The following is a 53,805-nucleotide window of genomic DNA, read 5'->3' on the forward strand; positions in this document are numbered from 1 at the left end:
GATTGACGAGGTCGCGCGGATGTTTCGGCAGGCCGCGGTTTTCGAGATAATCGGGAGCAGCGCAAAGCTTCCGCGGATAGGGACAGAGCGGCTCGTCGATCACATTGGAATAGGAGGCGGGCAGGGCGCCGAGCGCGATATCATATCCCTCTTCCGCCGGATTGACGGAACGGTCGACCAGGGCAAGGTCCATGGTGACGTTCGGGTTCTCCTGCTGGAAGTCGCTGAGGATGCGGGCGAGGAAGGCGATCGTCACTGTCGTCGGCGCCTTGATCCTCAAGTGTCCCTCGATCCGCTGGGCGACCGCGGCCGCTCCGCTGATGGCATCGTCGATTTCCTTGACCAGCGACTGGTAGCGGGGCAGATAGCGCTCGCCGACCTCCGTCAGGATGATCTGGCGGGTCGAGCGGATGAAGAGTTTCACCCGCATCTGGTCCTCCAACCGGCTGATGCGTTTCGTCACGACCGACGGTGCGACGCCGAGATGACGACCCGCTGCCGAGAAGCTGCCGGACCGCGCAACCGCCAGAAACGTGCGGATATTGATAAGCGTATCCAATGCTTTAGGTCTCCCATGTCGCCCTCCAGAGCGACCCTCCACGTAAACGGTAGCACAATTCATCTTTCTATTTTCGAGAAAAGTGAATGTAAAAAAATGGTGCTTTTCCCCTGCACGGGAAAAGGTCAATCTAACGGATGAGGGAATTCCGGTGCCTGCGGCATCGCTGCGACTGGCTGGGAGAGCCGGGCGCGGATCGGGAATTCAGAAAAGGGAGTTTCCAACTGCTCGAGGCCGATCCTGCCTGAACTGAAGGTCCGGTAGACCCGTATCACGGGGTATTTATCAGGGACCTTGTCAAATGCGCGGCCGACGCCAGTTCGTTTCCGGAGCGTCCGGTGATCGGTCAGGATTGAGTCTGAGATTTCAGACCCGCCGCGACGACGAAAGGTCGGGAGGGAAGATGGGTGGAGCCGTTCGGGAAAACGGCACTGCTTGCGGTGACAAAGGAGATCGCGGCCGGTGGCCGCAAAAATTTTGAGCGTCGAGTGCCGGGATCGGGTCCCGGGCGTGATGCTCGATCGTCAGTTCCAGGGAGGAGAGACACGTGACGACAAACACATCCATGACTTCGTTCATTCAAAAATGGTCGCGCCGGTTTTTTATGGCGGCTGCGGGCAGCCTTGCCATTTCGGCCGCGGCCGGCATGCCTGCCTTCGCGCAGGACGCCGAGTGGCAGAAGGTGATCGAGGCGGGCAAGAAGGAGGGCACGCTGGTCCTCTATACCGCGCTCGTCGGACAGCCGAGCACCAAGCAGATCGCCGAGGCCTTTACCAAGCAATACGGAATTTCCGTCGAGGTGCTGGAAGCGCGTGCCAGCGAAATCCGCGAGCGCGTCCGCGTCGAGCAAGCCGCCGGCCGGTTTGCCGCCGACGTGATGTTCACCAGCGAAGGGCAGACCATGCTCTACGACAAGGAGGACAAGTCCGTTGATCCGCTGCCCGCGACCCCGAATTCGCAAAAGATCGGCGACAAGTTCAAGCTCAAGGTGCCGATGGCCTCGGTCATGACCATTCCCTACGGGATCATGATCAATACCGGCCTCGTGAAGCCTGCGGACGAGCCGAAGAGCTGGAAGGACATTGCCGACCCCAAGTGGCAGGGCAAGATCCTGTCCGACGATCCGCGCGCGATCGGCGCCGGTTACCTCTGGTTCTTCTCGACTTATGACAAGATCGGCGAAGACTATGTGAAGAAGGTTGCGAGCCAGAAGCTGGTCTTCACCCGCGACCAGCGAGAATCGCAGCGCCGCACGGCCCGTGGCGAATATTCGATCTACATGCCGGTCATCATGACCGATTTCTCGGATCTGAAGGGGCTGCCGGTCAAGTTCATCATTCCCGAGGAGGGCGTTCCCTACGTTCTTTATGGCAACGTCATGCTCAAGAAGGCTCCGCACCCGAACGCCGCCAAGCTCTATCTCGATTTCATGCAAGGCCCGGTCGTGCAGAAAATCTACGCGGGTCTCGGCTACGGTCCCGTCCTTCCCGGCATGACCGAGGGCCTGCCGGCGGACGTCAAGGCGATTTCCGAAGCCAAGCTCTACGGCACGACGGACACCACCCGCCAGAACGAGATGCTAGCCAAGTCCAAGGACATCTTCAAGTAAGCCTCCCAGGCCGCTGCCGGTCCGATGTTCGGGCCGGCGGTGCCGTTTTTCATATCCGGAGCCGCGAGGATCCCATGACGATTATCCACAATCGCCCCCTAGACGACATCGCCGAAACTGCGCCGACGATTGCCGGCAATGCTTTCACGCGCGCCTTTTCGGGCGGATCGCTGTGGCGTCTGATCGGCATGCTGTTGCTGATCCTGATCCTCGGCTTCCTGACGATCTATCCGCTCGCCATGCTGCTCTACGGCAGCCTGCATTCCACACCGCCCGGCATGGCCGGCGAGTTCAATCTGAACGGTTATCGATCGATCATGACCACCCAGAACCTCATCGTTCTGGCCAACACGATCGGCATATCGCTTGCGAAAACCATACCGTCGCTGACGATCGCGGTGTTTCTCGCCTGGATCGTCGCGCGCACCGACACGCCGTTCCGCGGCACGCTGGAAGTGCTGATCACGCTGCCGTTCTTCATCCCGCCGATTCTGACGGCCATGGCCTGGGGCATGCTCGCCAATCCGCAGGTCGGCGTCATCAACATGGTCTGGCGCTGGGCAACCGGTGCGACCGACCCACTCGTCAACATCTATTCCTATGGCGGCGTCATCTGGCACATGTGCCAGTATTCGATCCCGTTCCTGTTCCTGTTCATGGTCGACGCCTTCCGGGCAATGGACCCGTCGCTCGAGGAATCGAGCCGCATGTGCGGCGCCTCGCGCTGGACGACTTTTCGCAAGATCACCCTGCTCCTGATGCTGCCGGTGCTGACCAGCTCGTTCATGCTTAGCTTCATCAAGGGCATCGAGACCTTCGAGTCGGCGCTGTTCTTCGGCCTGCCGGCGGGCATCAAAGTGATCACCACCGACATCTACGAGTCGATCAATCACCGCGCCACGCCCGACTACCAGTACGCGACGTCGCTTTCTTTCGCGATCATGGGGCTGATGTTCCTGCTCGTCATCTGGCAGTGGTGGATGCTGCGCGGCAAGAGTTTCCAGACCGTCACGGGCAAGGGGTTCCGCCCGAGCGTCATGGAGCTCGGCCCCTGGCGCTGGGTTACCTTCGCCTTCTGCGTGCTGTTCTTCTTCATCACGGTGGTGCTGCCGATCGGACAGCTGATGCTCGGCTCTTTCTTCCGCTTCTTCGGCTTCTACACCTACGACATGCTGACGCTGGAGCACTACAGGGCCGTCTTCGCCAACAGCGAATTCTGGCGAGCGGTCCGCAATACGATGGTGCTCGGCCTGCTCGGCGCCACCGCGACCATGGCGCTCGGCGCGATCGTCGCCTACATCTCGGTGCGCACCCGCTGGCGCGGCCGCAACCTGATCGACAGCATGGCCTGGCTTCCGTGGATGATGCCGGGCATGGTGCTCGGCGTCGGGTTCCTCTGGGCGTTTGCGATGCTGCCGGGACCGATCCCGATCTATGGCACTATCTGGGCGCTGCTGCTTGCCTATATCGCGCTCGGGACGCCGGTCTCCGTGCGGGTGATGACCGGCGCCTATCACCAGCTTTCCTATGATCTGGAGGAATGTTCGCGCGTCCACGGCGCAACCTGGGCCCAGACCATGTGGCGGATCATGGTGGCGCTTGCCTGGCCGGCCTTCGCCGTCGGCTGGGTGCTGACCTTCTTCGGCATCATGCGCGAGCTGTCGGCGTCGATCCTTCTTTATTCGGTCGGTTCGGAAACGCTGGCGGTCGTGCTGATGAAGCTCTGGGCCAACGGCAATGCCGAACAGGTGAGCGTCATCGGCCTGATGATGATGCTCCTGGTCATCGTGTTCCGCTGGGTGCAGCTCAGCTTCATCAAATCACGCATCAGCAAGCTCTGACCCTGCGCGGCGGATTGCCGCCGCCGGCATATCGTCAAGTTTTCAATAAACGGATTTTGCAATCCGTGTTCGACAAGGAAGAGAAACATGGCTTCGGTGACGCTCGAAAACGTGAGCCGCATGTATGGCGCGGTGACCGCCGTGGACAACGTGAACCTGAAGATCAAGAGCGGCGAATTCGTCACGCTGCTCGGGCCGTCGGGCTGCGGCAAGACGACGACGCTGCGCATGGTGGCGGGGCTTGAGAAGAATACCGGCGGCCGCATCGCGATCGGCGACAATGTCGTCTCGGATTCGGACAAGGGCTATTTCGTGCCGTCCGAACGCCGTCGTCTCGGCATGGTCTTCCAGTCCTACGCGATCTGGCCGCATATGACGGTGTTTGACAATGTCGCCTACCCCTTGCGCATCCGCCGCCGTCCCGACACGGAAGTCCGGGATCGCGTCATGAATGCGTTGCGTCTCGTCGAGATGGAGCAATATGCCGAACGTCCGTCGCCGGCGCTCTCCGGCGGTCAGCAGCAGCGCGTGGCGATCGCCCGTGCTCTGGTGTTCGAGCCGGAAGTGCTGCTGCTCGACGAGCCGCTCTCCAACCTCGACGCGCGCCTGCGCACCCAGATGGGCGACGATTTTCGTGCCCTCCAGCAGCGCCTGAAGATCACCGCGCTCTACGTCACCCACGACCAGGCAGAAGCCATGGCGTTGTCCGACCGGGTCGTGGTCATGCATGGCGGCAAGATCCTGCAGGTCGGCGCGCCGGAAGAGATCTACCGCCGGCCGGAAAACCGGCAGGTCGCCGCCTTCTTCGGAACGCCCAACCTGTTGAATGCGACGGTCAAGGACTGCCGCCCGAATGGCGGGCAATATTTCAAGCTCTCGGTCGAAGGCCAGGGCTGGTCCGGCGACTGTCATGCGGCAACCGAAATGCCGAAGGGTGCCGATGTCACGGTCATGGTTCGCCCGGAAAATCTGCATGTCCGCGATGCGGGCCAGGTGAATGGCGACCTGTCGTGGTCGGGCGAGGTTTCACAGGCGATCTTCCGCGGTTCGCACCGCTCGATCATGGTCAAGACCCCGGCGCAGACGCTGCATGTCGAGGCCTCGTCGCTTTCGAACGTCGATATCGGCCGCCCGGTCACTGTCGCCGCACCCGTGGAGGCTGCCTGGGCCGTGCGGAACTGATCGTTTCGGCTGCCCGGGCCTATTCGGCTCGGGTCCGGGCCACAGATATGGAAAACTTGCGTTTTGTCGCAGATATTCAATATTGAAGCGATGTTCCCGTCGGCCTTTTTCTCTGGCCGGCGCGATCCGCATTTCGATATGGCGCAGGTGAGGCCCAAGCATGACCACAGGCACCCGAACTCCGAACCTTCCCGCGCCTGAGAAGCAGGAAACCCGCCAGCAGCACGTGATCGACAAGCTCAGGACCTGGGCGAGCGACGGCACGATCGATCCGCGCAAGAAACTGTCCGAATCCGGGCTTGCCGAGGCGCTCGGCGTGTCGCGCACCCCAATCCGGCATGCGCTGGCCGTGCTCGTCGAAGAGGGCGTCCTGCAGCGCGTCGGCGCCCGCGGATATCGGGTCAGGGCCTACAAGGTTGCCGACGTGATCGAGGCGATCGAGCTGCGTTCGATGATCGAAGGTTATGCGGCCAAGAAGATCGCCAGCGAAGGTCCGTCGCCGACGCTGGTGGCGGAGCTCAAGGATTGTCTGCGGGAAGGTGACGATATCTTCGAGAACGGCGGCATCGACGACCCGGTCAACGAGGAGCGTTACGCGGTAATGAACCTGCGCTTCCACACGCTGATCATCGAGGCTGCCGGCGGAAACCTGCTGCACCAGCTCACCAGCCTGTTCGACCGCGTGCCGTTCGGCGCCCCGGATTCGATCCGCTTCGACAACATCACGCGCAAGGAGCGGGCGCAGCACCTGCACTACGCGCACTGGCAGCACCACCACATGGTCTCGGCGCTGATTGCCCGCGACGGTGCCCGTGCCGAAAGCCTTTTTCGCGAGCACGGGGAAGGCGTGAAGATCAGCCTCGGCATCAGCAAGGGGCTTTTCGCGATCGACGGCTCGCGCATCCTGCCGATCTTCGATCTCGACAGTCCCGCGGGCCATATCAACGGCCTGATGCAGGATGAAAACGAAGACTAGGACCTACGTCCCGGCGGTAGGGAACTCCTATTTGGGATCCCAAATTTCCAAATTCCCCGTTAAAGGGCGATAATCCGGATCCCGTTGGTTTTTCCGCACCGCATCAATTATCACCAATATATTATAGAAACAGCGCAATTCTAATGGGCTGTTGCGGTGCTTTTCGTCGATCGACCCAATATGGGTATTGTATCCCAAAATCGATTGCTCTATGAATCGCTTCGACCGGGAGGAAGCCTCGATTTCCGCCAAGCCGTTGAGGTGAGGTTCGAGAACCGGGCTGTTCGGAGGAGATGGCGGGAGGAGACCGCTGACCCTCAATTGCATGAGACATCTTGAGACGATGCATATCGTATCCCAACCGGTTTCCGTGGGGCGCGACATGCAGGAGAGAAACCGAGGGAAGGTAGGTAAATGGCTAAGAATCTCACCCAGATCCTGAAAGAAAAGGGCAATACTGTCGAGATGCTGCGCAATTCGCGCATCGGCATGTATATCTATCCGGTCGTCGCGCCGGAATTTTCGAACTGGCGCACCGAGCAGATGGCCTGGCGTCATTCGGCGGTCCTGTTCGATCAGTCCCACCACATGGACGAGCTGATCGTCGAAGGCCCGGATGCTTCCAAGTTCCTGGAAAGCCTGGCGATCAACAGCTTTGCCAATTTCGGCGTCGACCGTGCCAAGCACTATGTGCCGGTGACGCCTGCCGGTCATGTGATCGGCGACATGATCATCTTCCGCGAAACGGAACAGAAATTCGTGCTCGTCGGCCGTGCGCCGACCGCCAACTGGCTCCGCTATAACGCTTCGCTCGGCAAGCATGACGTCAAGCTCACCCACGACCCGCGTTCGCCTTCGCGCCCGGACGGCAAGGAAGTCAACCGCGTTCACTACCGCTTCCAGATCCAGGGTCCGGATGCCGGCAAGATTTTTGAGAAGATGAATGGCGGCCCGATCCCCGACATCAAGTTCTTCCATGTCGACTGGATCAATATCGGCTCCAAGAAGGTCCAGGCCCTGCGCCACGGCATGGCCGGTGCACCCGGCCTCGAAGTCTGGGGTCCCTATGCCGAGAAGGACGAAGTCCGCGAGATCATCGTCAAGGCCGCCAAGGATGCCGGCGTCGACCTCTACCTCGTCGGTGCGCGCGCCTATTCGACCAACACGCTGGAATCCGGCTGGATTCCGTCGCCGCTGCCGGGCATCTACACCGGCGCCGAACTGCAGGGTTATCGCGACTGGCTGACGGAAGACAGCTATGAGGCAACCGGCTCGATCGGTGGCAGCCTCGTCTCCGACAATATCGAGGACTATTACGTCAATCCGTACGAGCTCGGTTACGGCATCTACATCAAGTTCGACCACGACTTTGTCGGCCGCGAAGCGCTTGAGAAGATGAAGTCTCAGCCGCAGCGCAAGAAGGTCACCTTCGAGTGGAACGCGGAAGACGTGATGAAGGTCATCGCCTCGAACTTCGTGCCGGGCGGTGAAGCCTACAAGTGGATCGACCTGCCGCAGCCGAACTATGCGTCTTCGAGTGCCGACAAGATCATGCATGGCGACAAGGTCGTCGGCATGTCGATGTTCAACGGCTACAGCTATAACGAACGCTGCATGCTGTCGCTCGGCATCGTCGATGCCGACGTCCAGGAAGGCGACGTTCTGACGCTGATCTGGGGCGAACCGAACGGCGGCACGGCCAAGACCTCGATCGAAAAGGGCCACAAGCAGGCCGAGATCCGCGTCCGCGTCTCGCCCACCCCCTATTCGGCCGAAGCCCGCGAAAACTATGCCGAAAGCTGGCGCACCAAGAAGGTCTGATATCCTCCCAGGATATGACATGAGAACGGCGCCTCCGGGCGCCGTTTTTGGTTGGTGGAGGCGCTTAGGATGCGCCGCCGCTGTGATGCTGACGGCGAGAACTCAGAAGTCCCTCATTCCTGTGCTTGTCACAGGAATCCAGCCACCGCGCGTCTGCGCGGTGAAGAGAGTCCTTTGCGCTCAAAGACTTGAGCGCGCTGGATCCCTGTGACAAGCACAGGGATGAGGGAGAGCAATGACATCGTCTCTCACCCGGCGTCCCCCATCTTCCCCGGATTCATGATCCCCAGCGGATCCAGCGCCGCCTTGATCTTCTTCATCACGTCCACCGCCTTGCCGTGTTCCTTGCGCATGAATTTGAGCTTGGCGATGCCGATGCCGTGTTCGCCGCTCGCGGTGCCGCCGACGGCCAGCGCGCGCTCGACGACACGGTCGGCCATCTCGTCGGCTTCCCTCAGGTGATCGGGATTGTTCGGGTCGATCAGGTAGGCGGTGTGGAAATTGCCGTCGCCGACATGGCCGATGATCTGGCCCTTCAGCGAAGAGGCATCGATATCGGCTCGCGCCGCGACGATGCTTTCGGCAAGCCGCGAGATCGGCACGCAGATGTCGCCGGTATAGAGCTCAAAGCCGGGAATGATCGCCTTGGTCGCCCAGTAGAGATCGTGGCGGGCCTGCCAGAGTTTGGCGCGCTCGTCGGCATCCGCGGTCCAGCGGAAGGAGATCGCGTCATGGCCCCTGGTGATCTCCTCGACGAGCTGCGCCTGTTCCTTTACCCAGGCGGCCGTGCCGTGGAACTCGAAGAACAGGGTCGGGGCGACCGGCAGGCCGAGCTTGGAATAATTGTTGGTCGAGGCGATCGCCACCTCGTCCAGGAATTCGACGCGGGCGACCGGGATGCCGTATTGCACCGCCTCGATCACCGCTTCGACGGCATTGGCGACCGTCGGGAAGGAGCAGATGGCGGATGAAACGGCCTCCGGGATCGGATGCAGGCGGACCGTCAATTCTGTGATGACGCCGAGCGTGCCTTCCGAGCCGACGAAGAGATGCGTGAGGTCGTAACCGGAGGAGGATTTTCTGGCCCGCGAGCCGGTCTGGATTGCTTCGCCATCGGGTGTCACCACCCGGAGAGCCAGCACGTTTTCGCGCATCGTGCCGTAGCGCACCGAGGTGGTGCCGCTGCCGCGGGTCGACGCCATGCCGCCGATCGAGGCGTCGGCGCCGGGATCGACCGAAAACATCAGGCCGGTTTCGCGCAGGTCCACATTCAGCTGCTTGCGGGTGACGCCGGGCTGCACGACGGCCAGCAGATCTTCCGGCCGGATCTCGACGATCCTATTCATTTCGCGGGTATCGAGCGAAATGCCGCCGCGGATCGGGATCGTATGGCCTTCCATCGAGGACCCCGCGCCGAAGGGCACGACCGGCACGCCGTGCGCAGCACATGCCGAGACGATTGCCTGGACCTCTTCTTCCGAGCGCGGAAAAACGACGGCGTCAGGCAGGTGAGGGGCGAGCCGCGAGGTGTCGTGGCTGTGGTGTTCGCGGACGGAGACCGACGTTACCAGCCTGTCGCCGAGCAGGCCCTTGAGTTCTCCAATCGCCTTGCCGACTGGCGTGCCGAGATCATCCATGTTCTTCCTCCCTGATGCCGCGATGATGCATTGAATGGCCGTGCCCGAGGCTCGATCCCGGCATGCCGATCGAAGGCAACCAGGGGCGGAAGTTTCCGCGCGTCCCGGCGTTTCCGCGGAACGGTTTCGAGCGCCGATACTGTATCCCAACCGATCGGCCCGCAGCTCCTCGCGACCGACCATAATGTCCTGCAGGTGAGGCCTCCCATCCCCGTTCGATTGCTGCATTCCATCCTCCGTGTATGCATGAGGATGTATGCCGTGGCATTCTAGACAGTTTGAACTCCGGGTGAAGAGCCTATCGGAAAAATCTCAGGCACCCTGATTTTTTGTATCCCAAAACGAAATGGCAACTTGTCGTTTCAGGCCGAATGTGTTGAAATTCATCTGTTCGGGTAGGCGATGTCAAGAGGATGGCGTCACCTTGGGAGACCGGGCATGGGAGGAAATCGATGTATACACGACTGTGCACAGCAGTTGCGGCCGCCATGAACATGGCAGGTTCGGTTTCGGCTGCGGAAATGGGGCGCAGCCTCGTCTCCGCAGACCCTTTGACGCATCGCTCGCCGGCCGTTTTCCCGCAGCCGGCAATTGCGTCCGTTCACGGAATTTCCAACGGCCTTGCCGATCCGCCGGGGACTTCGGTCCGCGGTCCGGATTGAGAAGGATATTCACCGGCCGGAACGGGAGGGAGCCCGCTGGCCTATGATTTCAACGGGAGGAGAAACACATGACACTGAAGGCATTGCTTGCGTCGGCCTGCCTCGCGGCGCTGACTGCGTCCGCGCTCAGCACAACTGCACGGGCCGCCGATGTGGAACTGACATTGTCGCACTGGGTGCCGGCCACCCATGCGCTGCAGCCGGGCGGCATGGAGCCCTGGGCGAAATCGATCAAGGAAGCGTCCGGCGGGCGCATCAACATCACCATATACCCCGCCTCCCAGCTCGGGGCCGCACCCGACCATTACGACATGGCGCGCGACGGCATCGTCGATATCGGCTTCATCAATCCGGGTTATCAGCCGGGGCGCTTCCCGATCATCGCGGCGGGCGAAATCCCATTCCTGATCGCCAATGCCAAGGGCGGGTCGCGGGCGCTCGACGAATGGTATGGACAGTACGCCCAGAAGGAAATGAAGGACGTCTACGTCTGCATGGTGCATCTGCATGACCCGGGAACGCTGCACGGCGTCAAAGGGCCGATCCAGGTTCCTGCCGACCTGAAGGGCAAGAACATCCGCCCGGCGCACGCGACCATGGCACGCATGGTGAGCTCGCTCGGGGCCGCATCGGTGCAGGTGCCGGCGGGCGAAATGCGCGAACTGATTTCCAAGGGAGGTGCCGACATGACCGCCTCGCCCTGGAATTCGATCTATACGTTCGGTCTGCAGGACGTGACCAAGCATCATCTCGACCTGCCGTTCTACGCCACGACCTTCGCCTTCGTGATGAACAAGGCCAAGATCGACGGGCTTTCGGCCGCCGACCGCAAGGTGATCGACGATCATTGCACGCCCGAATGGGCCGAGAAGATGGCCAGCAAATGGGCCGATGCGGAAGCGGCCGGGCGCCAGAAGATGATCGATGCGGGCGGCCACACCCTCTACAAGCCGACCCCGGATGAGGTGGGCCTCTGGAAAAAGGCGACAGGTTCGCTGCAGGGCGAATGGGAGACTGCAGCCACCAAGGCCGGCATAGACGCGAAGGCGGCCTGGGCGAGCCTGCAGGAGACGCTCAAGAAATACGGCGCCGACGTGAAATAGCGCGTTCAGGACCATTCGCAGGCGGGTGCTGTCGCGGCGCCCGCCCTTTTCCATCCGTTCATCGAGTGCTGTCCATGAACCGCTATCTGGAACGCTTCAGCGACGTGGTCGATCTTGTGGCAGGCATCCTGCTGGGGCTGTGTACCATCCTGATCGTCGCTTCCACCGTTGGCCGCTATGTCCTGGCGTGGCCGATCCCCGACTCCTTCGATATTTCGCGCTATCTGATCGGCGCCTGCATCATGTGGGGCCTGGCGTCGCTCGGTTATCGCGGCGGGCATATTGCGGTCGATCTGCTCTACGAGCCGATGGGGCCGCGGGGGCGCCGCATCCTCAATTTCGTCGCCTGGGCGCTGCTCCTCGCCTTCACGGCCATGCTCGCCTACATGATGTTCTTCCGCCTCGCCAGCGCCTATCGGAGCAATGAAGCGACGTTCGATCTGCGCATCCCCGTCTGGCCGTTGATCGGACTGATCTGGCTCGGCTGCGCCTCGGCTGTCGTCACCACCGCGATCTCGCCTTTCGTTCGGCGCGAACCTGAAGATATCGATCCGCTCGAGGGCCATGGCGTATGAATACCGCTGATCTCGTCGCTATCGGCGGCTTTGTCGCCATGTTCGTGCTCATGGGCCTGCGCGTTCCGCTCGGGGTTTCGATGGGGCTGGTCGGCATATTCGGCTTTGCCGCCATGCGCGGCATGTCGCCGGCGCTCAACCTGCTGACGACATCGCCGATCCGTGTCGTTACCGACTTCAACCTGACGCTCGTGCCGTTCTTCATCCTGATGGGAGCGTTTGCCACCAATTCCGGCATGTCGCGGGAATTGTTCAGGACGGGCAATGCCTGGCTCGGACAGTTCCGGGGAGGGCTCGCCCTCTCCACGATCGGTGCCTGTGCCGGGTTTGCGGCGATCTGCGGCAGTTCGATCGCGACTGCCGCGACCATGACCCGCATCGCGCTGCCCGAGATGCGCAAGGCGAAATACGCCGATGCCACCTCGACCGGCGTGATCGCCGCAGGCGGCACACTCGGCATTCTGATCCCGCCTTCGGTGATCATGGTCGTCTACGCCTTTCTGACGGAGACGGATGTCGCGCAGCTGCTGATGGCCGGCATCATCCCCGGCATCATGGCGACCTTCATGTACATGGCGACCGTGCTGATCGCCCATGGCAACCGGTTGCCGCCCGGAAAGCCGTTCGAGTTGAGGGAAGCTCTCGCATCGCTTCGGGACGTCTGGGCCGTGATGCTTCTTTTCATTTCGGTCATCGGGGTAATCTATCTCGGTATCGCGACCGCGACGGAAGCGGCGGCGGTCGGGGCGTTGATGACCATGGTCATCGGCGTGCTGCGCGGCCGGCTAAACTATCGATCCATCATGGCGAGCCTCGTGGAGTCGCTCCGGACGTCGGTTTCGCTGTTCAGCGTGCTGATCGGCGCCATCCTGTTCGGCTATTTCCTGGCGATCACCCAGTCGCCGCAGAAGCTGACGGCCCTGCTGGTCGGAATGGATCTCGGGCCATACGGGACGCTGACGCTGATCCTGGTCATTTTCCTGATCGCAGGAGCCTTGATGGACGAGATGGCGATGATCATCCTGCTCGTGCCGATCGTGTTCCCGGTCATCAGCCATCTTGGCTTCGACCCTGTCTGGTTCGGCATCATCATCGTCGTCGCCTGCCAGCTCGGCATGATCATGCCGCCCGTCGGGATCAATGTCTTTGTCATCAATTCGATCGCGAAGGACGTGAAGATCACCACGATCTACGGCGGCGTCATGCCTTTCATTCTCAACGATATCATCCGGCTTTTCCTGCTGGTGGCGTTCCCGGTGATTTCGCTCTGGCTGCCGCAAACGATGAGATGACGCACATGATGGCACCGAGCCTCAGGCAGCTTTGCGAAATCCGGGCCGAACTCGGCACGCCGATCGAAAAGGGAGGCGGCCCGGGCGGTCGCTGGCGGATCATCCCGATCATCGGCGGCGTGGTGGAAGGGGAGCGCCTTTCCGGACGCGTCCTCAATCTCGGCGCCGACTGGCAGAGCGTCTATGACGCCGGTTATGCGGAGCTCGACACGCGTTACGTGATCGAAACCCATGACGGGGCGATGATCGATATCCGTAATTTCGGTTTCCGGCATGGGCCGCCGGAGGTACTGGCGAGATTGGCGGCCGGCGAGACGGTCGATCCGGCGCTCTATTACATGCGCACCACGCCGCGCCTGCAGACCGGCGATCCGCGCTATGCCTGGCTCAACCATACGATATTCGTCGGCACCGGCGAGCGTCTGGCAAGTGCGGTCAGGATCGGCGTTTTCGAAGTGCTCTGATCCACCAGCCAAGTCGCCTCCGGACCTTCTGAGAGATCAGAAGGTAGGCCACTTTGCCGTCATCCTCGGGCTCGACCCGAGGATCCACGCCCCTGGCACTGCGGATGCTGGATCCTCGGGTCAAGCCCGAGGATGACGACGAGTGGGGAGCCAGCCCTGACCGCAAATGGAAAAGGCCGCCGGATAATCAACCCGGCGGCCTTTTTGCTGTGCATGGAGTCCATCTGGCCTCAGGCCATGTGGATCGTCTTGACCTCGAAATAGTTTTCGAGACCTTCGGGACCGCCCTCGCGGCCGATACCGGACTGCTTGAAGCCGCCGAATGGATGGTGGATGTCGACGATCATGCCGTTGACGGTGACGCTGCCGGTCCGCATGCGGCGGGCGAATGCATAACCACGTTCCGGATCGGAGGTGAACACCGCGCCGGACAGGCCATAGGTCGTGTCGTTGGCGATCTTTGCCGCTTCGTCATCGTCCTTGTAGCTGATGATCGACACGACCGGGCCGAAGATTTCCTCCTGGGCGATCTTCATGTCCATCGTCACGTCGGTGAAGACGGTCGGCTCGATGAAGTAGCCCTTGTCGAGACCGGCCGGGCGACCGCCGCCACAGGCAACCGTCGCACCGCCTGCACGGCCGGCAGCGATGTAGCCTTCGACGCGGGCGAGCTGGCGGGCCATGGTGAGCGGGCCCATCTGGGTGGTCGGATCAGATGGATCGCCGACCTTGATGTTCTTCACCGCGCCGACATAGAGATCGGTGAATTCCTGTTTGCGGGATTCCGGCACCAGGATGCGGGTCAGCGAGAAGCAGACCTGGCCGGTGATCGGCATGGAATAGACCATCAGGGCGGGCAGGGCCTTGGTGAAGTCCGCGTCATCGAGAAGCACGGCTGCGGACTTGCCGCCGAGTTCGAGGCTGACGCGGGCGAGGCGATCGGCGCAGGCGGCGGCGATCGTCTTGCCGGCAATGGTCGAACCGGTGAAGGAGACCTTGTCGATGCCCGTGTGGCGGACGAGATAATCGCCGCCTTCGCGGCCGGCCGGCACGAGGTTGAAGACGCCCTTCGGCAGCCCGGCCTGTTCGATGCATTCGGCCAGAAGATAGGCGTCGAGCGGCGTTTCCGGCGAGGGTTTCGCGACAATCGTGCAGCCGGCGGCCAGCGCTGCCGAGACCTTGTAGTTGAGAAGCACCATCGGCGCGTTCCACGGGGTGATCGCGGCGCAGACGCCGACCGGTTCGCGCACGACGCGGACTTCGCCGCCATCCGCACGCTTGCGCTGATCGACGAAATCGTCGTTCTCGATGAGGCCGGCATAGTAGTTGTAGAGGCCCGGGTTCTGGCCGACCAGCTTTTTGGTCAGGAAGATCGGCGCGCCGACCTGGGTCGTCCAGGCATTGGCGATCTCGTCGAGGCGGGCGGTCAGGAGTTCGGCGATCTTGCGCAGATAGCCGGCGCGCTCCTTGAAGGTCATGCGCGGCCATGGGCCGTTGTCGAAGGCGTCGCGGGCGGCGGCCACGGCCTTGTCGATATCGGCGTTGCTGGCTTCCGGATAGCTCATCAGCACGTCTTCGGTCACCGGCGAGATGACGTCGAGCTTGTTGGTGCCGAGCGGCGCAACCCATTCACCGCCGATGAAGAACTTTTCGGGGGTTTTCAGGATCTGTTCGTTTCTGACAGCGACATTCATTTCAGTCTCCTCCTCTGATAGAATGATTTCCAAAAGCCGCGGCCCCTTCATTTTCAGAAGGTCACGCAGGCATGACGACAGTTCATCGCCCTTTTCGCAGCGAACGGCCTTGCAGCCCTGCGCTTCGGCGATCTTCACGAAATCCATGTGGCCGATATCGACGCCGTCGATTCGGCCTGAGCCGCTCCGCTCGGCAATCGCTTTCAGCACCTTGTAGCCGCCGTTGTTGAGGATGACGATCATGAGATCGGCATCGTATTCGACGGCGGACCAGATCGACTGGATGGAATAGAGGCTCGATCCGTCGCCGATGACGGCAATGACCGGCTGTTCCGGTTTGGTCAGGGCGGCGCCGACCGAGCCGGGCAGGGCATAGCCAAGCCCGCCGCTGGCGGTTGCGAAAAAGCCGCCGGGCCGTTCGATCGGAAAGAAGTCGTGCAGCGCGTCGCGGCCACCGGGCGCTTCCTCGAAGACGATGCTCTCAGGCGAACGGACGTCGGCCAGCGTCTGGTAGAAGAATACCTGGGTGATGCCCTTCGGTGTTTTCAGGCGCGGAATGGTGCGGGCCGGGCGGCCGGTACGCGGCGCGCGGCAGCGCAGGCGGTAAACGAGGCTTTCGGTCGCAGCGCGCAGGTTCGAGACCATGGCGTTGCCGACGATGGCACTCGCGGCCTGGGCGGGGTCGTCGGTGATCAACCAGAGTTCCGCACCTTGCGGGATGTCCGGACCGGAGCCGGCGAAGTGATAGGTGAAGGCCGGCGCGCCGAGCACCAGAACGAGGTCGGCGTCACCGAGGCAATTGGCGAGCTTCGGCTGGAAGGCCGGCAGGAATCCGGCAAACAGCGGATGGCGTTCCGGAAAACTGCAGCGCGACGAAAGCGGGCTTACCCACACCTTCGCCTGCAGGATTTCCGCCAGCCGCACCGTAGCATCCCAGGCATTGTCGATATCGACGCCGGGGCCGACGACCAGCACCGGCGCGCGGGCGTCGTTCAGCCGGCGGGCGAGGTCGTCGATCGCGGAAGCCGGCGCGCTGATCACCGTTTCCACGTCGCGGATGGCGATCGGGGCTGCCTGTGCCTGCCAGTCGCTCAAGGGGACCGATACCATGACCGGGCCGCGGGGCGCCTGCATCGCCATATAGTAGGCGCGGGCAATCGCTGCCGGTACGTCTTCTGCGCGGGCCGGTTCGCAGGCCCATTTCACATAGGGCTTAGGAAACTCCGTCGGGCTTTCGGCAAACAGGAACGGATCGTGCGGCAGCAGCTCGCGGCTCTGCTGGCCGGTGGTGATGATCAGCGGCGCGCGGTTGCGGTAGGCGGTATAGATATTGCCGAGCGCGTGGCCGAGGCCGGCCGCGGAATGCAGATTGACGAAGGCCGGCTTGCGGCTCGTCTGCGCATAGGCGTCGGCCATGGCGACGACGATCGATTCCTGCAGGCCGAGCACGTAGGAAAAGTCTTCCGGCACGTTGACGAACATCGGCAGTTCGGTCGAACCAGGATTGCCGAAGATGCGGTCGATGCCCTTCTGTCTCAGAAAGTCGAAAACGGCCTCGCTTACCGTCTGCCCACGCAGCTTCGTGCTGCCGGACAGGAAATCCAGCGACATCTTGTTCATAACTTCGAGGCCTCCTCCCGGCCTTCAGGGTTCGCACCCTGAGCGCGTATTTTAGCAGGGCGAGTGTCGCAGATAGCGCCTTGTCTTGGAATTGAAGAATTTCCAATAATCCATTACATAAAGGCATGACTTTGGATGTGCGATCAGCTCAAATCGTTCTGGAATGCGCGCGGCGAGGAAGCCTCGGCTCGGCAGCGGCCGCGCTCAACATGACCCAGCCGGCGATCACCCGCATGCTGAAGCGGCTGGAGGACAGCTACGGCGTTCCCCTGTTCGAACGGACGACGCGCGGCGTCGTGCCGACGGTGTTCGGCGACGCGCTGCTTCCCTATGCCAAGCTGGTGGTGTCCGAGATCGGCAATGCGACGGACGTTATCCAGCAGATGCGCGGCGCCAGTCGAGGCGTTGTGCGGATCGGCGGGGTCGCCAGCGTTGTCAGCGGCTTCATCATCGCCGTCATCCGCGAGATGCGAAAACAGCATCCGGAAGTCCAGTATCAGGTGATCGAGGATCTCGAGGACCGGGTGCTGGAAGGGCTGAAGGGTGGCACGATCGACATCGCCATCTCGCCGGAACCGTATCTCGACGATGATATCATCATCGCGACGCCTGATATCATGCACGACACGGTCTCGGTCTTTGCCAGCTCCGATCACCCCGTCATCCAGCGGGAGCATGTGACGCTTGCCGAAGCGGCAGGTTTCGACTGGGCCATGCCGCCGCCCGGCACGCCGACCGTCCGGGAATGGCAGCGGCGGTTCCACGACAATGCGCTGGAGCCGAGCGCGCCCTCGATCATCTCCCGCTCGGTGCCGGTCCTGAAGGCCGCGGTGCTTTCGGAAGCACTATGCTGCTGGATGCCGCTGCCGCTTGTCCGGGAAGAGGTGGAACGGGGCAACATGGCACGCGTCAACGTGCCCGAGCTCGACTGGCAGCGGACCTTTCGCGTGTACCGTCGGAAGAAGGGCCTGATGACGCCGCCGACGGTCAACCTGCTCCAATGCATCCGTCGCATCAGCGAAACCTGGACGATGTGAAGGGCAGGGCAATCTACTTCTGCTTGGCGCCGGCGCTCTTGCCATCCGAGCTCTTCGACCTTTCCTCGAAACGGTCGGCGCCCTTGGCGAGATCGGATCCCTTTTGGGCCTCGACCTTCTTCTCTTCCTTGCGGGTGCTCTGCTTCAGACCGCGCGCGGATTCCTTGCCCTTTTCGGTCGGTGCCTGTTCGATACCCATGACGTTTCCTCCAGCGCCTGACTGGCGCTTCATTCGAACGGGCGGCGTGGGAAGGCGTTCCCGTGATCCGCACCTTTTCCGGCTACGCTTGTCCTAAAACGTGGTATATATGACATTTGAGACAAAGCGGTTTGAGAGTAGTTCTGATGTCAGGCGCATGGGGCGCCTGGAGAAAACACGGATGTCCAACAGTCTTTCCAAGGGCACGGCCCTTATCACCGGCGCATCCTCCGGGATCGGTGCCATCTATGCGGAACGTCTGGCCCGCCGCGGCCATGACCTGATCCTGGTCGCCCGCAGCCGCGACAAGCTTGATACGCTAGCCCGCCGCATTACCGACGAGACCGGCCGTTCTGTCGAGGTGATCCCGGCCGATCTTTCCGACAAGGCCGATCTCGCCCGCATCGAAGAGGTCCTGCGCAACGACCGGAGCATCGGCGTGCTGGTCAACAATGCCGGCCTCGGCGCCACCGCGCCACTGCTGTCTTCGGATATCGGCAAGATGGACGAGATGCTGACGCTCAACGTCAACGCGCTGATGCGGCTTACCTATGCTGCAGCCCCCGGCTTCGTCGCCCGCGGCACCGGCACGATCATCAACATCTCCTCGATCGTCGCGATCGGCCCGGAAGTGCTGAACGGCGTCTATGGCGGCAGCAAGGCTTTCGTGCTCGCCTTCAGCCAGTCGCTGCATCACGAACTCTCGGCCAAGGGCGTCACCGTCCAGGCCGTCCTGCCAGGCGCCACCGCCACCGATTTCTGGGGAACCGCCGGCACGCCGCTCGAACACCTGCCGAGCCAGATCGTCATGCGCGCCGAAGACTTGGTGGATGCGGCGCTTGCCGGCCTCGACCAGGGCGAGCTAGTGACCATTCCGGCACTTCCCGATCTCGCCGACTGGCAGGCCTATGAGGCCGCTCGCCAGAAGATGCTGCCGAACCTTTCGCGCAGCCTGCCGGCCGATCGCTACAAGGTCGCGTAAAAGGGCAGCATGGATAACGGCCGGCAAATCGGCCATTCTCCGCTCATGTAAACGAGGTTCCGCCATGCATCGCATCGGTTTCGTCATCTTCCCGGATTTCCAGGTGATGGGCTTTGCCGCCATCACGGTGTTCGAAGTGGCCAATGCGATGCTCGGCGGGGACGCCTATTCCATCACCCTGCTCTCGGAAAAGGGCGGGCTGGTGCGCTCCTCGGCTGGCTTCGGGGTCGATACGCAGGCCTTCGGCAGCACCGATTTCGATACGGTGATCATCGGCGCCGGCATGCAGGTGCCGCAGTTTACACCGGGCCTGCTCGATTTCGTGCGGAACTCGGCCGAAAACGTCCGCCGGCTTGCCGCTCCCTGCATCGGCGCTTTCGCACTTGCCGAGGCCGGTGTGCTGTCCGGCCGGCGCGCCACCACCCACTGGGCTTTTGCCCGCGACCTGCAGGCAAGATATCCGGCAGTCAATGTCGAGGAAGACCGTATCTTCATCATCGACGGCCCGGTCTGGACCTCGGCCGGCATGACCGCCGGCATCGATCTGGTGCTGGCCATGGTCGAGAAGGACCACGGGCCTGAGGTTACCCGGTCGGCGGCCCGTAAGCTCGTCGTCCACCACCGCCGCGCCGGCGGGCAGTCGCAGTTTTCGAGCCTGCTCGAACTGGAGCCGAAATCCGACCGCATCCAGAAGGCGCTGATCTATGCGAACGGCCATCTGAAGAACGGTCTTTCGGTCGAGGAACTGGCGGATGTGGCGGGCCTGAGCCCCCGCCAATTCAGCCGCGCCTTCCGTGCCGAAACCGGTCAGTCGCCGGCAAAGGCGGTCGAAAACATCCGTGTCGAGGCGGCGCGCCTGCTGATGGAGCAGGGCCGCCACTCCATGGACGTGATCGCTGACGAGACGGGGTTTGCCGACCGCGAACGCATGCGTCGGGCTTTCCTGCGCATACTCGGCCAGCCGCCGCAGGTCATCCGCCGCAATTCACGGGCTGCCTGACTGACACATGCCGGTCAGCCGGCCTTGCCGACCCGCTGGAGCGAAGACAGTTCCATGATATAGGCGCGCCAGCCGCCAAAGGCGGTGATGTCGAGAGCGCCCTGAAGCGCAATCGGTTCGGCGAGGAAACCCTTGGCGGAGGTGCTGTCCGACAGGATGACGGTACCGATGCCGAGCGGCGGCGGGATCGCCGCGACGAACAGCCCGAATGCCGCCGGCGTCAGCTGCCAGACCTCCACCTCGATTTCTCCACCTTCGCCTTCGGCGACCCGGACCATGCCGGGTTTCGGGGGCACCGTGCCTGCAAGCGCATAAAGCTTGTAGGCGGCGGAGGTTTTAGCGACGCGGGAGAAGCTGCCGTCGAGATCGGTAAGCTGGTGGTTGAGCGGCATGCCGGAAAGGTGGGCGCCGACCACGATGACGTCGATCAGGCCGTCGCCAGCTGTGGCTGCAGGCGTTTCGGCTGGCGCCGGAAGCGGCCAGCCGGTGGCACCGAGCGTGAGGCCACTTGCCTGGTGAAGGTCACGGGCCAGTGACGCGGTGAGGCCGTCGCGGCCGAAAGGGGCGAGCAGCGTCACGCTGGCCGGCAGGCCGTCGGCGCGGGTACCGGTCGGCACGGCGATGCCGCACATGTCGAGCAGGTTGACGAAGTTGGTATAAGTGCCAAGCCTGGAATTTTCCCGGATCGGCTCCGCCTCCAGGTCGGCTCGGGTATAGTGGGTCGGTGCGGTCGGCACACAGAAGAGGTCGACCGAGGCGATCAGCGGCGCCAGCGTTCTCTTCAGCGCCTGCAGCGCATAAAGGCCCTTGAAGGCGTCGGCTGCGGAGAGTGATTTTGCGGCGCCATAGATCTGGCGCGTCACCGGGTGGAAACTCTCTTCCTTCGTATCGAAGAAAGGCTTTACCGCCGCATAGCGCTCGGCCACCCAGGCGCCTTCGTAGAGAAGATTGGCGACCTTGTAGAATTCGCCGAACGACACTTCGACGATGCGATGTCCGAGCCTTGCGAGCATCGAGATGGCATCGCCATAGGCTGCCTCCATGATGGTATCGCCGAAGAATTGCAGGTCCGCCTTGGCCGGCACGCCGATCGTCAGCACCGGTGGCGCCGAGCCGAATCCGGTAGCCGGAACCGCCTTCGAATAGGCGTCCGTCTCGTCGTATTTCGCGGCGACGGAGAATACTTTCCAGGCGTCGTCGGCGGTCAGCGCGAAGATCGAGACGCAGTCGAGGGTGCGGCAGGCAGGAATGATGCCCGTGGTCGACAGCGCGCCGACGCTCGGCTTCAGCCCGACGATATTGTTGAGGCCGGCCGGGATGCGCCCCGAACCGGCGGTATCGGTGCCAAGCGCGAAGCTGACGATGCCTTGCGCGGTGGCGACCGCGGAGCCGGAGGAAGAGCCGCCGGGCACGAGTTTGGCATCGATGGCATTTCTCGGGATCGGGTAGGGCGAGCGGACCCCGACGAGGCCGGTCGCGAACTGGTCGAGATTGGTCTTGCCGATGACAAAGGCGCCGGCTGCCTTGAGCAGGCCGACCACGGTTGCGTCCTTTTCGGGCATATAGGCATAGTCCGGGCAGGCGGCGGTGGTCGGCATGCCGGCGACGTCGATATTGTCCTTCACCGCGAAGGGGATGCCGAACAGCGGTTTTTCGGGATCGAAGGCGCCGAGTTTGGCGGCTTCTGCCAGCACCGCATGCTTGTCGGCCAGATGGATGAAGATGCCGGGATCGTCGACCTCGGCGATGCGCGTGAAAACCGCTTCGACGATCTGCGCGACACTGCCGCCATCCTGGTAGAACGCGTGAAGCGAGGCGATATCGAAGGCTGGTGTTGCAATCATGCCATTTCCTCTTCCAGTATTGTCACCGGCCGGTCCCACTGGATCAGCACGACGCAGCCGGTATCGCTCCAGACGGAGTGTTCGGTGCCGGGCGCATTGACGATATAGCTGCCGCGGCCATAGTCGCCAGCCTCGTCGGATTGCACGCCCTCGAGCACCAGGATGGTTTCGAGGCCCTCATGGCGATGGCGGGGAACGCCCGAACCTGCCTCGTATTTCAAGAGCGCCACGCCCGGTTGGTCGCCCTCGAAGGGGCGGATCCAGTGGATCGTCACCTCGTCGCGGAAAGGCTCGAATTGCAAATCTTTCCAGCCGCCTAGCGTCAGCAGTTCGCGAGTTGATTCAGGCATTGGTCATCCCCTTTGGCGCGATCCCTTCCAGAATGTCGTCCACATGGGCGGTCCAGCCGACGATCGCGCCCTGGGCGCGGATCATGGCGATGGCGGCCGCCTTGAACTCGGGAAAATAGCTCTCGGTCGCCTCTTCGGCGAGCAGGCATTCGTAACCGCGGTCGTTCGCCTCGCGCATCGTCGTCTGGACGCAGACTTCCGTCGTCACGCCTGCGAAGACGAGTTGTTTGATGCCCTTGTCCTTCAGCACCTCGCCGAGTTCGGTGGCGTAGAAGGCGCCCTTGCCGGGCTTTTCGATCACCACTTCGCCATCGACCGGCGCAAGCTCGGAAATGATCGCCGTGCCCGGCTCGCCTGAAATCAGCACACGGCCCATCGGGCCGACATCGCCGATCCTGAGCGTCGGGTTGCCCCGATCACGCTTGGCGGGCGGCAGGTCGGAAAGGTCGGGCTTGTGGCACTCCATCGTGTGGATGACCGGCAGGCCGGCATCGCGAAAACCCTGGATCAGGCGTTTGACGTCCGGGACGATCCTGGTTATCCGGCCGACATCGTTGCCGAGGCTGGCGCCGAAACCGCCGGGTTCGGCGAAATCGCGCTGCATGTCGATGACAATGAGCGCCAGCGCATCCGGTTTCGCCGGAAAGGCGAAGGGTTCTGCCTTGATCTCACCCATCAGTGATGCCCCGCCATATGGGCGCCGATGACGCCGATATCGGCCGCGCGGATCGGGGTCTCGTAGACCAGCTTGCCCTCCGAAATGACCATGATGCGGTCCGACATTTCCAGCAGTTCGTCGAGATCTTCCGAGAGCAGCAGCACGGCGGTTCCTGAATTGCGGGCCCGCATGATGCGGGCGCGGATTTCCGCGACAGCGGAAAAATCGAGGCCGAAACAGGGGTTGGAGACGATCAGCAGGTCCACGTCGCCGGTCAGTTCGCGGGCGAGCACGGCGCGCTGGACGTTGCCGCCGGAGAGGGCCGCAATCGGCGAGGAGGACGAGGCGGTCTTAACCTTGAAATCCGAGATCAGCGAGGTCGCGCGTTTCTTCATCTCGCCCTTGTTCAGCCAGATCGCATCCTTGCCGTCGCCCTTCAGGTCGAAGGTCCGGAAGGCGAGATTTTCGCTGACCGTCATTTTTGGCGCGCAGGCGTTCTGCAGCGGCTCTTCGGGGATGAAGCGCACGTTGTTCTTGCGGGTTTCCGGCCTTGTGGCGCCATAGGTCTCGCCGTTGACGGTCACCGTGCCTCTGTCGGTCGGGCGCTGGCCGGCGAGGATTTCGGTCAGTTCCTTCTGGCCGTTGCCGGAAATGCCGGCGATGCCGACGATCTCACCGGATCGGACCGTCAGGCTGTCGATCTCGATCGTCTTCAGGCCGGAGCGATCCGGCGCCTTGACCTGTTCGACCTTCAGCACCGATTTCGCCGCATCCGGCACCGGCAGGCGGCTGTCGAGTTCCGCGAGCTTGACGTCGCCGATCATCATTCCCGCCATGTCGGAGGTGGAAAGTTCGCTGACCTTGCCGGTGCCGACCAGCTTGCCGCGGCGCAGGATCGAGACCGCATCGGCAAACTTTGTCACCTCGTGGAACTTGTGGCTGATCATCAGCACGGTCAGCTCGCCGCGTTCGGTCATGCCGCGCACGATGCCGAGCATTTCGTCGGCTTCTGCCGGCGTCAACACCGAGGTCGGTTCGTCGAGGACCAGGAAGGACCGGCCGAGATAGAGCTGCTTGACGATTTCCAGCTTCTGTTTTTCGCCGGCCGCCAGTTCGCTGACCGGCCGTTCGAGCGGGATCTGGAACGGCATGCGCTCCATGAAGGCCGCAAGATCCTTGCGTTCCTTCGCCCAGTTGATCACCGAGGGCACGGAGGTGCGGCTGATCACCAGGTTTTCGGCGCCGGTCAGCGAGGGAACCAGCGTAAAATGCTGGTAGACCATGCCGAGCCCGTAGGTTGCCGCATCCTTGGGCGAGGCGACCGAGACTTCGCGGCCGTCGACCGACAGCGAGCCGGACGTCGCGTGGTAGAAACCCATGATGCATTTGACGAGTGTCGACTTGCCGGCACCGTTTTCGCCGAGCAGCGCATGGAACGAACCGGCCGGCACGCTGATCGAGACATTGTCGAGCGCGGTGAAGGAGCCGAAGCGCATGGTCATGCCGAGCGTTTCGATGCCGACCGCCTTGCCGGCCTGGGGTAGGGGCGTATCGCGGACGATGTTGTTCATGGCAGCTGGCTCACCAAGATAACGGAGTTGGAGACGGAACCGAAGACGCCGCCCTGCATCTTGACCATCTTGATGGCGGCGAGGTGATTGCCGTAGTCGGTGGCGCCGCAGCAGTCCTCGAGCATCAGGCATTCGAAACCGCGGTCGTTCGCCTCCCGCATGGTGGTCGAGACGCAGACATCGGTGGTGATGCCGGTGAGGATGATGTTCTCGATGCGCTTCTGGTTGAGGATGAGTTCGAGGTCGGTCGCGCAGAACGAGCCCTTGCCCGGCTTGTCGATGATCACTTCGCCCTCGATCGGGTAGAGTTCCGGGATGATGTCCCAGCCGGGCTCGCCCCTCGTCAGGATGCGGCCGCAGGGGCCTGGATCGCCGATGCCGGCGCCGATGCGCTGCGAGCGCCAGCGCTTGTTGGCGGGCAGGTCGGCGAGGTCGGGGCGGTGGCCTTCGCGGGTGTGGATGATGTGGTAGCCCTTGGCGCGCATGGCAGCGAGGACGCGTTTGATCGGCTCGATCGGCGCCTGCACCAGCGACAGGTCGTACCCCATGTGGTCGACATAACCGCCCTTGCCGCAGAAATCGGTCTGCATGTCGATGATGATGAGGGCGGTATTTTCGGGTCTCAAATCGCCGTTATAGGGCCAGGCATAGGGATCGGCGTCGATATAATGCCCTTTGGTTTCAACCATCGCGTCCATCATTGTCTCTCCTATTCGCCAGCCAGCTTGAAAGTCTCGCCATAAGACCGCACGGGTTTGTCGAAGCCGCAGGAGGTGCCGTCGGTGACCTTTACCGCGTCCTCCCAAGGCAGCCTGTATTTCCCGGCGATCAGATCGTGCATGTAGGTGTAGGGCGCATCACCCGCCCCGCCGGATACCGCGACGTAACCGCGATGGCCGAACTGGTAGATATTGTTCTCGACGCCCCAGCCGAGCCGGGCCTCGCGCACCAGGTCGGGCCGCACCTCGGCGGTGATGATCTCATTGACGCGGCCGGACGTGCCATGCGCGATGATCGTGCCGTCGAAATTGCAGACCATGCCTTCGCCCATGGAATCGAACGTGCCGTCCGAGCCGCACATGCACACACTCGCCGTCACCATCAGGTTGCAGAAGGCGTTCGACTGGTTGGTGAATTTCCAACTCTCGCGGATCGGCGCGGTATAGCCCGCGGTGCGGATCATGATCTCGGCGCCCTTGTAGGCGCATTCGCGGGCCATTTCCGGGAACATGCCGTCATGGCAGATAATCAGGGCGAGTTTTGCGCCCTTCGGTCCGTCGATCACCGGAATGCCGAAATCGCCCGGCTCCCAGGATTCGACCGGCACCCAGGGATGCATCTTGCGGTAATAGAGCTTCAGGTCGCCGCTATCGTCGATGACGATGCCGGAATTGTAGGGCATGCCGCCCGGGTTCAGCTCCATGATCGAGAAACAGCCCCAGATCGCATTGTCCCTGCAGGCCTTGCGGAAAGCCGCGACTTCCGGGCCGTCCAGCGTGCACATGATCTCCGGATTGATATCCATCGAAAGCCCGTGCAGCGCATATTCGGGAAAAACGACGAGGTCCATGCCCGGCTGGTTGCGTCGGGCCTTGGCGACGAGATCGACGATCACCTGTGTCTGGCGGGCGAGGTCCGCCCTGGTGATGGTCACCGGTAGCTGGAGCTGGACGAGGCCGATACCGACGCCGTGCTCCGATTTGTTGAGGCCGCCCAATCCGTTCATTGCTGATCTCCCTTATTTCGTCAGCGACAACGCGCCTGGCGCACCGGCAAGCGAGCGGGTGGGCGAGGAGGTCGCGATCAGGATGATGAGGGTGAGCACGTAGGGTGCCGCGTAGAACAGGTAATACCCTTGCGTGACGCCAACCGATTGTAAGGCCGGGCCGAGCGCGCCGGCGCCGCCGAACAGCAGAGCGGCGAGGAAACAGCCGATCGGGTTCCAGCGCGCGAAGATCACCAGCGCCACGGCCATCAGGCCCTGGCCGGAGGAAATACCCTCGTTCCAGGAGCCGGGGTAATAGAGCGACAGGTAGGCGCCGCCGATCGCGGCGAGCGAACCGCCGACGGCGGTCGCCAGAAGCCGGACGCGGTCGGGGTTGATGCCCATGGCGCGGGCCGCATCGGTGCTGTCGCCGACGACACGTAAGGTTAGGCCGATGCGGGTGTTCCTGAACGCCCACCATAGGAAGAGGGCGAGTGCGGCGCCGATGAAGAATAGGACGTTGATATTGAGCGCCGCCTGCACCTGCAGTGTTGCCGACCAGCCGCCGAGGGGAATGGATGGCAGTTTCGGCGCCACCGGCTGGATGAAGGATTTGCCGAGGAAGAAGGCGAGGCCCAGGCCGAACTGCATCATGGCGATACCGATGGCGATGTCATTGACCTTCGGCCATTTGCAGATCCAGCCATGGATGGTGCCGAATATGGCGCCGGTCGCCATCGCCGCCAGCACGCCCAATGTCGGCGAACCGGTCATCACCGCGACCGCGTAAGCCGTCATCGCGCCGAAAACGAGCGTGCCTTCAAGCCCGAGATTGATGCGGCCGGAGCGTTCGGTGATCGTCTCGCCGAGCGAAACGAAGATGAAGGGCGTGGAGACGCGGATGGCGCCCGCGAAGATCGCCAGCGGCACGCCCCAGAGGCCGATACCTGTGTCTTCCATCGGTCAGCTCCTTTTCCAGAGGTCGGGATTGAAGATCTTGAAGCGGCCGTAAAAGGTCTCGCAGAACAGGATGACGATGAACAACGTGCCCTGCAGCACCAGGACGGTGGCATCCGGAAGACCCATGCGCCGCTGGATCAGGCCCCCCGATGCAGCGATGCCGCCGAGCAGGATGGCGACCGGAATGATCGCCAGCGGATTGTGCCGGGCGAGGAAGGCGACGAGGATGCCGGTGTAACCGTAGCCGGCGGCAAGCGAGGCATTGGCGCTGCCCTGCACCGCCGCGACCTCGATCATGCCTGCCAGACCGGCAAAACCGCCGGCAATCGCGGTGAAGCCGACGATCAGCTTGCCAACCGGCAGGCCTTGAATCTGCGCGGCGCGGACATTGCCGCCGGCGATGCGGGCGGCAAAACCGAAGCTGGTGATCTCGATCAGCACCCAGGAGAGGATGCAGGCGAGGACGCCGATGACGAGGCCCCAGTGGACGTCCATGCCGGGGATGTGGCCCAGCATGTACTCCTTCGGCAGCGGTTTGGTGGAGGGCTTGTTCAAGCTCGCCGGATCGCGCAGCAGCCCTTCGACGAACTGGTTCATCAGGGCGATCGCGATATAGGCTAGAAGCAGCGAGGAGATCGTTTCGTTGACGCCGCGATAGTGGCGCAGGAAGCCTGCAAAGCCGATCCAGATGCCGCCGACGACCATGGCGGCGATGGCCATGAAGACGAAGAGCACGATCGGCGGCACGATGCCGACGAAGGGAATGGCGCTGGCCGCCGCCGCGACGCCGCCGAGCACGACCGCGCCCTCCGCGCCGATGATGACGAGCCCGAGCCGCGCCGGCAGCGCCACGCAGAGTGCGGTCAGCAGCAGGGGGGCGGCGCGGGAAAGGCTGTTCTGGATCGAGAACCAGCTTCCGAAACCGCCCGTGTACATGAGCTGGAAGAGGGTGACCGGCGACTTGCCGATCGCCAGGATGAAGAGGGAGAAAAGCGCCAGGCCTATCAGGATCGCCACGAGCCCGATCGCCACGGGTTCGGCCCGTCGCGCCAGCCATTCGAGGAGGGGGCGGAAGGACGCAGTGCCCCCCGCCGCGATGGACAGTCTCGGATCGTTTGCTTCGGCCGTCATGGTGCTTCTCCCCCTTGACGTGAGGTTAGGGACGTAAGGTTAGGACATCACGTCAGGAGGTCGAACCGACGACGCCCTCGACCAGGTAACCCATGCTTTCCAGTTCGATCGCATCCTCGGCAAACGACTTGCCGGCGGTGACGACGACATTGCCCTTGTTGTCCTTGATCGGACCCTTGAAGACCGAGAACTTGCCGGACATGATCTCGGCGAGCGTCGCCTCGAACTTCTTGCGGCCCTCGGCGGAAACGGCCGGCCCGAGCGGGCTCATCTTGACGAAGCCGTCCTTCAGGCCGCCGCGGACGAAATTGCCGAGCTTGCCGCCGCTTTGAGCCGCCTTGATGAAATTCGTATAGACGTTGCCCCAGGCCCATTCGGCGCCGGTCAGGTACTTGTCCTTGGCAAGCGCGCTCTGGTTGGCGTGGTAACCGCAGACGAAGGCGCCGCGGCCGGCGGCGGTCTCGACGACGACCTTCGGGCTATCCACATGGCAGGTGATGACGTCGGCGCCCTGGTCGATCAGCGCGTTGGTGGCTTCGGCTTCCTTGACGGCGAGCGACCATTCACCGGTGAAGATCACCTGGCAGGTGATGGTCGGATCGACCGAGCGCGCGCCGAGCAGGAAGGAATTGATGTTCTGGACGACCTGCGGGATCGGCTTGGCGGCGACGAAGCCGATCTTCTTGCTCTTCGACGCATACCCGGCGGCGATGCCGTTCAGATACTGGCCCTGGCCGATATAGCCGAAATAGGAACCGGTATTGGCCGGATGCTTGCCCTCGGTCCACAAGCCGCCGCAATGGCGGAACTGCACCTTCGGATATTTCGCGGCCATCGCCAGCATGTGGGGGTCGAAGTAACCGAACGAGGTCGGGAAGAGCAGGGTGGCGCCGTCGAGATTGATCATCGATTCCATGGTCTTCTGGACGTCGACGGTTTCCGGGACGTTTTCCTCTTCGACCAGTGTGATGCCGGGCATCTTCTTGATGACGGCCGCACCCTCGGCATGCGCCTGGTTATAACCGTAGTCGTCCTTGGGGCCGACATAGATGAAGCCGATGGTGAGCGCGGTCTGGGCCGCGGCAGGCGAGCCGATCAGGCCGGGGACGGCACCGGCTGCCAGGCCGGCAGCGGAAGCCTGGAGAAAATTGCGGCGGTTCATGGGAAGGAGTTTGGTCATCGGAATGCTCCTTGCGGCGCTAGGCCGGTTTCGAACGGGTACGGTAAAGTGCATGCAATGTGCGTGCCAGACTTCAAGCCATTGTTATTGAAGCGCAATTTTACAGACCCAAAAATAGGCAATGAAAAGTGCATACAGATTCATCGCATTTTCGCTTAAGAAATAATCAAGAATTATTATTTGTTCAGCAATCGGGCAGGCGAGACAATACGGCAATTGCCGGTGCGGCTTTTCGGCATCCGAAAGCCGAAAATTACCAACGCCTTGCCGGCGTCATTTGACTTATCGATTCCAGGACGCCATCTGTATGCAAGTTGTAAGGATCAAGTAGAATCGTTCCGTGAAGCAGGTCAGGCGCAGAGAAGTCATCCGTACCGGAACCACCGTCGAGCAGATGGTGCGGGCGATCGCCGACATGATCGTCACGGGCGCCATCCTGCCGGGGGAGAAGCTCGACGAGATCTCGCTCGCCTCCCGTTTTGAGGTTTCTCGCACGCCGGTGCGCGAGGCTTTGCGCGAACTCGGCGCCATGGGCCTGGTCGGGCGCGAGCCAAACCGCAGCGCCGTCGTCACCAACGTCACCGAGACCCATCTCCACTCAATGTTCGAGGCGATGGCCGAACTTGAAGGTATTTGCGCGCGACTGTCTGCGGAGCGGATGACGGTCGACGAACGGCGGGCGCTGGAGCTCGAACATCGCGGCTCGATGCGGCTGGTGCATGCAGGCGCGGAAGAGGACTATGCGGCGCACAATACCGAATTCCACACAAGGCTTTATCGCGGCGCCCATAACGACCACGTGTTCGAGATGGTGACCCAGACCCGAGCGCGGCTGGCACCCTTCCGCCGTGCACAGTTCCGCCTGCCGGGGCGTCTTGCGAGATCCTATGAGGAGCACGACCAGATCGTCACCGCGATCATCCGCGCCGATGCGGTCGCTGCAGGGCAGGCCGCCTATTCCCACGTGGCGATCGTCAGCGACGCCAGCGCGGTGTTTGCGACCGCCGGGGAATAAGCGGCGGGTCGGCCTTCCCGAGCCTGTTTTCCAAACAGCACTTTTGGCCGCGCGGATGAAAATCCGGCGGTTCCGTTTTGGTGGGAATGGGGCAGGCGGAGTATTTCGGGGTATTGGGTATTCAGGCTTTCCGCCTGCCCCGGTCGTTTTCTGCGTTTTCCGGGGATTGTCAGGCCCCTAAACCGCTTCCTCGACCGTCACCGGAAACCGGACCTTGCGAGCCGGATGATGCGGCCGGTTCGCGAACCCGGTTTCCCATCCGATGACGGGAGGATTATGCGGGTGGCTGCGGGATGCGGGGATGGATGGGGAAGGGAATGCGGCTAAGTGTTTGAAAGCTCGGTAGAGAAATTTCAGGAGCGCTGAATTCGTCCCCGTTTTTGAGTGGGCTGTTCGTCGGGCCTATAAGCCGGTCGCTGGGCAGGGCCGAGGCACTTCCTGTGTCACCTTGGTGATCGTGCACCAGCCTCCAATTCCTCATTCCTGTGCTTGTCACAGGAATCCAGCCACGGCGCGTCTGCGCCGTGAGCGGAGTCTTTCGCACCCAAGGACTTGGGTGCACTGGATCCCTGTGACAAGCACAGGGATGAGGAACGTGTGATGGCTGCTTGAACGACCGAGAACTCCGCACGTTGCCGGTCTGGCAGACCTTCTGAAATCACCGCCCCGCCGAACGCGCCGAAACAAACACCTGCGGCTCGTAGGCGAAATCCTTGTCGAAAGGATAGGTCGGCTTCAGCTTGCGGTGGCGCTCCAGGCGCTCGACGAATTGGTCGACGACGCCCGGCGACAGGGCCATCAGGTTCGGGTTGGCGATCGGCGCCAGTTCCGGGGAGAGATAGCCCGATTTCACGACGATGATCTTGGCGCCGTTCGGGTCGAGGCCGAGGCGGGTGAAGTCGGCGATGTAGTGGTAGGGGCGGCGCTTGGCGGAGAGGACGAGTTCGATGCCGTCGATAGCGACGACCGCCTGCCGGTCGGCGAGGTCGGTTGTCTCGTGGAGGAACTGGACCTTGACCCTTGCCTTGACCGGCTTGCTGCCCATCGTATCCAGCGAGGCGCCGATCGTGAGGTCGAGTTCGGCGCCGATACCGGCGGCGTAGCAGGCTTCCGCCGCCGCCTTGTCGGCGATGCCGGCGAAGACGACGCCGGTGGCCTTCTTGGCGATCAGGTCGGCCAGCACGTCGGCGCGGTCGCCGACGCCGCCGCCGGTCGGGTTGTCGCCGGATTCGGCGAGCACGACAGGGGCGGTCTTGGCGGCGATCGCCCTGTCGACGCATTCCTGGATCGAGCCGGTCTCGCAGCCAAACACGAATTGTTCGCGCGCATCCCAATAGGCCTTGGCGACACGCTTGGCTTCCCGTTCGAGCACGGCGCGGTCGGTGCCGGTCATGATCGCGGCGGCCGTGCCGCGCGGTTCGTCTGCCCAGACGTAGCCGACCATCAGCGACGCATCCCAGACGCCGTCGATCGCGTCGATTTCCGGCATCATCTCGTAGAGGCTTTTTGCGGGCTCATCGACCGTCGAGGTGCGTTCGCCGGGCAGCACGACCGGGATCGGCGCCCAGAGCAGCACCGGCTTGACGCCGGTCTTCAGGCTTTCGACCAGCATTTTCACCGAGCGGCGCATGGTCTCCTCGACGTCGATATGCGGCGCGGTGCGGTAGGTGGAATACATGTCGAGCGCGTCGATGATCCGCTGGCTGACATTGCCGTGCAGGTCGTAGCTGGCCGAGACCGTGCAGTCCGGTCCGACCAGGTCGCGGGCGGCGGTGATCCAGTCGCCCTCGGCATCTTCCATGCCCTGCACATACATGGCGCCGTGCATGGCAAGGTAGAGGCCGTCGAGCGGCAGCAGGGGCTTCAGGCGTTCGAGGAGTTCGGCCTTGAAGCGCTCGTAGGTCGAGCGGGAGACCGGGCCGCCGGCAATGGCGCGGCAATGGATGGTGGGCAGGAACTCGGCGTCGTAATCCTTGAGGAAGGCGAAATAGGGGGCTGCCGTCAGCTCCTCGCCGCGCACGACGCGAAAATCCTTCTCCTCGTTGAGGACCGGATTATAGGTGCTGCATTCGATATGGATGCCGCCGACAGCGATGCGCATGGGATACCTCAGTTGTATTGGGGCCGATCAGGAAATTATGGGCTGCGATGCTGGCGGCGCCGCGGGCCCAGACATCGCCATCCACGCGCTTGATGCGGATCGGCGTCTGGCCGGCGTAACGCGGCAGCACGTTGGTTTCGATCGCCTGGTTGACCACCGTGCCGAACAGGCCGTCGAACGAGCCTTCGACATGGGTGATCAGGATCAGGCCGGGGTCGTTGATCTGGATGAGGTTGGCGATTGCCAGGCCGAGCCCCGAGCCGGCTCGGTGCAGGATGCGGATCGCGGCGGCATTGCCGGTCGAGGCCTCGTTCTCGATGTCGGAAAGCGAGACGCATTCGAGCCCTTCGGCGCGCGACATTTCCTTGATCGCCTTCATCGAGGAGACCGTGTCGAGGCAGCCGCGCTTGCCGCAGCGGCAGGGCGAGCCACCCGGCTCTATGGTGCAATGGGCAATTTCGCCGGCGCCGCCGTGATTGCCACGATAGAGCTTGCCGTCGATGAAATGGGCGCAGCCGATGCCGTCGCCGAGTGAGACGACGCTGAAACTCTGGATCTCGCGGGCGCTGCCGAACAGTTTTTCGCTGACGGCGACGGCCTTCGCGTCGTTCTCGATGAAGGTCTCGACGCCGGAGCGTTCGCGGACGATTTTTGCCAGCGGCACGTCCTGCCAGTTGAGCAGCGTCGACTGGACGCAGTTCGACTGGGTCTCATCGACGAAACCGGAGAGTGCCACGCCGATGCCGGACAGTTTTTCCGTCGCTTCCGGATGGGCTTCGAGCAGGCTCGGCAGGCCTTCGGTGATCGCCTCGGCGATGACCTGCGGATCGCGCGACAGCGGCATCGACTGGCGGGCGATGATCTTGCCGTTCAAGTCGCAGAGGATCATCGGCGCCGGGTCTTCGAGCAGCGAAATGCCGACGAAGAAGGCGCATTCGGGGTGCAGGTCGAGCCGCACCGACGGGCGGCCCTGGCCATAGACCGTCTCGGTCTCGTGCAGCACGCCGAGGTCGATCAGGTCGCGGGCAATGCCGCTCATCGCCGCCTTGCTCAGGCCCAGCAGGTTCGCCATCTCGGTCCGGCTGAGCGGACCGGACTCGCTGATGACGCGCACGAGCTGGCGCTGGGAGGAGGTGAGAAGAGCGTTCAAGGCGGCTGTTTTCTGCTGGTGAATGTGGCTTGACACTAAGTTCAGAAAATGAACAAATCAACGCCAATAAATTATAAAAATGATCTAAGGCGGCAACGTCCGCCCTCATGTCAACAAAACCAAGGGTGAACAACCATGACCATGTTCTTGAAAAGCCGTCATTTTGCGCTTGCCTGCGCGGTTGCCGGCAGCCTCGTGTTTCCAGTCGCGGCCAGGGCCGCCACGCTCAACGTGATGCAGACCGAAGCCCCGCGCTCCATGGATCCGGGCGACCAGACCGCGACCTATACCGCAGCCCTGCTCGACCCCATGTACGAAGGCCTCGTCAAGCGCGATCCCGATCTGTCGCTGAAGCCCGCGCTCGCCACCGAATGGTCGGCCGACGCGTCCGGTCTCGTCTGGACCTTCAAGCTGCGTCCGGGCGTAAAGTTCCATGACGGCACGGCCTTCGATGCCGACGCCGTGGTCAAGAATTTCACCCGTCACCTCGATACCAAGCGCGGCCTTGCCGCCAGCGGCCGGTTGCGCACCTTCCTCGAAGGCGTTACCGCCGTCGATCCGATGACCGTTCAGTTCAAGCTGAAGACCCAGTATCCGGCCTTCATCGCGCTTTTGACGACCGGCCCCTGCCTGATGGTCAGCCCGACTGCCGATGCGGCCGGCACGATCGGCTCCAAGGCCGTCGGCACCGGTCCCTACAAGCTGCAGGAATACAAGTCCGGCGAATACGTCATCCAGGCCAAGAACACCGCCTGGTGGGGCGGCGCGCCGAAGGGCGAAGACCAGATCAAGTGGACCTGGACGGCCGAGCCTTCGGTGATGAACATGGCGCTGCAGACCGGTGACGCCGACGTCATCAACCCGTTCCCGGCCGCCTTTGCCGCGCAGGTCAAGGCGAACCCGGAGATGAAGCTCTCGACGACCGACGGTTCGGCCGTCTTCTGGGTGTCGCTCAATACGAAGCTGAAGCCGCTCGACGACGTGCGCGTCCGCCAGGCGCTGAACTATGCGACCGACCGCGACGGCATCGTCAAGGCCTTCATGAACGGCTATGCGACGCCGGCGAATTCGCCGCTTGCTCCGGTCACCCCCGGCTATGACAAGACGCTCAATCCCTATCCTTACAATGTCGAAAAGGCGAAGCAGCTTCTGAAGGAAGCCGGTTATCCGGACGGTTTCGCGATGTCGACCATCGTGCAGGAGCAGGAATCGCGCATCGGCGAACTGCTGCAGGCGATGTGGGCAAAGGCCGGCGTCAAGCTCGAAGTGCGCAAGATGGAAGGCGGCGTCTGGTCGAAGGCGGCTTTCCAGGATCCGGCCGGCAAGGAGAAGGATACGATCGGCTCGTCGATCGCCTCCTGGTCGTCGGGTGTCAACGGCGCCGACCTGCAGTTCCGCCCGCTTTACTACACGAAGAGCGCGTCGCCCGCCGGCGCCAACCTCGGCTTCTTCTCCGATGCCAAGCTCGACGAGCTGATCGACAAGGCTGCTTCGTCGCTCGACGAAAAGGCGCGCAACGCGATCTATGTCGACGCCCAGAAGGTGGTCAACGAGCAGGCTCCGCATGTTCTGCTCTATACCAAGCAGGACCTGTTTGCGACGCGCGCCAGCGTCAAGGGCACCTGGGTGATCCCCGGCGGCCTGATCGTCGTCAAGGACGCTAAGAAGTAATATCGATAGTGCGGCGGATGGAGAAATCCGTCCGCCGTTTCCTTTTATGAAACATGGGGCCGGGAACCTGGGCTCCAGGACAGGCGTATGAAAGCCTATATCACCAAGAAATTGCTGGCCCTGCCGCTGATCCTGATCGGCGTGTCGCTGCTGGTCTTCGTGGCGATCCGCGCGCTGCCGGGCGATCCGGCGCGGCTTATGGCCGGACCCGAGGCGACGCAGGAGGCCGTCGACAACATGACCGTTCGGCTCGGCCTCGACCGCAGCCTGCCGGCACAATACGCCTCCTTCGCCTATGGGGCGGTGAGGGGCGATCTCGGCACGTCCATCAAATCCAAGCTGCCCGTCGTCGACGAGATCGCCGAGCGCCTGCCGTTCACCATCGGGCTTGCGATCACCGCCTATCTGATCGCCATCGGCATCGGCGTGCCGGCCGGCATGATAGCGGCGATCTACCGGCATGGCTGGCCCGACCAGATCGTGATGATCCTTGCGATTGCCGGCGCCTCGATCGCCAATTTCTGGCTGGCGCTGATGGCGATGAATACGTTTTCCGTGCAGCTCGGCTGGCTGCCGCTGCTTGGCGCCGCGTCCTGGAAAAGCTTCATCCTGCCGTCGATCACGCTTGCCGTGCTGCCGACTGCGGTCATCGCCCGCATGACCCGCTCCAGCATGATCGAGGTGATGAGCCAGGACTATATCCGCACCGCCTATGCCAAGGGCGTCCTGCCGAGGAACATCTACTGGAGCCACGCGCTGCGCAATGCGCTGCTGCCGATCATCACCATCGTCGGCCTGAATTTCGGCAGCCTGATGGGTGGCGCGGTCGTGACCGAATCCGTTTTCAACTGGCCGGGCATCGGACGTTTCCTCGTCGATGCGGTGCGTTACCGCGACTATCCCGTCATCCAGGGCGTGACGCTCGTCGCCGTCACCGGCGTGGTCGTCATCAACTTTCTGGCGGAAATGCTGATCGCCTTCCTCAACCCGAAGATAAGGTTCGACTGATGGCATCCGTTGACACCGATATCGCGTCGCGCCGGCCAGCGGTCTACCGGGGACTGCGCTGGATGGCGACCCATCGCAGCATCACCATCGGCGGCTTCCTGATCGGCATCATTGTGCTCGCCGCGATCTTCGCGCCGGTGATCGTACCGGCCGATCCCTATATCCAGGACCTTCTGGCGACCATGGAGCCGCCGTCGCTCGCGCATCCGTTCGGCACTGACGACAACGGCCGCGATATCTTTGCCCGCGTCATTTTTGGAGCGCGCATTTCCCTGGCGGAAGTGGTTCTGGCCGTCGGGTTGGCAGTGCTTGTCGGCGTGCCGCTCGGCATCCTGTCGGGCATGAGCGGGCGATATGTCGACCAGGCGATCATGTGGACGATGGACATCCTGTTTGCCTTTCCGGGCATCGTGCTCGCCATCCTGATCGTCAGCGTGCTCGGCAGCAGCCTGATCAACCTTTTGATCGCCATTGCCATTTTTTCCGTGCCGGTCTACGCCCGGCTTAGCCGCAACCTGACGCTCGGTCTGAAGGGCATGGATTATGTCGAAGCCGCCGTCTCGCTCGGCATCTCGCGCCGCCGTATCATGAGCCATTACATCCTGCGCAACGCGATCGGACCGATCATCGTGCAGTCGACGCTGACTGCCGGCACCGTCATCCTGTCGGCCGCAAGCCTGTCGTTCCTCGGCCTCGGCGCACAGCCGCCGCTGCCCGAATGGGGTGCGATGATGAGCGACGGCCGCAACTATCTCGGCCTCAATATCTGGATGTCGCTGTTTCCGGGCCTGGCGATCATGATCACCGTGCTTGGCTTCAACATCCTCGGCGACGGCCTTCGCGACCTTCTGGATCCGCGCAAATGAGCATCGGCTCCACACCCCGCACGACAGGCCGGATCGGGCCGGGCGGACCGGTCTTCTGCGTCGATATCGGCGGGTCCTTCATGAAATTCGCGGTCTCCCCGGCGCCGGGCGCGCTGGTGCCGCTCGAAAAGGTGGCGACGCCGGCCGTAAGCTGGGAGGATCTCGCCGCTTCGCTTTCGGCGCTGATCGAGCGGAGTGCGCATGAGGGTGAGGCGGCTTCGCCATTGGCGCTGTCGATCGCGGGTCTCATTGATCCCAGAAACGGCATCGCCACCTCTGCCAATATTCCCTGCATCACCGGACGGCGGATCGGCGACGAACTTTCGGCGATCCTCGGGCGGCCGGTACTCGCTGCCAATGACGCCGACTGTCTGACGCTTGCCGAAGCCAACGAGGGCGTCGGGCGCGGCCATTCGGTGGTCTTCTGCGCCATCATGGGCACCGGCATCGGCGGGGGCCTCGCAATCGACGGCCGGCTGGTGCGCGGCGCCGGCGGCGTCACCGGCGAATGGGGCCATGGGCCGATCCTCAACACGAGTGTCGAGCTTGGTGGCGAGACGCTCCATGTTCCGCGCTTTTCCTGCGGCTGCGGCCAGTCCGGCTGCGTCGATACGATCGGCGGGGCACGCGGCATCGAGCGGCTGCACCATTTCCTGCATGGCTGCGAGGAGACCAGCTACCGGATCCTCGAAGACTGGCAGGCGGGGGAGGCGAGGGCGGCAAGGACCGTTGCCGTCTATCTCGAACTGATCGCCGATCCGCTGGCGCTGTCGGTCAATGTCACCGGTGCCTCGATCGTGCCGGTCGGAGGCGGGCTCGCCTCGGTCACGCCGCTGATCGATGCGCTGGACCGGGCGGTGCGCAAGCGCATCCTCAACCGCTTCGATCACCCGCTGGTGACGCCCGCGCTCCGCCAGGAGGACGGTGGGCTGGTGGGAGCTGCGGTGCTCGGCCATCAAAGTGCCGTTCACGGTCACGAAAGTGCCGTCTAAAGTCACGAAGGTGACGGTCATCAAGGAGACTGATTCTGTCCATCCTGCTCGAAGTCTGCGTCGATAGCCCCGAAGGTCTCGCAGCCGCCATCGCCGGCGGCGCGAACCGGATCGAACTCTGCGCGGCACTCGATGTCGGCGGCCTGACGCCGCCGCCCGGCATGATCGCGCTTGCCGCAAGCGCACCGATCCCGGCCTATGTGATCATCCGCCCTCGGGCCGGCAGCTTCATCTACGACGCCGACAACGAGGCGGCGATGATGGCCGATATCGATGCGGTGCGGGCGGCCGGTCTTGCGGGTGTGGTGATCGGGGCAAGTCGCCCGGACATGACGCTCGACTTGCCCTTGCTCAAGCGGTTGATGGCGCATGCCCAAGGCCTCGGCGTGACGCTGCACCGTGCCTTCGATCTGGTGCCGGATCCGTTCGAAGCCTTGGAACAGGCGGTCGATCTCGGTGTCGAGCGTGTCCTGACCTCCGGCCTTAAGGTGAGCGGGCCTGACGGGATCGAGATGCTGACGACGCTGGTGGAGCAGGCGGGAGATAGAATGTCGATCATGCCGGGCGGCGGCATCAATCTGGCGACCGTCGAACGGGTGGTTCGCGAAACCGGCGTGCACGAGATCCACAGTTCCTGCCGCCGGCCTGTCGAAAGCAAGGACGAGCGCGCCATAGCCTTCGGTTTCCAGGCGCCCGTTTCCCACGAGACGAGCAGCGAGATCGTGCGGAAGATGCGCGGTCTGCTCGATGAGCTTGGTGCGGCTGGCGGCTGATCCTTAAGCGTTCGCAGCCGCGGCCTGGTCGATCAGGTTGACGACGCCTTCCGAAAGCCGCTCGATCCGCTTCATGCACAACTCGCCGGCAAGCGGCCCGTTGTGCTTCTCGATTGCGGTCATGATCGCGTCGAGTTCCTCCAGCCGCTGCGGGAACGGAATGTTCTGGAACGCCGAAAGCTGCTTCACGATCATCACCCGGCCATCGAGCTGGCGCGCGAATTCGGCGGCGACCTGATTGCCGCAATGTTCCCGCATCATCGCGAAGAACTGCGCTTCGGACGCAAAGACGTCGCGGGGTTGCCTGTTGCGGATCGACTGGAGATAGGCCTTCAGCCGGTTGATCTGCACGGCGCTGGCATTTTCGGCAAAGCCGGTGCCGATGACCCGTTCGAGCGCCTTGCGGACCTCGTAGATTTCCTTGGCTTCCTTGCGGCCGATGCTGATCACGGTGCGGCCGCGGCGCGAGTGGTTGACGATCAGGCCTTCGGCTTCGAGATGCTGCAGCGCCTCTCGCAGAACCGTGCGGCTGATGCCGAGTTGGCCGCAGATTTCGCGTTCCACCAGTTTCTGGCCCGGCGCCAGGTTGCCGGCGGCGATCGAGGCGCGGATGGCTTCGGTGACTTTCTGGCGGAGCAGGGTCTCCGGTACGATGTTCAATCCAAGGACGGTCATGGGCGTCTGCTCGCTGATTTCAGGCACGACCCGAAAAGGGTTCTCCCATAGTCGATATATTCGACTGAATATATCGTCAAGCACGACTTTGCGGCAGGTCGTCGGGGGAGACGACCTGCCGCTCAGCAGTCCGGGAGGAATATCATGAAATCGAGGAGGTATGCACTTTCAAGGTCTACGGACGACCGCCGTTCGTCCGCTCATGCACTGCCATTTCACTGCATTTCACTGCCATTGGTATTGTCATTTCATGTCATGCGCAGAGGCTGCGGAGTGCTTCGTGCTTCTTGATCTCGATGCAACGAATGCTCCGCAGTTTGATAAGGCCGGCCGAGCGGAGTTTCGCGAAAACGCGCGACACCGTTTCGATCGTCAGGCCTAAATAATCGGCTATATCAAGCCGCGTCATGGGTATGTCGAAGTGTTCGAGCCCGCCCTGGCGTTCCGCCATGTCGATGAGGAAGCCGGCGATCCGCTCAACCGCCGTCTGGCGGCCGATCATCATGATGTGTTCATGGGCGCGCAGCATTCCGCGCAGTGCCAGCGAGAGCAGTTCCGGCAAGGCCTGGTCATTGGCGGCGCGGCTGATGGCGCGCAGCCCCGTCGGGGCGATGGCTTCGGCAAAGAAACTATGGGTCCCATCCGCTTCGAACCCGAACGTCTCCCCGGCCAGGTGGAAGGCGATGACCTGCCTCCTTCCGTCGGACAGCAGGCGATGGATCCGCACGGCGCCGAATTCGACGTGATAGAACGTTCCGGCCTTGTCGCCGGGGGCGTAGATTTCGGCGCCGGCATTGAAGGTCGTCACGGTATTGGCCCGCAGGAAGCCCGCAGTCGGGGATGGGATCACGATCTGGCTCTTGGTGAGCTCCAACTTCGTGGCATGAGCGGCTGCGGTCTGCATCTTCACGTCTCCCCTTGCTGTGATTTGAAGATGACAGAAGACAGGTCTGGGCAAAATTCGTTTGTATCACTACGGGTATTTACGTAGGGGCAGGCGGGGAGACAGGGGGCTAACGCGGCTCAGGCTGCGAGCGCAAGGCTTTTGACGAGGCCCAGAAGATCGGCGCCGTTGAACGGCTTGGCGAGGCTCAGGATCGGCCCCAGTTCGTCTTCGATGGGCGGAGACATGCCGTCGGTGAGCAGGATCACGGCCTGGCCCGACTGGCGCAGGTGCTGCCGGGCATTGGTGCAGGAGCGCAGCACCTGATCGTCGATGATCATGCAGATTGTCGGGCTGGCGATGATACTGCCGTTGCACCAGGAATCATGGGCCTCGACGCGGTAGCCTTCTACCTCGAGAGCGAATGTCAACGACTGCCTGAGGCCGAGATCGGGCGCGATGACGACTATGTTTCCCGACTGTGCTAACACCAAACTTCCCGCGCAGGTGAGGCAACCGGAGGGTCGCTCAAATCAGACATCTAGTTCCTGCACGGGGGTTCGCGCTTTGCGATAGATCAAGAAATTTCCAATTAATTATGCGGGCGTTCAATTGGGGCCGAAACCGGCGGCTATTGCCATGCGAACGAGCTGCGGCAGGCTCTTCGCCTTCATCTTGGCCATGACGTTGGCGCGATGCACCTCGACGGTGCGGGGGCTGATGTCGAGGTCGTAGGCGATCGATTTGTTCGGCAGGCCGGCAACCACAGCCGCCAGCACCTGCCTCTCCCGGTCGCTCAGGCTTTCAAGCCGTGTCTGAACCTCGGCCAGGTCGTCGGTATCGAGCATTTTGTCCGACAGCAGCTCGGCGGCTCGCTGGATTGCCTCGATGATGACCGTGTCGCCGAACGGTTTTTCGATGAAGTCGACGGCGCCTGCCTTCATCGCTTCCACGGCCATCGGCACGTCGCCGTGGCCGGTGATGACGATGGAGGGAATGCCGGCGCGGCTGGTGGTCAATTTGCGGATCAGCTCGACGCCGGTCATGTCCGGCATCCTGAGGTCGGTGACCAATACGCCGTTTCTGATGCTCGGCGCGAACTGCAGGAAGGACGAGGCGGTTTCGTGCATGCGCACCGCAAAGCCATTCATGGTCAGCATGAAGGCGAGGGACTTTCTGACCGGCTCCTCGTCATCGACGATATGGATCGTGTAGTCACCCGTCTGCATTCTCGCGTTCCTCCTTGTCGATCGGGAGTGTGAAACGGAACGTCGCTCCGCCGGCCGCATTGCGCGTCACCGTCATCTCGCCGCCATGCGCTTCGACGATGCGCTTGGAAATCGAAAGCCCTATCCCCATGCCGCCCGCCTTGGTGGTGATGAACGGCTTGAAAAGCTGCTCGGCGATCTCTCCCGGAATGCCGGGGCCGGTATCCTGGACGATCACCTCTATCATGTCGTCGTCTTCCTGGCGGGTGCGGATGACCAGTTCCCGCCGCTGGCAGTCGCGCATCGCCTCGATGGCGTTGCGCATCAGGTTGGTGAGCACCTGCTGGACCTGGATACGGTCGACGATGACCATTTCAGGCCCCTGCGCGAATTCGAAAACCGTCCTCACACCTTTTTCGCGCGAGCCCACCAGCGCCAGGGCACCAGCTTCCTCCACCAGGCGGCGGATGTTCTCCGGCGCCTTTTCCGTCTCGCCCTTGGTCACGAATTCCCGCAGATGCTTGATGATCTGGCCGGCCCGGAGCGACTGGTTCGCCGTCTCCTGCAGCGCTTCGCGCATGCGCACCGCGACGGTTTCGTCCAGGTCGCGCAGAAGGCGTGCGCAGCCGTGTACATAATTGGCAATCGCCGAGAGCGGCTGGTTCAATTCGTGGGCGAGGGTGGATGCCATTTCGCCCATTTCATTGAGGCGGGCGAGCCGGGCGAGCTCTCCCTGGATCTCCTGCAGGCGTGCAGCCGATTCCTCGCGTTCGGTGAGGTCCCGCACGAAGCCGGTAAAGAATGTCTCCCCACCGGTATGGGTCTCGCCGACCGCAAGCTTCATCGGGAAGGTGGAGCCGTCCTTGCGGCGTCCGACGACCACGCGGTCCATGCCGATGATCCGCTTTTCGCCGGTCCTCAGATACCTTTCGAGATAACCGTCATGCTCGCGGTGATAGGGTTCCGGCATCAGCATGCGCAGGTTCTGGCCGACCACCTCATCCTCACTGTAGCCGAACTGGCGGATTGCGGCGGCATTGAAGGAAACGATCGTCCCGTCCTTGGTGCTGACGATGCTGGCATCGAGAACCGTATCGAGGACGGAGCGGAGATGCGCTTCGCGGGAATCGGCTTTCGTCTGAGCCTTTTCGATCGCCTTGCGGGCGGAGTGAAGGATCTCGCCGACCAGCGCGATCACCACGCCAACGATGCCGATCACCACCATCTCCGAGAAATTGGCGCCCCGCGGCGTCAGTTCCTTGATGATGTAGGCCGCCAGAACCGAAAGGGCGACCGCGAAAAGCGAGGCGCGCATGCCGCCGATCACGGCGGCAATCAGAATCGGCGGAATGAAGAAGGTGAAGGTCGCCCGGTCGTCGAGGATGCCGTGCAGCGAGAAGCGCAGCCCGAACGCGATCAGCACGCCGAGGGTCGCAATGCCATAAACCTCGGCGGTGGAAAACCGACGGCTCAAGAAAGACTGAATATAGTCATCCTTCTTATCGACGATCGTCCTGGAAGCCATGATGCCTACCCGAAGCCGATCATCTGCAGGAAAAATGCCATTCCCTTGCGCATGTGAAACCTGACAGCCTGTCCCTAAATCGGTTCTAGCATGAGCGCGGATGCGGCGTCCAATGGCAGGAACCGTCGTGACCTAAAAAACATAATGTTTTGCGCGTTTTCTTATGTCCCGGACGAAAATACGGTCCGGCGTCCGGCGCAAATCAGAAGCGGCACTGGCGGCACCGCTTCCGCCGATGGAATGAGACGCGAGGTCCGATCGCTTACTGTTGTGGGATATTGGCGACCTTGACGTAATCGGCCCAGGCCGCGACTTCCTTTTTCAGGTATTCCTGGCCTTCTTCCGGCGTCGAGACGAACACGTCGCCGCCCTGGTCGGTCACGAACTTCTTGACCTCGTCCTGGCCCAGGACTTCCTTGGTCCAGCCGTTGATCTTGCTGACGATATCCTTCGGCGTCGCGGAGGGAACCATCATCGCGAACCAGCCGACCTGGTCCATCGGATAACCGGCTTCCGTCATGGTCGGAACGTCGGGAGCGCCCGGAATGCGCTTGGCGGAACTGACCGCCAGCAGGCGGTAGCGGCCTTCGCGAAGCTGCGACAGGGAGAAGACCGGATCCTGGGCGGCAAAGGCCATGGCGCCGCTCAGGATGTCGTTCATCGAATCGGCGCTGCTCTTGTAGGCGACTTCGACCGTTTCGAGACCGGCCTCCTGCTTGTAGATGGCGGCGAGTACCTTGCCGGACGTGTTGTTGATGGCATAGCTCGCGTTCGAGCCTTCCTTCTTCAGGTATTCCGTCAGTTCCTTCATGGTCTTGATCGGGCTCGAGACCGGGACGGCGATCATGTGCGGCTGCTTGTTGACGGTGGCTGCGACCTGCAGGTCCTTCACCACGTCGAAGGGCGGCGTCTTGAACATGTGCATGTTGCCGGCAACGGCGCTGCCGGTGTGGAAGAAGATCGTATAGCCGTCCGGCTTGGAGCGCGTGACGTACTGGCCGGCAATATTGCCGCCGGCGCCGGGCTTGTTTTCGACGATGATGGTGGCGCCCGAAACCTTGGCGATCTTCTCGGCGAAGTAACGGACGATGACGTCAGCGCCGCTGCCTGCCGGGAACGCACAGATCATGCTGATGGTCTGGTTCGGATAGTTGGCCTGCGCTGCAGCCGGCGAAAGGCCGAAGGCGGTTCCCGCAACGGCGACCGATGCGGCAAGCATGAAACGACGGGTCATATTCTGCATAAATTTCCTCCCATGGATGACCGGGCCTCGCAGTCGACGCCGGTCGGTCGCACCTCCCCGATGCGGCCTCATGCGACAATGTATAATTATATTTGATTTAATCAACTGTTCTGGATAGAAAACGTCCCACGCAGAAACGCGTTTTCGGGAGAGGACAACATGACCGCCAATACGACCGCTCAATCCGCCGCCGCGCTCGATCTCGACCGTTTCCGGTTGAAGAATTTCGTCGAGAGCTTGAGCCCCGACGAGGTCGAGATCCGGGAGGAAAAGGTCGACCTGGCCGATGTCGCGGCCATCCTGCAAAACAATCCGAAGGCCGTCTGGTTCAGACAAGCCGGCCCCGAAGGCCAGCAGCTGATCGGCAACGTGGTCGGCAGCCGGTCGCGTCTTGCCAAGGCTTTCGGCGTGCCGGCCGGCGACGTGGCGCTCGAGATGCGCCGCCGCCTGTCGCTGAAGCCGGAACTGGTGAAACTCTCCAAGGACGAAGCGCCCGTGCAGCAGGTGGTGCTGACCGGCACCGACGCCGATCTCCTCAAGCTGCCGGTCCACGTGCAGCACGCGCTCGACGGTGCGCCCTACATTTCCGCGACGATCGACTACACGATCGACCCGAAGGACGGACGCTACAATTGCGGCATGCGCCGCCTGATGCTGCGCGGTCCGCAGGAAGCCGGCGTCGACCTGATCGCGCCGAGCGACCTGCGCGTCATGTACATGGCCGCGTCGGAGCGCGGCGAGCGGCTGAACGTCGCCTACGTGGTCGGCTGCCACCCGATCGACATGGTCTCTGCGACCATGAAGGAGCCGGTCGACGAACTGGAGCTGATTTCCTCGCTGCGCGCCGCACCGCTGCCGGTCGTCAAGTGCGTGACGAACGACATCATGGTTCCGGCCGATGCGGAAATGGTCATCGAGGGGTATTTCGACGAGCGCGGTTATGTCGAGAAGGAAGGACCTTACGGCGAATATCTCGGCTATTACGGCGTCGTGAAGACCAATCCGGTCTTCCATGTCACCGCGATCACCCATCGCAGGGATGCGCTCTTCCAGACCGCGACGATCAGCGGCAACCGCATGGACTTTACCGACACGTCCAATCTCGAGGCGCTCCGCATGGAGATGAACGTCTGGAAGACGCTCGGCGACGTCGTGCGCCAGCCGGTCGCCGTTTATGCGCCGGTCGCTGCCGGTGGTTCGATGAGCATGCGCTTCTCCATCCGCCAAACCTATCCGGGCGAGGCGCGTTCTGCGCTTTACGCGGTGCTTGGCGCTGTCGGCGTCAAGAACGTCTTCGTCGTCGATCCGGATATCGACATCTTCGACGACAGCCAGATGGAATGGGCGTTCGGCACCCGCTTCCAGGCGGACCGGGATCTGGTGATCGCCACCGGCGTGCGCCTGTCGCCGCTCGATCCGTCGCTTCACGGCTCCCGCTCGGGCGCCAAGGCCGGCTACGACCTGACCTGGCCGATGCAGCATGCCCAGAACTGGGAACTCGTCACGCCGCAGGCTCCGACCTATCCGGGCAAACGCTTCCCCTCGCTCGAGGCGGCATTGAAGGACGGTCCGAAGCACTTCGAGGAATTGATGGCCGCGGTCGGCAGCCGCGACGGGCGCGAGGTCGTTCGCGAACTCGACACCTTCCGCTCCCAAGGCATGGAACGCGACGAGCGCGGCCGTTATTATCTTCCGCGGTAAATGTGCCTCATTTCAGCACGTTGTGCCTTGTCGAGACAGCCTTCCGGATATCGATCCGGGAGGTTTTTCATTTTGAATCGAGAAAAGCCCGTCCGGGCCTGCCTAACGGATACGGCCCTTGCCAAATACCATTCATTTCTTGGGGTCGCGTCGTTATGCTTTCTCTAATTGATGGATTTCTATGGTGTGGTTCCGTCGCCGGTTCCGGGAGCAGAGATGTCTTACGCCGATAGCATCGATATCGCAGAGCGCAGACGGCTCGACGCGTTGCATGGGTACCGCATCGCGGGCTCCGGGCCCGAAAACCGTTTCGACCGCATCTGCCGCTTTGCCTCGGAGCTCTTTTCCACGCGCATGGCCTTCGTGACGCTGATCGAAGAGGATCGGCAATGGTTCAAAGCCTGTTCGGGGTTCGATGTCGAGGAGACCCGCCGGTCGGAGTCCTTTTGCGACCACACGATCCGTACGGACGATGTTCTCGTGGTGCCCGATGCCCGGCTCGACGCGCGGTTTTCCAGCCTGCCGATCGTCACCGGGGATCCTTTCATCCGGTTTTATGCCGGTGCCCCGCTGATCTCGCCGGACGGTTTCCGGCTGGGGGCGCTCTGCATCGCCGACACGCAGGTGCGTGAAAGCTTCTCCGAGCGGGAAAGGCGGGCGCTTGCGGGCCTTGCCGCCATGGTGATGGAGCACATCGAATTGCGCCGCGAGGGCATACCGCAGGCGACGGCCGCCAAGTTTGCGGATGCCACCGAGCTTTCGATGATTACCGTCGATCCCACCGGTCGGGTCGAGTTCGTCAACCGGGCGGCGCTCGACATGTTCGGTTTTGGCCGGGAGGAGATGATCGGCAGCTCGCTCGACCTGATCGTGCCGGAGCGATTCCGTGCCGCCCACAATGCCGGTCTCGCGCGCGTGGCCGCGGGCGGCAATTCCAAGCTCAAGGGCAAGACCGTCGAGGTGTCGGCCCGCCGCAAGGATGGTACGGAATTTCCGATCGAGATCGCCCTGTCGATCTGGCAGGATCAGCGTGGCGTCGGCATGGGCGCCATCATCAAGGACATCTCGGAACGCCGCGACCGCGACGTCCGGCTGTTGCGGCTGGCAAGCCAGGATACCCTGACCGGCCTGTGCAACCGGCACCGCTTCGAGGACCTTCTGCGCGAGGAACTCGGGCGCGGCCGGCCGCTCGCCGTGCTGCTGTTCGATCTCGACGGTTTCAAGGAGGTCAACGACCGCCTGGGGCACGGCGTCGGCGATTCCCTGTTGCAGGCGATCGGCGTGCGGTTGCCGGCGGTCCTCGACCGCAATGTCACCGTATCCCGTTTCGGTGGTGACGAGTTTGCGATACTCATTCCGGGCACCGGCGATCCGCTCGTCGCGCAGGATACCGCCAATGCCGTCATCGAGGCGTTCAAGGTGCCGTTCGAGGTTGCCGGTCACACGTTCCGCATCGGTGCGAGCGTCGGTTTTTCGCTCGCTCCCAGCCACGGCTCGGATGCCGAGGAACTGATCGCCAGTGCCGACTTCGCACTCTATCGGGCCAAGCAGGCCGGCGGCCGCGTGGTGCGCATGTTCGAACTGTCGATGCGCAACGAGACGCTCGCAAGGCGAACGCTCCGGGACGAATTGCTGAGGGCCTTGCACCGACGCGAACTCGTGCTGCACTATCAGCCCCAGGTGACGCTCGACACCGGCGAGGTCTTCGGCGTCGAGGCGCTCATCCGCTGGCAGCACCCGGAACGCGGTCTCCTGTCGCCTGCCGCCTTCCTCCCGGCTCTGGAGCAGAGCTCGCTCGCGCTCGACGTGGGATTCTGGGTGCTGGATGAGGCGGGGCGGCAGATGGCCGCCTGGAATGCGGCCGGTTATCCGCCGATCAAAATGGGCGTCAACCTGTTTGCCGCCCAGGTTCGGGCCGGCGATCTCCACCAGGGCGTCTCCGACCTGATTGCCCGCTACGGGCTGGATCCGCATTTCCTCGAAATCGAAATCACCGAGACGGTCACGCTCAACGACGATGACCAGTCGCTCGAATCGATCCAGGCGCTGCGGGAACTCGGCGTCGGCATCGCCTTCGACGATTTCGGCACGGGCTACGCTTCGCTCGGTTCGCTGCAACGCTATCCGCTGACGACGCTCAAGATCGACATGGGGTTCGTGCGCCACCTCCTGACCAAGCCGCGCGACGCGGCCATCACCCGGGCGCTGATCATGCTCAGCAAGGAACTCGGGCTGAAGACGATCGCCGAAGGGATCGAGACCGAGGAGCAGGAGGAGGCGCTTCGCAGGATGGGCTGCGAGGCGGGACAGGGCTATCGTTACGGCAAGGCGATGCCGGCCGACGAGGTTGCGCGGCTCTTCGTCCAGCCGATGGAAACGCGACGTATCCTGGCCAAGTAATTCGGCCTGCTCTCGCATGAGCAGTGCCGGAACCGGAAGCAAAATCGGGGCGTTAGATATCTTTTAGCGAATTGCGATAATCCCGTGGGAGATTTCCAAAACCCTCCCGATTTCAATTGTCAACAATCGCGGAAACCCTATAACCTGTGATGCATTGGCATCAGGGACGGCGCATGTTCAGACTGACGGAGCTTTCCGAAATCGATCTGAATCAGTTGTTTAATCTCTCGCCCAATCCCTATGTCATACTCGACCGGGAATTGCGGCTTGTCGGGATGAATGACGCTTATCTGGCGGTGACGGGGCGCAGCCGCGAAGAGCTTGTCGGCCGCAATTTATTCGATGCGTTTCCGAGCGAACCGGATTCCGTTCCGGGCCGGCTGCTGCGCCAATCCTTTGCCAAGGTCCTATCGACCGGTGAGGTGGATCATCTGCCGCTCGTCCCCTATCCGATCCAGGGTCCCGATGGAGAGCTTGAGGATCGTTATTGGAGCGCCACCCATACGCCGATCAAGGACGAGGCCGGCAAGCTCACCTTCATCCTGCAGCACACCGTGGATGTGACCGAACTTCACCTGCTGCGCAGCCGGTCTGCGGGCGACGGCGGCCTGCAGTTCCATACCGACCTGATGCGCCGGGCCGATGCCGTCCAGGGGCAGAATGTCGCGCTTGGCGAGGAACGGGAATATCTGCGCATGCTGTTCGAGCAGGCGCCCGGCTTCATGGCGGTGCTGCGCGGCCCGGAGCATGTCTTCTCGATCGTCAACAGGTCCTACCGGGCGATCGTCGGCCGCGAGAACCTGATCGGCAAGACGGTGCGCGAGGCTCTGCCGGATATTGCCGGCCAGGGCTTTTACGAACTGCTCGACGAGGTTTACCGAACCGGCACGCCTTACAGCGCCTATGGTGCGCGCGTCATTCTCCAGCCCTCCGAAAGCGGACAGTCGGAGGAACGCTTTCTCGATTTTGTCTATCAGCCAATTCGCGATCGCGACGGTCTGATCAGCGGCATCTTCGTGCAGGGTCAGGATGTCACGGAGCTTCGCCGTGCGCAGGAGGCGGCCCGCGAGAACGAAGACCGTTTCCGCACGCTCGCCCAGTCACTGCCGACGCATGTGTGGACGGCGACGCCTGATGGCCGGATGCAATGGTGCAACGATCAGATCTTCACCTATAGCGGCCTGGAATCCTTCTATTTCGACAAGGATCGGCGCTCCGAGATGCTGCATCCGGACGATTCGCCCCGGATCGCTGCGGCCTGGGGCGAGGCCTTGCGCGCCGGAGGGCGTCTGGAGACGGAAATCCGCCTGCGCCGCCACGACGGCGTCTACCGCTGGTTCATCACCCGCGCGGTGCCGATCAAGAATGGCGAGGGCGAGATCACCCTCTGGGTCGCCACGAATACGGACATCGACGAGCAGAAGAAGACCGAATCGGAGCTTTCCAACCTCGCCGAAACTCTCGGCCACCGGGTCGAGGAAAGAACGATCGAGCTCGAGCGGACGCAGGAAGTGCTTCGCCAGAGCCAGAAGATGGAGGCGATCGGCAATCTCGCCGGCGGCATCGCCCACGACTTCAACAATCTCCTGCAGGTGATCACCGGCAATCTTCAGCTTCTCGGCCGGGAATTCGCGGGCAATGAGGTTGCCGAGAAGCGGTTGAACAGCGCGCTTGCGGGGGCTTCGCGCGGCGCCCGGCTCGCCTCGCAGCTTCTCGCCTTCGGCCGCCGCCAGCCGCTTTCGCCAAAGGTGATCAATCTGAGCCGCCTGATCCGCGAGATGGATCATCTGCTACGGCGCAGCCTCGGTGAAGCGATCGAGATCGACACGATCGTCGGCGGCGGGCTGTGGAACACGCTGGTCGATCCGAGCAATGTGGAGAATGCGCTCCTCAACCTCGCGATCAATGCGCGCGATGCGATGAACGGGCAGGGCAAGCTGACGATCGAACTCGGCAATGCTTATCTCGACGACGAATATGCGCGGCATATGTTCGACGTGGCGGCCGGGCAATATGTGATGCTCGCCGTCTCCGACACCGGCACGGGCATGACGGCCGACATTCTGGACAAGGTCTTCGATCCCTTCTTCACCACCAAGCCGGAAGGCAAGGGGACCGGGCTCGGGCTGTCGATGGTCTACGGTTTCGTCAAGCAGTCGGGCGGCCATATCAGGATCTACAGCGAGCCGGACAACGGCACGACCGTGCGGATCTATCTTCCGCGATCGATGGAGGACGAGGATCTCGTCGCCGACAATGCCGGGGGCGCCGCCTTCGGCGGTCACGAAACGATCCTTGTAGTCGAGGACGACGAAGCGGTGCGGGAAATCACCGTCAGCCTGCTTGCCGAACTCGGCTACCGGGTCCTGAGGGCCAAGGATGCCGACAGCGGGCTTGCTATCGTCGAGAGCGGGGTGCCGATCGACTGCCTGTTCACGGATGTGGTGATGCCGGGCCGGTTGAAGAGCCGCGATCTCGCCAAGAGGGCCAAGGAGCGGCTGCCGCATCTCGGCGTGCTGTTCACGTCGGGTTATACCGAGAACTCGATCGTTCATGGAGGACGGCTCGATCCGGGCGTCAATCTCTTGAGCAAGCCCTATACGCGGGAGGCTCTCGCCCGGAAGATCCGCCAGGTAATCGATCAGAATCGGCAGGCTGCGCCGCCGCGCTTGCCGGAAAACCCAGGGGAGATGTCTTTGGCCAAACCTGCTGTCGAGCAAACGCCGGCGTCGGATCTGCCGATCGCCGTTCTGCTGGTGGAGGACGAAGCGCTGATCCGCATTTCAACGGCGGATTTCCTGCAGGATTCCGGCATGACCGTGATCGAGGCCGGATCTGCCGTCGAGGCGCTCGCTGCAGTCGACGGCGATCCGATCGACGTCCTCGTCACCGATGTCCACCTGCCGGAAATGAGCGGGTTGCAGCTCGCATTGAAATTGCGTGAAACGCTGCCGGATCTGCCGGTGATCTTCGCGACCGGCGATCGCAATGTGCCCGGATCGGAAACGCTCGACCAGACGGCGCTGATCACCAAGCCCTACGACTATGAGCTGCTGACAACCCGTATCCGGGCCATGGTGACGCCGCGCAGGGGCGGCTGAGGGTGCTCGCCGTGACCGAGTTTCAGATACGCCCTCCAGCCTCCACGATGACCTTCGTCAGGCTGCCGTTCGCCGGGAAGAGCGGGATGAGGCAGGCCTGCAGGGCGTGGTAGATGTCGCCCTTGCCGGGGAAGAGGGTGTGGGCGGGACGCATGTCCTCGGTCAGTTCCTCGTGCCAGCCGCCATGTCTGTGGTCGATGAAGCGGTTGGCGATCGTGCCCCAGATCAGCCGGTAGCTGTCCTCGTGGAAATTATCGGCCGGCAGATGCTCGTTGAGGAAATGCGCGGCACCGGCTGCCTCGCACATCGGCCACCAGAGCTTGTTGGTCTTGGCGGGTTGGTCCTGCCAGTCGAGCGTATAGAAGAAGCCGCCTTTCTGCTTGTCCCAGCCCAGTGACATGGACTGGACGAACAGCGATTTGGCCGCATCAGGCATCCAGGCGTGTTTTTTATCGCCGAGCGTCCAGAGCTGCAGCAGCAGGCGCGACCATTCCAACCAATGGCCGGGCGTGGTGCCGGCCGGGCGGAACATCTCGTCGGGATGATAATAGCCCTTGTCGATCGTCCAATCCGGGTCGAAATGCTCGGCGACCCGGAAACCGACGCTGCCGGCGCAGCGGCGGATGACGAGGTCGGCAATACTTTCCGCCTTGTCGAGATAGGCCGTTTCGCCGGTTGCCTCGAAAGCGGCCATCAGCGCTTCGGTGAGGTGCATGTTGGAGTTCTGGCCGCGATAGCTGCCGCCATCGATCGGCGACCAATCACGATTGAACTCCTCCGCGATCGCACCGTGGCGGGTTTCCCAGAACTTCGTTTCCAGGACCTCCGTGATGTCGGCCAGCATCTGGTCGGCGAGCGGATGGCCGGCGACTTTTGCCGAGGCGGCGGCGAGCAGTACGAAGGCATGGCCGTAGCCCTGCTTGGCGGAATCGGCTGCGCCATCATCATTGACCTGCCAGAAATAGCCGCCATATTCGGTATCGCGATGACGGTCCCAGAGGGTGCGCATGCCGTGGTCGATGATGTCACCCGAGCCCGGCCGGCCGAGCAAGTAGGCGATCGAGAAGCAATGGACCATGCGCGCCGAGGCATGGATGCCGCGGGCCGGATTGGCGCCGCCGATCGGCGAACCCAGGTCGTCGAGATCGAAGAAGCCGCCGTTGGGGTTCATCGCCCGGATTTGAAAGAAATCGAAAAGCCCGTCCGCCTGATCCAGGAGCCAGCGCCGATGGTAGGGGAGGCTCGCCCAGTTGGCTTCTCTCTGACCGGTGTCACTCATGAAAACCTCGGAATCGCTGTGGCGGGGGCAGTGGTTCAGAACGCCTATAGCGCCCGGCCGGTTGCATGTCATCGACTATTCTGCGGCCGTATTCGTCCGCTCATATCAAGCGGGCCATCGGTTATATATTGACATAAAGATATCTTTATGCGGTTATTGAGCGAAATCGATACGATAAAGGGATGTGCCATGTTCGACGAACTCTTTGGTCCCGAGGCCGCCGCGCGCGACGGCGCGGAGATTCTGGCGGCACTCAAGGCGGCTGCGCGCGAGCGCATCCTCATCATCGATGGCGCGATGGGCACCGAAATCCAGGGGCTTGGTTTCGACGAGGGGCATTTCCGCGGCGAGCGGTTCGCCGGCTGCGCCTGCCATCAGCAGGGCAATAACGACCTTCTGATTCTGTCGCAGCCGCAGGCGGTCGAGGACATCCATTACCGTTATGCCAAGGCCGGTGCCGACATCATCGAGACCAATACGTTCTCCTCGACCCGCATCGCCCAGGCCGACTACCAGATGGAGAACGCGGTCTACGACCTGAACCGCGACGGGGCACGGCTGG

The 53,805-nt window shown here is 62.7% G+C and carries 45 protein-coding genes; 23 read left to right on the plus strand and 22 right to left on the minus strand.

Annotated elements, in window-relative coordinates:
• A partial coding sequence (locus PMI07_RS25555) for a LysR family transcriptional regulator (RefSeq protein WP_024164151.1) occupies positions 1–559 on the minus strand: 559 nt, incomplete at its 3' end.
• A 547-nt stretch (positions 560–1,106) separates the two neighbouring features.
• On the opposite strand from PMI07_RS25555, the gene PMI07_RS25560 reads away from it, so the two are divergent.
• The 5 genes from PMI07_RS25560 (at position 1,107) to PMI07_RS25580 (ending at position 7,988) form a co-directional block, all read left to right on the plus strand.
• Positions 1,107–2,168 carry an extracellular solute-binding protein gene (locus PMI07_RS25560; RefSeq protein ID WP_007758789.1) on the plus strand — a complete coding sequence of 354 codons (1,062 nt, stop codon included), beginning with the start codon at positions 1,107–1,109 and terminating at the stop codon, positions 2,166–2,168.
• A 74-nt stretch (positions 2,169–2,242) separates the two neighbouring features.
• A complete protein-coding gene (locus tag PMI07_RS25565) occupies positions 2,243–4,009 on the plus strand; it encodes an iron ABC transporter permease (protein WP_024164152.1) in 1,767 nt (588 codons plus the stop codon).
• An 87-nt stretch (positions 4,010–4,096) separates the two neighbouring features.
• Positions 4,097–5,191, plus strand: coding sequence for an ABC transporter ATP-binding protein (locus PMI07_RS25570; protein WP_007764824.1), 1,095 nt, complete (start codon positions 4,097–4,099; stop codon positions 5,189–5,191).
• 160 nt (positions 5,192–5,351) lie between these two features.
• A complete protein-coding gene (locus tag PMI07_RS25575) occupies positions 5,352–6,167 on the plus strand; it encodes a GntR family transcriptional regulator (protein WP_007764828.1) in 816 nt (271 codons plus the stop codon).
• Between the two features lie 414 nt (positions 6,168–6,581).
• The gene (locus PMI07_RS25580; RefSeq protein ID WP_007764831.1) at positions 6,582–7,988 is read left to right on the plus strand and encodes an aminomethyltransferase family protein; all 1,407 of its coding nucleotides are present in this window, start codon (positions 6,582–6,584) and stop codon (positions 7,986–7,988) included.
• 248 nt (positions 7,989–8,236) lie between these two features.
• Here PMI07_RS25580 and PMI07_RS25585 read toward each other — a convergent pair whose 3' ends face one another.
• On the minus strand, positions 8,237–9,625 hold the full coding sequence (locus tag PMI07_RS25585) for an FAD-linked oxidase C-terminal domain-containing protein (protein ID WP_007764837.1): 1,389 nt from the start codon (positions 9,623–9,625) through the stop codon (positions 8,237–8,239).
• A gap of 452 nt (positions 9,626–10,077) precedes the next feature.
• Here PMI07_RS25585 and PMI07_RS25590 point away from each other — a divergent pair, with 452 nt between their 5' ends.
• The 5 genes from PMI07_RS25590 (at position 10,078) to PMI07_RS25610 (ending at position 13,721) form a co-directional block, all read left to right on the plus strand.
• Positions 10,078–10,287 (plus strand): hypothetical protein, encoded by a 210-nt coding sequence (locus PMI07_RS25590; protein WP_007764840.1) that lies wholly within the window; start codon positions 10,078–10,080, stop codon positions 10,285–10,287.
• A gap of 68 nt (positions 10,288–10,355) precedes the next feature.
• Positions 10,356–11,390 carry a TRAP transporter substrate-binding protein gene (locus PMI07_RS25595; protein WP_007764849.1) on the plus strand — a complete coding sequence of 345 codons (1,035 nt, stop codon included), beginning with the start codon at positions 10,356–10,358 and terminating at the stop codon, positions 11,388–11,390.
• A gap of 74 nt (positions 11,391–11,464) precedes the next feature.
• Positions 11,465–11,965 carry a TRAP transporter small permease gene (locus tag PMI07_RS25600; protein WP_007764852.1) on the plus strand — a complete coding sequence of 167 codons (501 nt, stop codon included), beginning with the start codon at positions 11,465–11,467 and terminating at the stop codon, positions 11,963–11,965.
• The gene (locus PMI07_RS25605) at positions 11,962–13,257 is read left to right on the plus strand and encodes a TRAP transporter large permease (protein WP_007764855.1); all 1,296 of its coding nucleotides are present in this window, start codon (positions 11,962–11,964) and stop codon (positions 13,255–13,257) included. Before PMI07_RS25600 ends, PMI07_RS25605 begins: the two co-directional genes overlap by 4 nt.
• Positions 13,258–13,262: 5 nt before the next feature.
• Complete coding sequence (locus tag PMI07_RS25610; RefSeq protein ID WP_007764863.1) at positions 13,263–13,721, plus strand: DUF3237 domain-containing protein; 459 nt, start codon at positions 13,263–13,265, stop codon at positions 13,719–13,721.
• A 230-nt stretch (positions 13,722–13,951) separates the two neighbouring features.
• Here the strand turns inward: PMI07_RS25610 and mdlC are convergent, their stop codons facing one another.
• On the minus strand, positions 13,952–17,035 hold the full coding sequence (mdlC, locus tag PMI07_RS36005; protein ID WP_007764865.1) for a benzoylformate decarboxylase: 3,084 nt from the start codon (positions 17,033–17,035) through the stop codon (positions 13,952–13,954).
• Positions 17,036–17,172: 137 nt separating this feature from the next.
• Here mdlC and PMI07_RS25625 point away from each other — a divergent pair, with 137 nt between their 5' ends.
• On the plus strand, positions 17,173–18,072 hold the full coding sequence (locus PMI07_RS25625) for a LysR family transcriptional regulator (RefSeq protein WP_197032564.1): 900 nt from the start codon (positions 17,173–17,175) through the stop codon (positions 18,070–18,072).
• 13 nt (positions 18,073–18,085) lie between these two features.
• Here the strand turns inward: PMI07_RS25625 and PMI07_RS25630 are convergent, their stop codons facing one another.
• Positions 18,086–18,271: a hypothetical protein gene (locus PMI07_RS25630; protein ID WP_007764882.1), complete on the minus strand. Its 186-nt coding sequence runs from the start codon at positions 18,269–18,271 to the stop codon at positions 18,086–18,088.
• Between the two features lie 181 nt (positions 18,272–18,452).
• Between PMI07_RS25630 and PMI07_RS25635 the strand changes: the two genes are divergently transcribed.
• Together PMI07_RS25635 and PMI07_RS25640 are read left to right on the plus strand one after the other, a co-directional pair.
• Positions 18,453–19,253 carry an SDR family oxidoreductase gene (locus PMI07_RS25635; protein ID WP_007764884.1) on the plus strand — a complete coding sequence of 267 codons (801 nt, stop codon included), beginning with the start codon at positions 18,453–18,455 and terminating at the stop codon, positions 19,251–19,253.
• Positions 19,254–19,317: 64 nt separating this feature from the next.
• Entirely contained in the window at positions 19,318–20,253 is a 936-nt protein-coding gene (locus PMI07_RS25640) for a GlxA family transcriptional regulator (protein WP_024164153.1), read from the plus strand.
• A gap of 14 nt (positions 20,254–20,267) precedes the next feature.
• On the opposite strand, the gene atzF is transcribed toward PMI07_RS25640, so the two are convergent.
• The 9 genes from atzF to PMI07_RS25685 are packed head-to-tail and all read right to left on the minus strand — an operon-like array spanning position 20,268 to position 29,652.
• Entirely contained in the window at positions 20,268–22,097 is a 1,830-nt protein-coding gene (atzF, locus tag PMI07_RS25645) for an allophanate hydrolase (protein WP_024164154.1), read from the minus strand.
• On the minus strand, positions 22,094–22,447 hold the full coding sequence (locus PMI07_RS25650) for a cupin domain-containing protein (protein ID WP_007766675.1): 354 nt from the start codon (positions 22,445–22,447) through the stop codon (positions 22,094–22,096). Before PMI07_RS25650 ends, atzF begins: the two co-directional genes overlap by 4 nt.
• Entirely contained in the window at positions 22,440–23,123 is a 684-nt protein-coding gene (locus PMI07_RS25655; protein ID WP_007766673.1) for a cysteine hydrolase, read from the minus strand. Before PMI07_RS25655 ends, PMI07_RS25650 begins: the two co-directional genes overlap by 8 nt.
• Complete coding sequence (locus tag PMI07_RS25660) at positions 23,123–24,676, minus strand: ABC transporter ATP-binding protein (RefSeq protein ID WP_007766670.1); 1,554 nt, start codon at positions 24,674–24,676, stop codon at positions 23,123–23,125. Before PMI07_RS25660 ends, PMI07_RS25655 begins: the two co-directional genes overlap by 1 nt.
• The gene (locus tag PMI07_RS25665; RefSeq protein WP_037088399.1) at positions 24,673–25,374 is read right to left on the minus strand and encodes an isochorismatase family cysteine hydrolase; all 702 of its coding nucleotides are present in this window, start codon (positions 25,372–25,374) and stop codon (positions 24,673–24,675) included. The genes PMI07_RS25660 and PMI07_RS25665 overlap by 4 nt, the downstream gene beginning before the upstream one ends.
• Positions 25,375–25,385: 11 nt before the next feature.
• On the minus strand, positions 25,386–26,402 hold the full coding sequence (locus PMI07_RS25670; protein ID WP_007766661.1) for a formamidase: 1,017 nt from the start codon (positions 26,400–26,402) through the stop codon (positions 25,386–25,388).
• Between the two features lie 12 nt (positions 26,403–26,414).
• A complete protein-coding gene (locus PMI07_RS25675; RefSeq protein ID WP_024164155.1) occupies positions 26,415–27,341 on the minus strand; it encodes an ABC transporter permease in 927 nt (308 codons plus the stop codon).
• 3 nt (positions 27,342–27,344) lie between these two features.
• Positions 27,345–28,472 carry an ABC transporter permease gene (locus PMI07_RS25680; protein ID WP_007759311.1) on the minus strand — a complete coding sequence of 376 codons (1,128 nt, stop codon included), beginning with the start codon at positions 28,470–28,472 and terminating at the stop codon, positions 27,345–27,347.
• Between the two features lie 52 nt (positions 28,473–28,524).
• Positions 28,525–29,652 carry a BMP family ABC transporter substrate-binding protein gene (locus PMI07_RS25685; RefSeq protein WP_024164156.1) on the minus strand — a complete coding sequence of 376 codons (1,128 nt, stop codon included), beginning with the start codon at positions 29,650–29,652 and terminating at the stop codon, positions 28,525–28,527.
• Between the two features lie 340 nt (positions 29,653–29,992).
• Between PMI07_RS25685 and PMI07_RS25690 the strand changes: the two genes are divergently transcribed.
• Positions 29,993–30,667, plus strand: coding sequence for a GntR family transcriptional regulator (locus PMI07_RS25690; RefSeq protein WP_007772400.1), 675 nt, complete (start codon positions 29,993–29,995; stop codon positions 30,665–30,667).
• A 658-nt stretch (positions 30,668–31,325) separates the two neighbouring features.
• Here PMI07_RS25690 and PMI07_RS25695 read toward each other — a convergent pair.
• Positions 31,326–32,768 carry a M81 family metallopeptidase gene (locus PMI07_RS25695; RefSeq protein WP_007772397.1) on the minus strand — a complete coding sequence of 481 codons (1,443 nt, stop codon included), beginning with the start codon at positions 32,766–32,768 and terminating at the stop codon, positions 31,326–31,328.
• A complete protein-coding gene (locus tag PMI07_RS25700; RefSeq protein ID WP_155956645.1) occupies positions 32,722–33,918 on the minus strand; it encodes an ROK family transcriptional regulator in 1,197 nt (398 codons plus the stop codon). Before PMI07_RS25700 ends, PMI07_RS25695 begins: the two co-directional genes overlap by 47 nt.
• A 135-nt stretch (positions 33,919–34,053) precedes the next feature.
• Between PMI07_RS25700 and PMI07_RS25705 the strand changes: the two genes are divergently transcribed.
• The 5 genes from PMI07_RS25705 (at position 34,054) to PMI07_RS25725 (ending at position 39,228) form a co-directional block, all read left to right on the plus strand.
• Positions 34,054–35,589, plus strand: a complete 1,536-nt coding sequence (locus PMI07_RS25705) for an ABC transporter substrate-binding protein (protein ID WP_007772394.1) — start codon at positions 34,054–34,056, stop codon at positions 35,587–35,589.
• An 87-nt stretch (positions 35,590–35,676) separates the two neighbouring features.
• Entirely contained in the window at positions 35,677–36,597 is a 921-nt protein-coding gene (locus tag PMI07_RS25710; RefSeq protein ID WP_007772393.1) for an ABC transporter permease, read from the plus strand.
• On the plus strand, positions 36,597–37,463 hold the full coding sequence (locus PMI07_RS25715) for an ABC transporter permease (RefSeq protein WP_007772391.1): 867 nt from the start codon (positions 36,597–36,599) through the stop codon (positions 37,461–37,463). Before PMI07_RS25710 ends, PMI07_RS25715 begins: the two co-directional genes overlap by 1 nt.
• A complete protein-coding gene (locus PMI07_RS25720) occupies positions 37,460–38,455 on the plus strand; it encodes an ROK family protein (RefSeq protein ID WP_007772382.1) in 996 nt (331 codons plus the stop codon). The genes PMI07_RS25715 and PMI07_RS25720 overlap by 4 nt, the downstream gene beginning before the upstream one ends.
• Positions 38,456–38,490: 35 nt before the next feature.
• Positions 38,491–39,228 (plus strand): copper homeostasis protein CutC, encoded by a 738-nt coding sequence (locus PMI07_RS25725; protein ID WP_037088386.1) that lies wholly within the window; start codon positions 38,491–38,493, stop codon positions 39,226–39,228.
• Positions 39,229–39,231: 3 nt separating this feature from the next.
• On the opposite strand, the gene PMI07_RS25730 is transcribed toward PMI07_RS25725, so the two are convergent.
• The 6 genes from PMI07_RS25730 to PMI07_RS25755 form a co-directional block, all read right to left on the minus strand.
• On the minus strand, positions 39,232–39,903 hold the full coding sequence (locus tag PMI07_RS25730; protein WP_007772377.1) for a GntR family transcriptional regulator: 672 nt from the start codon (positions 39,901–39,903) through the stop codon (positions 39,232–39,234).
• 253 nt (positions 39,904–40,156) lie between these two features.
• A complete protein-coding gene (locus PMI07_RS25735) occupies positions 40,157–40,807 on the minus strand; it encodes a helix-turn-helix domain-containing protein (RefSeq protein ID WP_007772375.1) in 651 nt (216 codons plus the stop codon).
• Between the two features lie 119 nt (positions 40,808–40,926).
• Positions 40,927–41,277, minus strand: a complete 351-nt coding sequence (locus PMI07_RS25740; RefSeq protein WP_007772373.1) for a hypothetical protein — start codon at positions 41,275–41,277, stop codon at positions 40,927–40,929.
• A 117-nt stretch (positions 41,278–41,394) separates the two neighbouring features.
• Entirely contained in the window at positions 41,395–42,015 is a 621-nt protein-coding gene (fixJ, locus tag PMI07_RS25745) for a response regulator FixJ (RefSeq protein ID WP_007772372.1), read from the minus strand.
• Positions 42,002–43,414 (minus strand): PAS domain-containing sensor histidine kinase, encoded by a 1,413-nt coding sequence (locus PMI07_RS25750; RefSeq protein WP_245277236.1) that lies wholly within the window; start codon positions 43,412–43,414, stop codon positions 42,002–42,004. The genes fixJ and PMI07_RS25750 overlap by 14 nt, the downstream gene beginning before the upstream one ends.
• A 367-nt stretch (positions 43,415–43,781) precedes the next feature.
• Positions 43,782–44,762, minus strand: coding sequence for a tripartite tricarboxylate transporter substrate binding protein (locus PMI07_RS25755; RefSeq protein ID WP_007751675.1), 981 nt, complete (start codon positions 44,760–44,762; stop codon positions 43,782–43,784).
• Between the two features lie 159 nt (positions 44,763–44,921).
• On the opposite strand from PMI07_RS25755, the gene PMI07_RS25760 reads away from it, so the two are divergent.
• The 3 genes from PMI07_RS25760 to PMI07_RS25770 all read left to right on the plus strand — a co-directional run bounded on the left by PMI07_RS25760 (position 44,922) and on the right by PMI07_RS25770 (position 51,964).
• Entirely contained in the window at positions 44,922–46,463 is a 1,542-nt protein-coding gene (locus PMI07_RS25760; protein WP_007751678.1) for a UbiD family decarboxylase, read from the plus strand.
• 216 nt (positions 46,464–46,679) lie between these two features.
• On the plus strand, positions 46,680–48,863 hold the full coding sequence (locus PMI07_RS25765) for an EAL domain-containing protein (RefSeq protein WP_007751680.1): 2,184 nt from the start codon (positions 46,680–46,682) through the stop codon (positions 48,861–48,863).
• Between the two features lie 173 nt (positions 48,864–49,036).
• A complete protein-coding gene (locus PMI07_RS25770; RefSeq protein WP_024164158.1) occupies positions 49,037–51,964 on the plus strand; it encodes a PAS domain-containing protein in 2,928 nt (975 codons plus the stop codon).
• A 22-nt stretch (positions 51,965–51,986) separates the two neighbouring features.
• Here PMI07_RS25770 and PMI07_RS25775 read toward each other — a convergent pair whose 3' ends face one another.
• Positions 51,987–53,243: an AGE family epimerase/isomerase gene (locus PMI07_RS25775; protein ID WP_007773696.1), complete on the minus strand. Its 1,257-nt coding sequence runs from the start codon at positions 53,241–53,243 to the stop codon at positions 51,987–51,989.
• A 189-nt stretch (positions 53,244–53,432) separates the two neighbouring features.
• Here PMI07_RS25775 and PMI07_RS25780 point away from each other — a divergent pair.
• Positions 53,433–53,805 (plus strand): homocysteine S-methyltransferase family protein (locus tag PMI07_RS25780; protein WP_024164159.1); only part of this gene is annotated, 373 nt, incomplete at its 3' end.

The organism is Rhizobium sp. CF080 (assembly GCF_000282095.2).
Lineage (GTDB): Bacteria > Pseudomonadota > Alphaproteobacteria > Rhizobiales > Rhizobiaceae > Neorhizobium.

What these genes read in the sequence shown, in the direction of transcription:
- PMI07_RS25565 (WP_024164152.1), top strand. Translation starts at nt 2,243, where the DNA reads ATGACGATTATCCACAATCGCCCCCTAGACGACATCGCCGAAACTGCG.
- PMI07_RS25570 (WP_007764824.1), top strand. Translation starts at nt 4,097, where the DNA reads ATGGCTTCGGTGACGCTCGAAAACGTGAGCCGCATGTATGGCGCGGTG.
- PMI07_RS25575 (WP_007764828.1), top strand. Translation starts at nt 5,352, where the DNA reads ATGACCACAGGCACCCGAACTCCGAACCTTCCCGCGCCTGAGAAGCAG.
- PMI07_RS25580 (WP_007764831.1), top strand. Translation starts at nt 6,582, where the DNA reads ATGGCTAAGAATCTCACCCAGATCCTGAAAGAAAAGGGCAATACTGTC.
- PMI07_RS25585 (WP_007764837.1), bottom strand. Translation starts at nt 9,625, where the DNA reads ATGGATGATCTCGGCACGCCAGTCGGCAAGGCGATTGGAGAACTCAAG.
- PMI07_RS25590 (WP_007764840.1), top strand. Translation starts at nt 10,078, where the DNA reads ATGTATACACGACTGTGCACAGCAGTTGCGGCCGCCATGAACATGGCA.
- PMI07_RS25595 (WP_007764849.1), top strand. Translation starts at nt 10,356, where the DNA reads ATGACACTGAAGGCATTGCTTGCGTCGGCCTGCCTCGCGGCGCTGACT.
- PMI07_RS25600 (WP_007764852.1), top strand. Translation starts at nt 11,465, where the DNA reads ATGAACCGCTATCTGGAACGCTTCAGCGACGTGGTCGATCTTGTGGCA.
- PMI07_RS25605 (WP_007764855.1), top strand. Translation starts at nt 11,962, where the DNA reads ATGAATACCGCTGATCTCGTCGCTATCGGCGGCTTTGTCGCCATGTTC.
- PMI07_RS25610 (WP_007764863.1), top strand. Translation starts at nt 13,263, where the DNA reads ATGATGGCACCGAGCCTCAGGCAGCTTTGCGAAATCCGGGCCGAACTC.
- mdlC (WP_007764865.1), bottom strand. Translation starts at nt 17,035, where the DNA reads ATGAACAAGATGTCGCTGGATTTCCTGTCCGGCAGCACGAAGCTGCGT.
- PMI07_RS25630 (WP_007764882.1), bottom strand. Translation starts at nt 18,271, where the DNA reads ATGGGTATCGAACAGGCACCGACCGAAAAGGGCAAGGAATCCGCGCGC.
- PMI07_RS25635 (WP_007764884.1), top strand. Translation starts at nt 18,453, where the DNA reads ATGTCCAACAGTCTTTCCAAGGGCACGGCCCTTATCACCGGCGCATCC.
- PMI07_RS25640 (WP_024164153.1), top strand. Translation starts at nt 19,318, where the DNA reads ATGCATCGCATCGGTTTCGTCATCTTCCCGGATTTCCAGGTGATGGGC.
- atzF (WP_024164154.1), bottom strand. Translation starts at nt 22,097, where the DNA reads ATGATTGCAACACCAGCCTTCGATATCGCCTCGCTTCACGCGTTCTAC.
- PMI07_RS25650 (WP_007766675.1), bottom strand. Translation starts at nt 22,447, where the DNA reads ATGCCTGAATCAACTCGCGAACTGCTGACGCTAGGCGGCTGGAAAGAT.
- PMI07_RS25655 (WP_007766673.1), bottom strand. Translation starts at nt 23,123, where the DNA reads ATGGGTGAGATCAAGGCAGAACCCTTCGCCTTTCCGGCGAAACCGGAT.
- PMI07_RS25660 (WP_007766670.1), bottom strand. Translation starts at nt 24,676, where the DNA reads ATGAACAACATCGTCCGCGATACGCCCCTACCCCAGGCCGGCAAGGCG.
- PMI07_RS25665 (WP_037088399.1), bottom strand. Translation starts at nt 25,374, where the DNA reads ATGGACGCGATGGTTGAAACCAAAGGGCATTATATCGACGCCGATCCC.
- PMI07_RS25670 (WP_007766661.1), bottom strand. Translation starts at nt 26,402, where the DNA reads ATGAACGGATTGGGCGGCCTCAACAAATCGGAGCACGGCGTCGGTATC.
- PMI07_RS25675 (WP_024164155.1), bottom strand. Translation starts at nt 27,341, where the DNA reads ATGGAAGACACAGGTATCGGCCTCTGGGGCGTGCCGCTGGCGATCTTC.
- PMI07_RS25680 (WP_007759311.1), bottom strand. Translation starts at nt 28,472, where the DNA reads ATGACGGCCGAAGCAAACGATCCGAGACTGTCCATCGCGGCGGGGGGC.
- PMI07_RS25685 (WP_024164156.1), bottom strand. Translation starts at nt 29,652, where the DNA reads ATGACCAAACTCCTTCCCATGAACCGCCGCAATTTTCTCCAGGCTTCC.
- PMI07_RS25695 (WP_007772397.1), bottom strand. Translation starts at nt 32,768, where the DNA reads ATGCGCATCGCTGTCGGCGGCATCCATATCGAATGCAGCACCTATAAT.
- PMI07_RS25705 (WP_007772394.1), top strand. Translation starts at nt 34,054, where the DNA reads ATGACCATGTTCTTGAAAAGCCGTCATTTTGCGCTTGCCTGCGCGGTT.
- PMI07_RS25710 (WP_007772393.1), top strand. Translation starts at nt 35,677, where the DNA reads ATGAAAGCCTATATCACCAAGAAATTGCTGGCCCTGCCGCTGATCCTG.
- PMI07_RS25715 (WP_007772391.1), top strand. Translation starts at nt 36,597, where the DNA reads ATGGCATCCGTTGACACCGATATCGCGTCGCGCCGGCCAGCGGTCTAC.
- PMI07_RS25720 (WP_007772382.1), top strand. Translation starts at nt 37,460, where the DNA reads ATGAGCATCGGCTCCACACCCCGCACGACAGGCCGGATCGGGCCGGGC.
- PMI07_RS25730 (WP_007772377.1), bottom strand. Translation starts at nt 39,903, where the DNA reads ATGACCGTCCTTGGATTGAACATCGTACCGGAGACCCTGCTCCGCCAG.
- PMI07_RS25735 (WP_007772375.1), bottom strand. Translation starts at nt 40,807, where the DNA reads ATGCAGACCGCAGCCGCTCATGCCACGAAGTTGGAGCTCACCAAGAGC.
- fixJ (WP_007772372.1), bottom strand. Translation starts at nt 42,015, where the DNA reads ATGCAGACGGGTGACTACACGATCCATATCGTCGATGACGAGGAGCCG.
- PMI07_RS25755 (WP_007751675.1), bottom strand. Translation starts at nt 44,762, where the DNA reads ATGCAGAATATGACCCGTCGTTTCATGCTTGCCGCATCGGTCGCCGTT.
- PMI07_RS25760 (WP_007751678.1), top strand. Translation starts at nt 44,922, where the DNA reads ATGACCGCCAATACGACCGCTCAATCCGCCGCCGCGCTCGATCTCGAC.
- PMI07_RS25765 (WP_007751680.1), top strand. Translation starts at nt 46,680, where the DNA reads ATGTCTTACGCCGATAGCATCGATATCGCAGAGCGCAGACGGCTCGAC.
- PMI07_RS25770 (WP_024164158.1), top strand. Translation starts at nt 49,037, where the DNA reads ATGTTCAGACTGACGGAGCTTTCCGAAATCGATCTGAATCAGTTGTTT.
- PMI07_RS25775 (WP_007773696.1), bottom strand. Translation starts at nt 53,243, where the DNA reads ATGAGTGACACCGGTCAGAGAGAAGCCAACTGGGCGAGCCTCCCCTAC.